Source organism: Mesorhizobium sp. B2-3-7, assembly GCF_006442695.1.
Taxonomy (GTDB): domain Bacteria; phylum Pseudomonadota; class Alphaproteobacteria; order Rhizobiales; family Rhizobiaceae; genus Mesorhizobium.
In genome coordinates, this window is record NZ_VFVV01000005.1 from 1 (window position 1) to 55,974 (window position 55,974).

The window sequence follows — 55,974 nt, forward strand, 5'->3', positions numbered from 1 at the left end:
AGATCGAGCTGCCCGTCGACCACCCCGCGGCACAGAAGAGCCGGGTAGCGTTCCGCCCGGGCCGCTGGAAGCTGTTTTTTTCGGATCAGGCAGGCAGCTCATTCGCGCCGGCGGAACAGAACCCTCGCCAAAACGAGAAGACGCTTCCCCCAGATATCAGGAAGCGGCGTATGGCTTACGCAGGCCCGCTGATTTGAATTGTCCGCATGGGGGTGAGGCGGTTGCGAGCCGCCAGCCCAATGCTGGTTTGCCGCGACCCTTTTTTGCGCACCTCGTTTCCAATGCACGTTGCCCAAGCAACCTCGGTTCAAGTGTAGCGACATGCAAAACAAGACCTAAGCGGCTCGCATGAATCCGTTTCGGCGTGCCGCGCTTCAAACAAAACGAGTGAGCTTGTCGCCAGATTGTTCGGCCCGCCATGCATTTGCTCTTACTCAGGGTCAAGGGGATCGCGCAGCTTCAGCACAGACGCAAGCTACGCTCGCAAGCATGCGGCAAACGCCGGCAGCTTCAGCTTCGGTGACCAGCCTTTGGCTGTGCGCCCGGCAGACATGCGGGACCGATCGGTTCGAAAGTCTTGTAGGTCAGGATGAATTCGCGGTGCCCGAGTTGTTCGGATTTCGTCGCATGGCCATTGGCGACGGCAAGAACCAGATTGAAGATTTCGTCGCCGACATCCGACAAGGTGGCGGCCCCTTCGAGGATACGTCCGGCATCGACGTCCATGTCGCCCGACAGGCGACGGTATGTTTCGGGATTGGCGCAGATCTTTATGACCGGTGCGACCGCCGACCCCGAGACCGAACCGCGGCCGGTGACGAACAGCGTGAGGTGACAACCGGAAGCGATGAGCTCCACGATCTCGGCATTGTCCGAGATGTTGGGGAAGCCAAAACGCACGTCCCCGTCCGGCACGACATCCATCAGGTAGAGTCCGCCGCCAGGGGGAATGTCGCCCGGCTTGATGAGGCCCGAAATCGGCGACGAGCCCGATTTGGCATAGGCACCCATCGATTTCTCCTCGATGGTGGATAGGCCGCCCTCGGCATTGCCCGGAGCGAAACTGCCATAGCCTAGCGTCGCGTAGTATTGCGCTGCCTTTGCCACGGAGGCGCGCAGCTCGACGCCGAGTTCAGGCGTCACGGCACGGCTCGCCATGATCTCTTCGCAGCCGATCAGCTCGCCGGTCTCCTCGAAAATACAGGCTGCTCCCGCACGGACCAGCCGATCGAAGGCAAGGCCGGCGGCGGGGTTGCCGGTCATGCCGCTGGTGCCGTCCGACCCGCCGCAGATCGTGCCGACGATAAGTTCACTCGCATCCATTGGCACTCTCGCGACCGCGCCCAGCTCTTGCAGGCGTTGCCCGACCCATTCGATGCCGTCGGAAATCGTCGACAAAGTACCGCCGTTTTCCTGGATCGTCAGCGTGGCCACCGGCCGTCCGCTTGCCTCGACGGTGCGGGCGAGCGAGAATTTGTTGAAGCTTTCGCATCCCAGTGACAGCAGCAGTACCGCGGCGACATTGGGATGCGTACACAGACGCTCCATCATCCGCTGCGCATAGGGATTGGGAAAGCAGCCTGGAAAGCCGATCAGATGCACGTCCCTGCCGCGGAAATGGGAGACAATTTCGCGACCGACATGATGCGCGCACTCTACCAGATAGGCCACGACCACAATGTTGCGGATGCCCTTGCGACCGTCCGGCCTGAGATAGCCGAGGATGGTGGACTGTTCGCCGGTCATGATCCGGTCTCCGCTATTACGTGCGTTTTGGTGTAGTCGCTCTTCAGATTGTGAATATGGACGTGCTCGCCGGGTCCGATCGACCGCGTCGCCGAGCCGATCGGGACGCCGTATTTGATGACCTTCATCCCCGGGGCGATCGGCAGCCGCGCCAGCTTGTGGCCGAGCTCCACGGCCTTGACCAGAATGCGCGGCTCGCCGCCGACGATGATGGTCTCACCGGCTTCGATGCGCCGGCAGGCGACCAGCACATTGTCGTGATCGCAGAGCAGGAGCAGACGAGGATCGTCCATCGTCGGCTCACATGACGCCGAAGGTACGGAAGGCTTCGCAGGCGCTCATGCCGTCGCGGATCGCGGTTGCGACCTTGTTCTCTGTGCTGACCTTCTCGAGCGCGCGCTCGATCGCTTCCTTTTCCGCCTCGCGCGGGATCACAAGCACGCCCTCGCGGTCGCCGAAGATCAGGTCGCCGGGCGATACCAGGATGCCTTCGATCTCGATTGGGCAGCCATGGTCGATCACCTTCCCTCGCGGGCCCTGGTCCTGGGCATAGATGCCGCGCGAGAAGACCGAAAAGCCGAGCTCTTCGATTTCCCAGGAGTCGCGGATATAGCCGTTGAGGACGGCGCCGGCAGCCTTCAGCTTCTGGGCCCTGGTGGACATCAGCCCGCCCCACAGCGCGTAGCGGAAGGAGGAGCCGCTGGCGATATAGACATCGTTCTCCGTCAGGCTGTCCAGCGCTTCCATCATGAGGCCGAACGGTTTGTTCGCGAGCGGACCGTGCGCATCCGGCGAACCGCCGGAAAACACGTCCGCCTCCAGCACCGGCATCGCGCGGCCGATGACTTTCATCTCCGGCTGCAACGGCGCGATCCCGGCCGGCAGGAACTGCCGGCGGTGACCCATTACATCAAGCACGTCGCCGACGACGGCCGTGAAGAGTTCCTTGTGGATGACTTCGAAGATCGCCTTGTCAGTATCGGTCGTCATCTGTTTTCTCCCTCGAAAAACTATAGTGGTCAGAAGCCGTGCAGCGCGCCGCCGTCGACCACCAGTATATGGCCGGTCACATAGGCTGAGGCGCGTGAGGCGAGGTAGGTCATGGCCCAGCCGATATCGGCGCCCTCGCCGAAACGACCCATGGGAATGCGGCTGTTGATCTTGCGCGCCCTTTCCGGATCGGCTGCGGTGGCCTGGCGTAGAAGCGCGGTGTCGATCCAGCCTGGTGCCACACCGTTGACGCGTACCCCGCTAGGCGCAAGTTCGGTCGCCAGCGCCCTCACCATGCCGACATAGGCGGATTTCGCCGCCGAATAGCCAATCACGTTGGGAATGCCGAGGAAGGAGCTCATCGAGGCGGTGAAAAGGATGCTGCCCTTTGCGTCCGTCACCTGCGGCAGGAAGGCGCGCGAGAGGGCGAAGGCGCCGCCGACATGGACGTTCAGCACCGAATTGAAGGCCTCTACGCTCATCTCGCCGAGCGGCTTCTTGACCGTGTTGCCGGCATTGTTGACGAGGATCGAGACGCGTCCGAATTTTTTTGCCACCTCGCTGGCGAAACCCGTGGCACCGGCAGTGTCGGTCACGTCGAAGACATGGCTCGTGGCGGAAGGCCCCAGCGTCTCGCAGGCGGAAGCGAGCTTCGTGGCGTTGGTGCCGACGATCGTCACCTTGGCGCCGGCTTCGACGAAACAGGTGGCGATCGCAAGGCCGAGGCCGCTTCCGCCGCCGGTCACCACCGCATGCTGCCCCTCCAGCCCGAAGATATCGTTGATGCTCATGCGTCTTCCTTCGCTACGATCCGGACGACGATCTTGGTGAAGCCTCCGGGGTTCTTATCCCAGGCTTGCATGGCCGCACCTGCTTCCTCGATTGGCACGACGCGTGAGACGATGCGGTCGCCGGCGTCCCGATGTTGCTTCAGATAGCCGATAACATCGTGGAAATCGGCGATCTCGGAGCCGCGCGACCCGCGGATATCCATCTCCTTGAGCAGGAAGAACTTGGTGTCATAGGCGATCTTGTTCTTGGCGTAGCCGACATAGACGACCCGGCCGCAGGACGCCACGAGATCGATCGCCTGCCGAAAGGTCGCATCCGCGCCGACCGCCTCGATGACGACCTGCGGACCGTCCCCGTCGGTCAGTTCCAGGACATGTGCCAGGACATCTTCGCGCGACGCATCGATGATGTCAGTGGCGCCGAGCGCCCTGGCAACGGCGAGTTTGTCGGCGCTAAGGTCCACTGCGATCACGCGTGAGCCCCGCCTGACAGCGCCGAGCAAGGCGCCGAGCCCGATGACGCCGCAGCCAAGGATGACGACGGTTTCTCCAGCCGAAAGCTCGGAGCGGCGGACCGCATGGAAGCCGACGGCAAGCGGCTCGATCAGCGCGAGGTCCCGCTGGCGCATGCCCTCGACCGGAATGACCTTGCCCGCGGGAACGACGACGATCGAGGCCATCGCGCCCTCGCGCTGGACGCCCATCGTCCGGTTGTCCTTGCAGGCGTTCGGCCTGCCAAGGCGGCAGGCACGGCACTTGCCGCAATTGAAATAGGGAAGAATGGTCACGGACTGGCCGACCGCAAGCGCGCTGACGCCGTCGCCGAGCGCCGAGATGGTGCCGGAGATTTCATGCCCCAGGACGCGGGGATAGGAGATCAGCGGATTGAGGCCGCGAAACGACGTCAGGTCGGAACCGCAATACCCCACATATTCCATCCGCACCGCGACTTCGCCCGGGCCGGGTTTCGGTTCCGGCAATTCGACCAACGAGATCTTGCCGGGTTCGTCGAGGCAAACAGCTTTCATCATGGCGCTCAGGCCTCACAGATCGTGCTGTTGTCAATGGCATCCCAGTCGATCTCGACCCCGAGGCCGGGGGCTGACGGCGGCATTGCGTAGCCGTCCTTGATCGGCAGCGGCTGCTTGAGGCCGAAGGCGAAGTTCTCCACTGGATAGAGCACTTCGAAGAAGTCGCAGTTCTTGATCGCCGCGGCGCAATGCAGGTTGACGATCTCCATCGGGTGGAAGATGGCGGTATGGATCTCGCAATTGACGCCGAAGGCTTCGGCGAGGCGGGCCGTCTTCATGACGCCCGTGACGCCGCCCGTCCAGGAAACGTCTGCCCGAACGCGATCGACGACACGCGTCGAGATGCATTCGGCGATGCTGTAAGGGTGCTTCGCAAGGACTTCCGTCCCGACGAGCGGGATTTCGAGGGTGCGGGCGAGCTCCCGCAGCGAATGAACGTCCTCGTCGTATAAAGGCTCTTCCAGCCAGTAGAAGTCGAGCCTTTCCAACTCGCGACCGAAGCGGATCGACTGCTCGAGATTGAACATCGAGACCGGATCCGACATCAGCGTGAAATCCGGCCCGACGGCGGCGCGGACCTGGCGATGGACGTCGATATCGTAGTCGAGATCGAGACCGGGTGTATGGAGCTTGTAGGCCCGCAACCCTTCGGCCTTGGCGCGCAGCGCCTCTTTCACATAGTCCTGCGGCCCCGACAGGATCATCGAGCTGCCATAGACCGGCACGCGTTCGCGGAAGGCGCCGAGATATTTGTAGAGAGGCTGCCCGGCGGCGGTGGCCGACAGCAGCCAGAGGCAGGTGTCGAATGGTCCGTAGGCATAGATCGGCAAGTGGCCCCACCAGCGGTCGGCCACCCGGAAATCGCGCCATGCCTTTTCCCGGTCGAGCGGGTCACGGCCGATGAAGAACGGACGCAGCGTGTCGGCAATCAGCCTGCCGGCGCCCGCCGCCGAACGACCGGCGAACCCGAAGGCGGTTGCCTCGAGCCCGGTATCCGTCGCCATGGTGACGGTGAGAAATTCGAACTTCGCGAAATCCCCGGTTCGAAACGCGCTGGCGGCAAAATCGCCTGGTTTGCGCTGGCAGCAGCGCACCTTCACATCCGTGATTTTCATGGAAAAACCTTCGATAAACCGATCGCAGCGGCATGTGTGGATCCGGGGGAGTCCCGGATCCAGTCATTCTCAGAAGCGGGGCAGGTCGACTTCGACACCCATCCATTTTTTCTGCAGGGCCTGCAGCTCACCTGTAGACTGGAGCATGAAGAGCTCCGTGTTCAGCCAGTGCAGGAAGTCCGGGTCGTTGCGGCGCAGGCCTATGCCCATCGGCGCCTGCGCCACGACGAACTGCTTCTTGAGGTTGGGATCGTGCTCCTCGACGGCGCGGGCAAGCGCTCCGCTGGTCACGATGCCTTCGACCTGACCTGCGAACAGCGCCTGGGACGTCGACGCGTCATCGTCATAGCGCTGGATCTGTGCGCCTTCGACGGCCTTTTTGGTCATGACGATGTCGTTCGTGCTGGCCCGCGTCACGCCGATCTTCCTGCCGGCCAGATCCTCGATCTTGGTGATCGGCTGGTCGGCGGGACCGACATAGACCTGCTGGTCGACATAGTAGGTGTTGGTGAACGCGATGGCCTTGGCGCGCTCGGCGGTGATCGAGAACGAATAGATCACGATGTCGAGCTTGCCCGAAGTCAGGTTCGGGATGCGGTTGGCTGCCGTCGTGTCGACGATGTTGACCTTGACGCCGAGATCGCGGGCGATTGCCTTTGCTACGGACACGTCATAGCCGTCGGGCTGCATGCTGCTGTCCATCAGGCCATAAGGCGGCGTTCCAAGGCCGACGCCGACATTGATGGTGCCGCGCTGCACGATGGCGTCCAGCGTGCTCTCGGCCTTTGCGGGCAATATCATCGCCAGCATCGCGGCGACCCCGACAGCAAGTCTCTTCAATAGCATGATACTTTCCTCCCTGGTGTGATGAACCGGATCTTCAGTTGGCTGCCTGCTGCAGGCGGCGCTCCAGGCGGCGGCTGGCATGGGACAGTATGGAGCAGATGCCGAAGTAGATGGCCGCGACCGTCAGATAGACGGGCAGCGGCTGGAACGTGGCGCTGGAGACGATCTGTCCTGCTCTCGTCAGTTCGATAAAGCCGACGACCGAAGCAAGCGCGGTGTTCTTGACGACCTGAACGGAGAAGCCGACCGTCGGAGGAATGGCGACGCGAAGCGCCTGCGGGATGATGACGTCGGTCATCGTGTGCCGCCAGCCAAGCGCCAGCACGAACGACGCTTCCCATTGCCCCTTGCTGATCGACTGGATCGACCCGCGCCAGATCTCGCCGAGGAACGCGCTGCTGTAGAGCGTAAATCCAAGGCCGGCCGCGTAGATCGCCGGAAGGTCATAGCCGAGATTGGCGACGCCGAAATAGGCGATGAAGAGAATGACGAGCAGAGGCGTTCCCTGGATGACATAGATATAGGCCTGTGCGATCCAGCGCATCCAGGCGAAGCGGGAGAGGCGCATGAGGGCGATAATCGATCCGCCGATGGCGGCGCCTGCAAGCGCAATTCCCGAGAGGACGACCGTCCACGTCGCACATTGCAGCAGAAACCCGACATGATGGAGGTTGAAGGTCTGGAACATCGTCATCGCCCTGCAAAGCGGAAGGAGAAGAGGGCACGCTCAATCAGTGCGAAGACGCCTTTGAATGCAGCCGTCAGGACAAGGTAGATGGCCGCGACCACGAGATAGGCTTCCAGGCTTCGGAAGGTCAGGCCCTGCACATCATTGGCGACGCCGGTCAGTTCCGGGACGGAGATGACGGAAACGACGCTGGACGCCAGCATGATCAGGATGAACTGGCTGGTCAGTGCCGGGAAGATCGCTGAAATCGCCGGCAGCAGAACGACATAGCGGAAGGTGAGATACGGTGACATGCCAAGCGTGTGCGCCGCCTCCCGCTGTCCCTTGCCGATCGTCTGGATGCCGGCACGGACGATCTCGGTGATATAGGCGCCCGCGTAGAGCGTCAGGGAGAGGATGGCCGCCGTCACTTCGGAAATGCGGATGCCGACCGAGGGCAGGCCGAAATAGACGATATAGATCTGCACCAGAAACGGCGTGTTGCGGATGATCTCCACATAGGCGGCCGCGATTGAGGAGAGGACTTTCGAGCTCGAAAGTCTCATCAGGGCGCCGACGATGCCGACGCACATGCCCAGAACCAGCGCGGCGGCCGACAGGCCGACGGTCAGCATGGCGGCGTGCACGAACAGGTCGCCGCGCGCGAATGTCCCGGAAAAATCTAGGTACTCCACACTCGTCCCCGGTCTTTAAACAAGGTTCGGTTCGATCGCTCGCGCAAGGACTTTCACCTGGCGCAAGGTGTTCTGCCGGCTTCTCTCGAGATGTCGCTGAAGCGCCGCGAGGATCTGGCTCTTCTTGCCGGCGATGATGGCATCGAGAATATTTTGGTGCTCCTCGACCGAGCGGCTGTAATCGCCTGGAATCGAGACGAAGACCGTATGCGTCTGGCCGACAATGCGGGAATGGGCCTCGGAGATCATCGGGATCCCCGCGGCGCCGACGAGCGAACTGTGGAAGGCCCGGTCATGGAAGAGCGCCTTCGCCAGATCGTCGAGCGACGATCCCTTGGCGAAGCGCCTGTGGTTTTCCAGGCTGTCTTGGAGCTTCGCCCGCAGCGCCTCATCGAGCCGTTCTGCGTCGAAGGCTGCTTCCACGGCCCCTTTCTCGAGCAGTGTCCTGGCCGCGTATAATTCCTCGACCGCTTCCTCGTTGAAGCTGCGGACCACCATGCCGCGCCGGGAGGAATTGACGAGAAGCCCGTCCGCCTCCAGCCGCAGGCAGGCTTCCTTGATAGGCGTGGGACTGATGCCCAGTTCCGCCGCCAATTCGTTTGGCAACAGGCGCTGCCCGCCTGCCAGTCTGCCGCCGACGATCCGCGACCGCAGCTCCTGATAGGCCTGCTCGGCCAATGTTGTCTTGATCATGCTCATGGCCCAAGCATCGGTCAGGTTCCGGTTCGGCGCAACAGAAAAATTAAAAATAGAAAATTTTTTGTTTTCCGATTTCGATCTTTCGGGTTACAAGCCAACCTCGCAACAAGGAGGAGTTCATGGACGCCAACGGCAGCGCCTTTGTGAAACTGCGCGACGCGGTGAAGATGTTCGGCGGGTTTCAGGCGCTCGATCACGTCAGCCTTGAGGTGGCGAAGGGCGAAAAGATCGTCGTCTGCGGGCCGTCGGGCTCAGGCAAGTCGACCTTGATCCGCTGCATCAACGGCTTGGAAGACCTCCAGCAAGGCTCGGTGGAAATCGACGGAAAACCGCTGGTCGAGAAGTCCCATGGACGTATGGTTCCGCGCCGGGACATCGGCATGGTGTTCCAGCAGTTCAACCTCTTCCCGCATCTCAAGGTAATCGAGAATTGTACGCTGGCGCCGGTCCGCGTGCTCGGAAAATCCCGCAAGGACGCTTCGGAGAGAGCGCTGGAGATGTTGCAAAAGGTTCGGATCGCAGATCAGGCGGACAAGTATCCGTCCCAGCTTTCCGGCGGTCAGCAGCAGCGCGTCGCGATCGCCCGAGCGCTCTGCATGCAACCCAGGATCATGCTCTTCGATGAACCGACCTCGGCTCTCGATCCGGAAATGGTCAAGGAAGTGCTCGACACCATGGTCTCGCTGGCCTCCGAAGGCATGACGATGATCTGTGTGACGCATGAAATGGGCTTCGCCAGCCAGGTGGCCGACCGGGTCGTCTTCATGGACAAGGGCCGGATACTCGAGGAGGCCACGCCGAAGGACTTCTTCGCAGCCCCGAAGCATCAACGTGCACGCGAATTCCTCTCGCAGCTCCTTCATTGACAAATTCATATCCGCCAAGGGTCATAGATGAAAATCGCCTCCGTCCGCCCGTTCATTCTCCATCTTCCACTCACCTCGGACTCCATTTCGGACTCGACCCACAGCATCACCCATTGGGGTGTCGTGGGTGCCAAGATCGTCACCACGGACGGGCTGGAAGGTTATGGCTTCACCGGCACGCATGCCCATCTGGCCGCCGACCGGCTGATAACGTCCTGCATCGGCGAGTGTTACGCGCCGCTTCTGGTAGGCGAAGACGCCTCGGATCATCAGCGCCTATGGACCAGGCTTGCGCGCCATCCTTCGCTTCAATGGGTCGGTCGGGCCGGCATCACGCATCTGGCTCTGGCTGCAATCGATATCGCGCTGTGGGATCTGAAGGCGAAATGGGCGGGCCTGCCGCTGTGGAGTTATCTCGGCGGCGCGCGCACCGATGCCCTGGAGGCTTACAATACCGATATCGGCTGGATTTCGTTCGACCTGGACACGTTGCTGCGCGGCTCCGCGAAAGCCGTCGAGGAGGATGGATTCACACGCATCAAGATCAAGGTCGGCCATGACGACCCAAATGTCGACGTCGAGCGCCTGGCGGCTGTGCGCAAACGTGTCGGATCAAGGATCCGGATCGCAATCGACGGCAACGGCAAGTGGGATCTTCCGACCTGCCAGCGGTTCTGCGCGCTGGCGCGCGACCTCGATATCTACTGGTTCGAGGAGCCGCTCTGGTATGACGATGTCGCCAGCCACGCGACGCTCGCGCGCAATACATCGATCCCGATCGCGCTCGGCGAGCAGCTCTACACCATCGACGCGTTCCGCTCCTTCGTCGATGCAGGAGCCGTCGCCTACGTCCAGCCGGACGTCACGCGGCTCGGAGGAATAACCGAATACATCCAGGTCGCGGACCTGGCACTGGCGCATCGGCTTCCCGTCGTTCCGCATGCAGGGGAGATGAGCCAGGTGCATGTGCATCTGAGCTACTGGCATCCTGCATCGACGATCCTCGAATACATCCCCTGGATCAAGGATCACTTCGAGGAGCCGATCCGCGTCGAAGGCGGCATCTACAAACGGCCCGAACGGGCCGGTGCGAGCACGACCGTCCTGGCCGAAAGCTTTGCCCGCTACGGCAAAAGCCTGGGCTAGGGCATTCCAGGAAAAGCGCCCGCGGCATCGGGGCGGCGCTATTCCTTCACCGCGCCGGTCATCGAGGAGACATAGTGCTCGACGAAGAACGAGTAAAGCACGACGACCGGCAGGGATCCGATCAGCGCGCCCGCCATCAGGGCACCCCACTCATAGACGTCGGAGCGGACGAGTTCGGTGAGCACCCCGACCGGCACGGTCTTGTTTTCGGACGACTGGATGAACGTCAAGGCATAGATGAACTCGTTCCATGACAGGGTGAATGCGAATATGCCCGCCGAGATCAGGCCTGGCACCGACAGGGGCAGCACGATCTTGCTCAGGATCTGCCAGCGGCTTGCCCCGTCTATGAGCGCGCATTCTTCCAGTTCAAAGGGGATGGAGCGGAAGTAACCCATCAGCAGCCAGGTGCAGAAGGGGATCAGGAAGGTCGGGTAGGTGAGGATGAGCGCGAAGGGTGTGTCGTAAAGCCCGAGGTTGAACACCATCACCGACAAGGGGATGAACAGTATCGAGGGCGGCACGAGATAGGCGAGGAACACCGCGAGGCCGACCTGCCGTGCCCCGGAGAACCGCAGCCGCTCGATCGCATAGGCCGCGAAAACCGACGCCACCAGCGACAGGAAAGTGGCGGCGGTCGAAATGATGATCGTGTTGAGCAGCCAGCCCGGATAGGACGTCTCGAAGAGAAGATAGCGGATGTGCTCCAATGTCGGATGCACGACCCAGAGCGGGTTGAAATTGGCATAGTCGGTCATTTCGACATTGGGCTTAACCGCTGTGATCGTCATCCAGTAGAACGGGAATAAGAGCACGATGACGAACACGAGCAGGGGGAGATAGACCGTCACCACACGGCGCGGCACGCTCTGCAAATAGCCCATGCCGCCTTCATCGAGCTGCGGCTGTTTTGTCTTCCTGGTCGCAGCCATGTCAGTCTCCGCCCCCCTGCTGCCATTTACGGCGTTGCAAGCCGAAATAACTGAACAGGATTGCGGCAAGGAGGAATGGGATCATGGCGACCGCGATCGCAGCGCCCTCGCCGAGCTGGCCGCCCGAAATGCCGCGCTGGAACGACAGCGTCGCCATCAGATGGGTGGCATTTACCGGTCCGCCGCGGGTCAGCACATAGATCAGCTGGAAATCCGTGAAGGTGAACAGCACCGAGAACGTCATCGTGATCGCGATGATAGGGGTGAGCAGCGGCAGCGTCACATGGCGAAACAATTGCCAGCGGCTGGCGCCGTCGAGCGTGGCGGCCTCGTAAAGCGATTGGGGGATTGTCTGCAAGCCGGCAAGCAGCGTGATGGCTACGAAAGGGATGCCGCGCCAGACATTGGCCGCGATCACCGAAGCACGCGCGTTCTCCGGATCGCCGAGGAAATTGATGCGATGGTCGATCAGGCCCATCTGCTGGAGCGCCCAGGACAGGATCGAGAACTGCGAATCGTAAATCCACCAGAAGGCGATTGCCGAGAGCACCGTCGGCACCACCCACGGCAGCAGGACAATCGCGCGGAAGAACGATTTGAAGGGAAGGTTCTGATTGAGGATAAGCGCCAGCCAAAGGCCGAGCGCGAATTTCAGGATCGAGGCGCTGACGGTGTAGAGCAGGGTATTGAAGACGGAGAGCCAGAAAACGGCGTCGCTCCACAGATATTCATAGTTCTCGATGCCGATGAAGATGCCGGGACGGCCGATGCGGGCATCGGTGAAGCCGAGCCAGACGCCGAGCCCAAGCGGATAGGTCAGGAAGACAAGCAGCAATGCCGCCGCCGGCAGCATGAAGCCGAAGCCAAGCGCGTTCCTGCTCTCGGCCAGGCGCGACAGCATCGAGGAACGCGGCTGAGCGGCGACGGACGGCACGGCCATGGGGCGGGCTCCCTGCAAGGGTCTCGTTGATCGGCCTGGCGGCCGCCCTGCGCTTCCGGAGGGTCGGATAGCGCGGGGCAGAGCCGCCAGGCTCAGCTGGCATGGATCAAACGCGATAATACCGGTTTGCGCGCTTTTCCGCCTCTTCCATTGCCTCCTGGGGCGTGGCCTGTCCCGTGACGGCCTTGGCGAACATGTCGACCAGGACATAGTCGGCCATGGTCGCCGCCGAGGCATAGCCGAGCGGCCCGGCATAGCCGTTGGGCCGCAGCGTCGCCGAAGCCTTGGCGTAAGCGGCATTGTTCGGATCGGCTGTCCACACCGGATTGTTGTCGAACGCCTTGAGCGTCTGGCAGCAGTAGCCCGCCGAGGAGGTGATCCAATCTGGCATTTGCGGGTCCTCGAACATGAATTGCAGATAGGCTTTGGCCGCGTTGGGGTAGGGCGTGTAGTCGAAGATGACGGCTGTGGTCACCTGGAACAGTTCGACGGATTTGCCGACAGGACCGATCGGCAGGTTGGTGGTGCGTATGTCCTTGGCCATTTCCGCCAGCTTCGGATCATTGTCCTTGTTGATCTTGGCCGTGTTGTAGGCGGAAATGCCATTGGCGATCACACTGAGTTCGCCGGCCAGGAAGGCGCGATTGTTGTTGACGTCGAGCCAGCTTTCGGTGCCTGGAATAAAAGTCTTGTAGAGTTCCTGCGCGTATTCGATCGCCTTGAGGGTCTCGGGGCTGTTGATCGTCACCTTGCCGCTCTCGTCGACCATCTGGCCGCCATGGCTCCACAGCAGCCAGTGCGCGTAGTTGTTGCCGTCGCCGACACCATGGCCGTGCGTGAAGCCGGCCGGATGCCCCTTCGCCTGCAGGGCCTTGCAAAGTTCGAGGAAGCCTTTCGTATCCTTGGGGAACTCCGAAAAGCCGGCCTCTTTCACCCAGCTTTCCCGATAGACGATGGCATTTCCGATGGTGGCGAGCGGCAGGCCGATGAATTTGCCTTCCCGGGTCGCATATTGCTTTGGTCCGTCGTGCCAGCCGCCATATTTCGACCCCAGATACTCGCCCAGTTCCGTCACGTCGTGCAGCTTGTCGGGATACTGATGCGGGTCGTCGAACCAGACGAACATCAGATCCGGACCTGAACCGACATTGGCGGCGACCGCTGCCTTGGGGCGAATGTCTTCCCAGCTTTCCTTGTCGACACGTACCTCCACGCCCGTCGCTTCGGTGAACCGCTTGGTGTTTTTCAGCCACTGGTCCTCGTCACCCTGCACGAAAGGCGACCAGCGCAGCAGCCTGAGCTTCGCACCGTCCTCCGGCTTGTACTTCAGCCCCTCCTGGGCGAATGCCGGAGAGCCGGCGAAGCGGCTTCCCAAAACGCCGGCAGCAGCGCCGGCCGTCGTGCGGATCACGTCACGTCTGGTGAATTTCATGCTCGTTCCTCCTGTTTGTTTCTCTTGCCCTTTGGTCTCTACAGCTTGCTGCGCGTTTGAAGCCGCTGCCCGGTTTCGCCGTGGAAGAGATGAATGAGGCCGGGTTCGGCGGTGAGCCGGATGGTTTCGCCCGGCGTGAAGGAATGACGTTCCCGGAAGTTGGCCACGATCTCTTCACCGCCGGCTGTCCGGCCGATGAGCTGTACCTCCGACCCGGTCGGCTCGATCACCGCGATGGTGACCGCAATGCCCTGGTCGGACAGCCGCAAATGCTCGGGCCGTATGCCCAGCACCACCGGCTCGCCGCCTTTGACGGACGATGCTGCGTCCAACGGCACGGAAATTCCGCCCGCGCCCCGAAAGGACGGCGACCCGTTCGTCGCGATTTCGCCCCGCAGCAAATTCATGGCGGGCGAGCCGATGAAACTGGCGACGAAGAGATTGTCCGGCCTGTCGTAGAGTTCCAGCGGCGGCCCGATCTGCTCGACGATGCCGTCATGCATGACCACGATCTTGTCTGCCATGGTCATGGCTTCGATCTGGTCATGGGTAACATAGACCGTCGTGGTTTTCAGGCGCTGGTGCAGTTCCTTGATCTCGGCGCGCATCTGCACCCTGAGCTTGGCGTCAAGATTGGACAGCGGCTCGTCGAACAAGAAAACCGCCGGATCGCGCACGATCGCCCGCCCCATGGCAACTCGCTGGCGCTGTCCGCCGGAAAGCTGGCGGGGATAGCGCGCCAACAGCGGCACGAGCCCCAGAATCTCCGCAGCGCGCTGGACGCCGGCGCCGCTCTCAGCCTTCGAAACGCCCTTCAGCATGAGCGAAAACGCCATGTTCTCGGCGACGGTCATATGCGGGTACAGCGCATAGTTCTGGAAGACCATGGCGACGTCGCGTTCCTTCGGCGCAACGTTGTTGACGACACGCTCGCCAATCGCGATCTGGCCCCGCGAAATCTTTTCCAGGCCCGCGATCATCCTGAGCAGGGTTGATTTTCCGCAACCCGACGGCCCGACCAGCGTGACGAATTCGCCGTCGTCGATGTTCACGCTGACGCCGTGCAGAACCTCGACGGTCCCGAATGATTTGTAAACCTCGCTAATCGCGACAGACGCCATCGATCCTCCTCCCGAACGATTCCCGCGACGTCTCTTCGAAGGAACCGCTGACCTCTCCCGGCGACGGCCCTCCAACCTTCATGTGGTCACGCCATACGGAGACGGTAGCGCTACCAAACCTGCCTGTAAAGCAGGCGCTTCGATAAACATCCAGGCTGCATTCCCGGTTGCTCACTGGACTGCCCACCACATGGCTGGAGACAGCAGGCAGATCGGCCACGGGATGAATATCAACCACTTGCACCGTCCGCCGGCCTGGGCAGCCGCGCCTGGAATTCGCCGACGATGCCGCGCCGGAAGACGAGCACGCAGACCATGAATATCAGGCCGGTGGCGATGGTCACCGGAAAGCCTGAGGTGGCGAGTGTGTTTTCAAGGCCGACGACGAAGCCGGCGCCGACGACCGGCCCGACCATGGTACCGATGCCGCCAAGCAGCGACATCAGGATCACCTCGCCCGACATCTGCCATGTCACGTCGGTGAGCGTCGCGAACTGGAACACGATTGCCTTGACCGCGCCGGCAAGCCCCGCAAGTGCGGCCGACATGACGAAAGCGGCGAGCTTATACCTGGCGACGGAATAGCCGAGCGAGATGGCGCGGTTCTCGTTCTCGCGGATCGAGCGCAGGATCATGCCGAAGGGCGAGTTGACGATCCGCCAAATGGCGAAGACGCCGATCAGGAAGATGGCCAATACGACATAGTACATGTTGACCGTAGCGCTCAAATCGATGATGCCGAAGAGGTTGCCGCGCGGAACGCCCTGGATGCCATCCTCGCCTTGCGTGAACGGTGCCTGCACGCAGAAGAAGAAGAACATCTGCGCCAGCGCCAGCGTGATCATGGCGAAATAGATGCCTTGCCGGCGGATGGCGAAGAAGCCCATGACCAGCCCGAGCAGGGCCGCGCCGGCGGTACCCAGCAGAATGCCTGCCTCTGGCGGCCAGCCCCATACCTTGACGGCATGCGCGCAGAAATAGGCGGCGCCACCGAAGAAGGTCGCGTGGCCGAAGGACAACAGGCCAGTGTAGCCGAGCAACAGGTTGAAGGCGCAGGCAAACAGCGCAAAGCACAGCATCTTCATAAGGAAGAACGGGTAGACGAAGAACGGCGCGGCGATGAGCGCCAATACCGCCAGCGCCACCAGCGCGCGTTCCAGCCGCACGGAGGCCGCGGCGCGCTTTTCGTGAAGCGTCAGCTCGCTCATCTCAGGCGTCCCTTCCGAACAGGCCGGCCGGCCGCAGTAGAAGCACGATCGCCATGATGACGAAGACGACAAGGTTCGACGCCTCGGGATAGAACACCTTGGTTAGGCCCTCGGCGAGGCCGAGCATGTAGCCGGTGACGATGGCGCCCAGGATCGAGCCCATGCCGCCGACCACGACGACGGCGAAGACGACGATGATCAGATCCGACCCCATCAGCGGACTGACCTGGTAGACGGGAGCCGCCAGGATCCCGGCAAGACCGGCAAGTGCCGCACCCAGTCCATAGGTGAGTGTCAAAAGCAGTGGCACGTTGACGCCGAAAGCCTGGACCAGTTCTGGATTTTCGGTCGCGGCGCGCAGATAGGAGCCAAGCCTGGTCTTCTCGATCAAAAGCCATGTGCCCAGGCAGACGAGAAGCGATGCCAGCACCACCCAGCCGCGATAGTTGGGCAGGAACATGAAGCCGAGATTGGTGCCGCCCGCAAGTAGCGCCGGCACCGCATAGGGATTTCCCGAGACGCCGTAATAATAACGGAAGACGCCCTCGATGACCAAGGCCAGGCCGAAAGTGAAGAGCAGGCCGTAGAGAGGGTCGAGCTGGTAGAGCCGCGAGAGCGCTGCACGCTCGACCGCAATGCCGAACAGCCCGACGGCGAGCGGCACCAGGATCAGCGCCGGCCAATAGCCGATGCCGAGATGGACAAGCAGCAGATAACCGATGAAGGCGCCCAGCATGTAGAGCGCGCCGTGGGCGAAATTGATGATGCGCAGCAGGCCGAAGATGACGGCGAGGCCAAGGCTCAGCATCGCATAGAAGGAACCGTTGATCAGCCCGACCAGCAACTGCCCGAGAAAGGCCTGGATGGGGATGCCGAAGATCATCGTCATGGCGCGATCATACTCCGAGCACCTCGTGAAGTTGAGCGTCGTGGGCGGCCAGTTCGCCGACCGGAAACCCGCTCAGCACCTTGCCGTGCTCCATCAGGTAGAAGCGGTCGGCAATGCGGGCGGCGAAACGGAAATTCTGCTCCACGAGCAGGATCGTCATGCCGCGCTTTTTCAACGTCGCAAGCAATTCGCCGATGCGCTGGACGATGACCGGCGCCAGGCCTTCGGTCGGCTCGTCGAGGAGCAGCATCCGGACACCCGTCCTCAGGATGCGGGCGATCGCCAGCATCTGCTGCTCGCCGCCGGATAGCCTGGTGCCCGGGCTGTTGCGGCGCTCCTTCAGGTTGGGAAAGAGCTCGAAGATCTCCTCGACGCTCATGCCGCCCTTGGCCACCACCGGCGGCAGGATCAGGTTCTCGTCGACTGTCAGCGTGGCGAAAATGCCGCGCTCCTCGGGAACGAAACCGATGCCTTGGTGGGCGACACGGTGCAAGGGCAGGCCGATCAAGTCGTTGCTGTTGAAGACGACACTGCCGGTGCGCTTGCGGATCAGCCCCATGATGGCGCGCAGCGTCGTGGTCTTGCCGACGCCGTTGCGGCCAAGCAGCGTCACGGTTTCGCCGCGGAACACATCGAGGTCGACGCCGTGCAGCGCGTGGCCCTCGCCGTACCAGGCATGGAGATCGCGCACGGCAAGCAGCGGCTCACTCATGCTCGGTTCCCATATAGGCTATCCGGACGCGTTCATCCTGGCTGACCGTCGGATAGTCGCCCGCGGCGAGCACCTTGCCGCGCTGCATCACGGTGATCCAGTCGCAAAGATCGGCAACGACGGTCAGATTGTGCTCCACCATGAGCACGGCCCGATCGCGGGCCAAGGCGCGGATGATCCCGGAGATCATGCTGACATCCTCGTGCCCCATGCCGGCCATCGGCTCGTCGAGCAGCAGCACCTTTGGATCGAGCGCCAGCGTGGTGGCGATCTCGAGCACGCGCTTGCGGCCATAGGAGAGATCGCCGGCGAGCCGGTGCGCCGCGTCGTCGAGGCCGACCGTGCCGAGAAGCTCGCGCGCCCGCGGCGTCAGTTGGTCGAGCGCCGAAAGCGGGCGCCAGAACTGGAAGCCCAGCCCCCCTGGCCGCTGCAGCGCGACGCGCACATTGTCGAGCACGCTCAGATGCGGAAAGATCGCCGAGATCTGGAACGAGCGCACGAGGCCCATCCGCGCCACCTTGGCCGGCGGTGTCCGGGTTATGTCGGTGCCGAGCAGTTCAATCGTGCCGCTGGTCGGCTGCAGGAACTTGGTCAAAAGGTTGAAGATCGTGGTCTTGCCGGCGCCGTTGGGTCCGATCAAGGCGTGAATCCTGCCGTGATGAACGTCGAGATCGACATCCTTCACCGCAACGAACCCGGCGAAATCGCGCCTGAGGCCGCGGGCGGAAAGCACCACCCGCGGCACGGCTCCATCGCCGTCAGGCCTGACGGCCGCGGCGGTTGCCGTCGTCACTTGCTGACGAGCGGGCAGCCGCTATCCGTGGCCTTCATGAAGGCCTGGTCGCCCGGAATGGTCGCAAGATAGGTGTAGTAGTCCCACTCCTTCTTGCTCTCCTCGGGCTTCTTGACCTGATAGAGGTACATGTCGTGCACCATGGAGCCGTCGGCCTGCACCTTGCCGTTGGCGGTAAAGACGTCATTGACCGGCATCGAATGCAATTCCTTGGCCACCGCTTCGGTTTCGTCGGTGCCGGCCTTGTCGATGGCCTTGAGATACTGCGACACCGCCGAATAGGTCCCGGCCTGGATCATGTTCGGCATCCTGCCGGTGCGTTTGAAGAAGCGGTTGGCGAACTCGCGGCTCTTGTCGTCGCGATCCCAGTAATAGCCTTCGGTCAGCACGACGCCCTGGGCCGCCTGCAAGCCAAGGCCATGCACTTCGGCCAGCGTGAACAGAAGTGCCGCGAGCCGCTGGCCGCCGGCGACGATGCCGAATTCGGCCGCCTGCTTGATCGAGTTGGAAGTGTCGAGACCGGCATTGGCAAGGCCGACGATCTTGGCGCCGGAGGATTGCGCCTGCAGCAGGAAGGATGAGTAGTCGGTCGAGCCGAGCGGATAGCGCACTTCACCAAGCACCTTGCCGCCGCGATCCTTGACGAGCTTGGCGGTCTGCTCCTCGAGCGAATAGCCGAAGGCGTAGTCGACGGTGATGAAATACCAGCTGTCGCCGCCTTGCTGCACCAGGGCACCGCCTGTGCCGACGGCCTGGGAATGGGTGTCGTAGGCCCAATGGAAACCATAGGGCGAGCACTGCTTGCCGGTCAGGTCGGTCGCAGCCGCGCCGGTGACGATGTCGATCTTCTTCTTTTCCTTGGAAAGTCCCTGCACGGCGAGCGCCACCGAGGAGGTGGTCAGTTCCATTATGGCATCGACCTGCTCGGTGTCGTACCACTGGCGCGCTATGTTGGAGGCGATGTCCGGCTTGTTCTGGTGGTCGGCACTGATGACCTCGATAGGCGCATTCTGGACCTTGCCGCCGAAATCCTCGACAGCCATCTTGGCCGCCTCGACGGACCATTTGCCGCCGAAATCGGCATAGACACCCGACTGGTCGTTGAGGATGCCGATCTTGACCTTGCCGTCGGAAATTTCGGCTGCCGCCGCTGGCATCGCGGTCCCCACAAGCAGCGCGGCTGAGATGAGATAGGATGCTTTCACTGGTATTTCCTCCCTTGTGGCCACTGTCGAAAACGCCCATTGCGGCCCTGCGACGGCTTCGAGTGCACCGTCTGGTCCCGCGTGAAGAATACGTCCTGTGCTCGCCACAGTTCCAAAGTGCCCGGACACATGGTCACAAGCGCACATTCGGAATGCACAGAGATTCGTAACATCGACATGGAACGTCGAGAACCACTATTTTCGTATCAGCCGCACCGGTAGCGGTGTGCGCTGCTGGCTAGGACTTGTCGCGCGCTATCAGCACGATCTTTGCCGGATCGAAATCGACCGCGACGACGCTGCCTTCCGGCAGGGCGGGTGTGACGACCGGCGACGTCGCAAACAGCTCGACCGCCGGATCGTTTATCGCGACGCGGTATTCCATGTGGTCGCCGAGATAAGAACTCTTGACCACGCGCCCTCTCATCCCGCCGGCTGCCGGCTGGCCGGCGACGAGGCGCACGGCATTCGGCCGGACGGCCAGCACCGCCGGCCCCGCCGCGATGCCGCGATGCCGCATGTCGAGCCGCAGCGGCCCGACCTTCACCTCCGCATTCGTTTTGTTGCTGGCGAGAACCTCGACGTCGAGCAGGTTGGCGTCGCCCATGAAGTCGGCGATGAAAGGGTTCGTGGGTTCGTTGTAGAGGTCGCGCGGGGTCCCGTCCTGGGCGACGCGGGCCGCGTTCATGACGATGATGCGATCGGACACGGCGAGCGCCTCCTCCTGGTCATGCGTCACATAGACCACGGTCAGCGCGAGATCCTGCTGCAGACCGCGGATTTCATCGCGCACGCGCCGGCGCAGCTTGGCATCGAGATTGGACAGCGGCTCGTCGAACAAAAGCACCTTCGGCTCCAGCACGATGGCGCGCGCCACGGCCACGCGCTGCTGCTGGCCGCCCGAAAGTTCGCTCGGCTGGCGCTTCTCGTAGCCGGACAGGCCGACCTGTGCCAGCTTCTCGGCGGCGCGCCCTGCGGCCTCAACCTTGCCGAGCCCCGTCGCCCGCAGGCCGTAGCTGACATTTTCCATGACGTTCATGTGCGGGAACAGCGCATAGGACTGGAAGACCATGCTGACGTCGCGCTCTGCGGCTGACAGCAAGGTAACGTCCTTGCCGTCGATGGCGATGCGCCCGTGGCTTGCGTGCTCCAGCCCGGCAATCAGCCTGAGCGTCGTCGTCTTGCCGCAGCCGGAGGGTCCCAGCAGCGTCACCAGGCTGGCCGGTGCGATGTCGAAGCTGACATTGTCGACGGCAGTGACGGCGCCGTATTTCTTGGTGACGCCCTCGAAACGCACTGCCGGTCTGTCCACCACGCCGGGGGCAGCGTTCTTCGCCGTTTGATCCATACGCTTCTCCCGATCAGATTGGTGCCACGACGGCTTGCGCCTCGGCCCGGCGCCGGCCAAGCCGGCGTTCCCCGACCAGCAGCTGGATGCCGATCAGAATGATCATCATGACGACGATCAGCACCGCCGAATAGACGATGGCGATGCCGTATTCGCCGACATCGGCTCGCCCGACAATATAGACGGTGGCGAGATTGAAGCGGCCGGTCGCCAGGAAGATGACGGCGCTGACCGCTGTGACCGCACGCACGAAACTGTAGATCATCGCCGTCACGATAGCCGGCTTCAGGATCGGCAGGATCACCCGCCGCAAGGTGGCGAAGGAACGCGCCCCCAGTGTCAGCGATGCCTCGTCCAGGCTCTTGTCGATCTGCCCAAGATTGGCGAGGCCCGCACGGATCGCAACCGGCATGTTGCGGAAGATGAACGAGATGACGATGATCAGTCCGGTGCCGGTCAGTTGCACCGGCGGCACGTTGAAGGCGAGGATATAGCTGACGCCGACGACCGTGCCGGGAATGGCAAAGCTCATCATGGCGAGGAATTCGAACATCGTGCGCCCGGCGAAATGCTGCCGGTCGAGCAGATAGGCGGTCAGGATGCCGAGCGCGGCGGTGAACGGCATCGCCACCAGCGCAAGGCCGATGGTCATCAGCAGCGACGGCCAGGCCGACCCGCTCAGGAACCAGCCATTGACGCCTTTCTCGACGGAGAAAGCGGTGAGGAAATATTCGAGCGTCGGCGTGTTGTCGCGGCCGATCGATTGCACGAAGCCGCCGCCCAGGATGATGCCATAGACCACGACGGTCAGAAGCAACCAGGGAACGACGGCGGCGTAGCAGCCGATGCGCAAGCCCTTGGGCAGCGTGGCCGGCACACCGCCATCGCCCTTGCCCGCGACGGTGACGTAGCTGCGGCTGCCGATCCAGCGGCGCTGGATGACGAAAGCGGCGAGCGTGAATCCCAGAAGCACGATCGCCAGCACCGCCGCACGGCCTTGATCATGCGCAGCGCCCACCACCGCAAAGAAGATGTCCGTCGACAGCACGTTGAAGTTGCCGCCCAGCACCAGCGGGTTGGCAAAGTCGGCCATGCTCTCGATGAACGAGATCAGGAAGGCGCTGGCCAGCCCCGGGCGGATCAGCGGCCAGGTGATTGTGCTGAAAGTGCGCCAACGGCTGGCGCGCAAGGTCTGCGAGGCCTCCTCCATGCTCGGGCTGACGCCCTGCAGCACGCCGGCCAGGACCAGGAAAGCGATCGGCGTGAAGGCCAGCACTTGCGCGATGGTGATGCCGGCCATGCCGTAGATCCAGCGGCTGCGCGGAATACCGAGATGTTCGGACAAAAGATTGGTGACGATGCCGGCCCGGCCGAACAACAGGATCAGCGCCAGGCCGATGACGAAAGGGGGCGTGATGATCGGCAGGATGGAGAGGCCGCGCAGCAGCCATTTGGCAGGCAGCCTGGTGCGCAACGCAATCAGCGCCAGCGCCAGGCCTAGCGCCGTGCAGAAGAAACCCACCAGCACCGCGATCGCCACCGTATTCCACGCCACGCCGCAGGAACCGTCGTCGTAGAGGCAGCGCAGGCTCCAGATGTTGGCACTGAACAGCTTTTCGGCAAACAGAGCCGGCACGATATTGCCGTCATTGTCCTCGATGGCGGAAGCGAGGATCGACAACAGCGGATAGGCCACGAACAGGATCAGCGAAGCGATCACGATCAGCAGCGAGCCGACGACAAAACGATCGCCTTTGCACCAGCCACGCGCGGCCAGCGCCTCGGCGATGAACATCAGCATCGCCAGCGCGTACAGCACGGCACCCCAGCCGAGCCCCGGCTGCACCGGTCCCGGCGTACTGGCGAGATGCCCGAGCCAGGCAAATCCCCAACCCGAATGGATGATGGAAAAACCCTCGATCACCAGCCAGGCGAGGCCGGCTGCGCCCGCCACCGCCAGGCCGGGGAGGTTCCGGCGCGCGACGAGCCAGCTTGCCAGGAGAAGTGGCAGGATCAAGGGAAGCAGCCACAGCTGACCGTTCAGCGACAGCAGGATGGCTGGTGCCGCCTCCGCCGGACGCGCCAGCCAGTCAAAGGAAAGCAAGCCGCCTTCGACTTTGTACCATGGCAGCACAATGAAGCTCGCCCATGCCAGCGCCAGCCATCCGGCGGCACTGCGCCCCGGGAGGTCATTGGCCATGGGATAGGACGAAGCCCGTGCCATTCGACATCTTCCTTCGGTATGGTCGGGGTTGCGCCGGCTGCCCCGCAGGCAGCCGGCGGATCGGCCGTACGGACCAGATCAGCCGCCGTTGCGGATCTCATCGGTGAACTTCTTCAACAGCCGCTTGCGCTCCGCTGACGATCCGTATTTGGCGAAGTCGTAGTCGATCAGCTTGATCTTGCTGAGGTCCGGCGCCTCGGGCGGCACCGGGGTGCCGGTGTTCGACGGGATCTGGTAGCTGCCGTTCGGAGCCGCCAGTTTCTGCGCGTCTGGCGTCAGCGCCCAGTCGTAGAATTTCCGCGCCTCGTCGATGTGCTTGGCCCCGGCAACAATGCTCATCGACCCGATCTCGAAACCGGTGCCTTCACAGGGCGAGACCACCTTGACGGCCGGGTTCTGCTTGGCGGCGTTGATGACGTCGTGCTGGAAGGAAATGCCGACCAGCGTCTCGCCCTTGCCCACGGCGAGCGCGGGTGCGGCGCCCGCCTTGGTGTATTCGGCGATGTTCTTGTTGAGCTGCTTGAGATAGTCGAAAGCCTTGTCCTCGCCCATCAGTTGCACGATTGTCGCCAGCATCGTCCAGGCGGTACCCGAGGAATTGGGGTCGGCCATCTCGATCTCGCCCTGGAAATCGGGCTTGACCAGATCCGCCCAGCAGGCCGGCGCCGTCAGGCCGCGCTGTTTCAGGTCTTCCTCGTTGTAGCCGTAGCCAAGCGCGCCGAGATAGATGCCGACGGTGCGGTTCTTGGCGCGTTCAGCCTGCCTCAAAGCCCAGTCGCGCAGGTTCGCCAGCTGCGGCGACTTGTATTCCTGGGTGAGACCTTCTTCCGCCGCCTGAAGATGCGGGTCGCCGGTGCCGCCCCACCAGATGTCGGCTTGCGGATTGTCCTTCTCGGCCCGCAGGCGCGCATAGATCTCGCCGGCGCTCATGCGGGTCATGTCGACGCTGACGCCGGTTTCCTTCTGGTAGGTCGTGGCCATGGCCCGGCACCAGGCTTCGTCGACGCCGCAATACATCACGAGGTTGCGATCCGCCGCATGGGCGCCGCCGGCCAGACCGAAAATGGCCAGCACCGCAAGGCCAAGCCACGTCCTGCCTTGTCTGCGATCAAATGGACCTTTCATCGATAATTCCTCCCTTTCATGCTCTCTGGAATTGGTTATTCGTCGTCGAGCGGCACTCCGATCACCTGGGACAATCTCGCCGCCACACCCGGCGCCGCAGCAAGCACCGGATTGCCCTTCGCCATGCCGTCGCCGTCGAGAAAGCGGTTGACGCGCCCGCCGGCTTCCTCGACCAGCAGCAATCCGGCCAGGCAGTCCCATGCATTGATATGAAGCTCGGCATAGGCATCCGAGCGGCCGTCGGCCACATAGGCAAGGCCGAGCGCCCCCGAACCGGAGCGGCGCACATTGGCGCCCAGCGACCAGACCAGGGCCACCTTGTCCAGATAGTCGCGGTTGGGAATCCGCGGCGACCAGCCGAACTCCACGGAGGCGCGGTCGAAGGCCTGGGTGCGCGAAACATGGATCGCCGCGCCGTTGCGCGTCGCACCGTGCCCGCGGCGGGCAAAATAGACCTCCCCGATGGCCGGATTGGCGATGCCGCCGATCTCGCTGCGGCCGTCCTGGACGAAGGCGATCGAAACGCAGAAATGCGGAATGCCGCGCATGAAATTCGCCGTACCGTCGATCGGGTCGACGACCCACATGCGATCAGAGCCGCCGCTGCCACCGGTTTCCTCGCCCAAAAACCCGTCCTCGGGAAAGGCCGCGGCCAACGTCGTGCGGATGTGATGCTCGACCTTCCCGTCGGTCTCGGTCAGGAAATCCTGCGGGCCCTTCATCTCCACAGGCTGCGCGGCGTCGATTTGGCTGTAGCCCTGCATCGCCATGTTTCCCGATGACAAGAGCAGTTGCCGGCAAACATCGGCGCGCCTGTCGAGTTCGGCTTCGGACATCCGGCTCGGTTTCGGCCGCACCGCCACGCTGTTCATGCTGTCCGTCCAGGCAATGGCAGCTTCGATGCGGTCCGCGAAGAAATGGACAAGGTAGCCTCCGGCGCCGGCTTCATGCACGGCTGTGCAAAGCTGTTTCATTTACGCATGTGTGTCAAGGCCGGCGGTGACACCTGTGACTGGCTTGCGCTATGCTGCACGTGCGTGCAACGAATCGGCGAACGCCAGTGGGAGTGTGCATGACGACGCCAAGAGGCCGTATTGGCTTTTCCAGTGCCCAGCAGGTCGCGGAGCTTGCCGGCGTTTCGCGCTCGGCCGTGTCGCGCACCTTTACGCCCGGCGCCAGCGTTTCGGAAGAAACCCGGGAGCGGGTGCTGCTGGCGGCCGAGCAGCTCGGCTATCACGTCAACCATCTGGCGCGCGGCCTGATGCGGGCATCGACGGGCATCGTCTGCCTTGTCGTCGCCGATGGCGACACGCCCTATCAGGCTCGTATCCTGCGGGCGCTGACACAGCATTTGAGGGATGCCGGCAAAGTGGCCATGGTATTCAACACGTCGGGCCCCAGCCACCATGTCGACCAGGCGCTGCGCAACACGCTGAACTACCGTGCCGATGCGACGATCGTGCTGTCCGGCACGCCGCCGCAGGAGCTGATCCGAACCTGCCTCGAGAACGGGCAGCGCCTGATCCTGATCAATCGCGACGACCGGTTCGACGGACCGCATAACATCGGCGTGGACAACGCCGCCGCCGCCGAGGCGGCACTTCACGCCTTTCTTCGTGCCGGTTGCACCAGGCCTGCCCTGGTGACGTCGGCAGCCGGCACGCCCAGTCTGGTGGCGCGCGAGACGGCTTTTCTTGCCGCAGCGCGCAAGGAAGGACTGGAGGTGATCCAGTGGCGCGAGGGCCGCACGGGTTATGCGACCGGGGCAGAAGGCGCAAGGCGCCTGCTTTCGGGCCGGCAGCGACCGGATGCGGCATTCTGCGTGACCGACCTGATCGCCTGCGGTTTTCTGGACGCGGCGCGCCACGAGTTCGGCGTCGACGTCCCGCGCGATCTCTGCGTCGCCGGCTTCGACGACATCGAGCAGGCTGACTGGGCTTCCTACCGGCTGACGACCTTTGCGCCGCCGATTGAGGAGATCGCCACGCACGCCGTGCGACTGGCCGCCGGTTCGCGCGAGGAAGCAGGCGCCGGCAGTCGCCTGACCTGCCACGCGCCGATGGTCTGGCGCGGCACTGTGAGGCCAGGTCGGGGCTGATGCCGATCGGACTATAGTCCCGGTCGGTGAGCGTCTCGTGTGCTAGATCGCAATGCTGCCGATCGCGGCATCGACGGCGTCGCCCAAACGGTCGACGATGATGTCGACCGTGCCGTCGTCGACGATGAATGGCGGTGCAAGCAGGACGTGATCGCCAGTCCGCCCATCGACGGTGCCGCCCATCGGATAAACCATCAACCCCCGTTGCATCGCTTCAGATTTTATCCGGGCATGGACCTTCAGGCGTGGATCGAACGGGGCCTTGGCCGAGCGATCCGCGACGAGCTCGATGCCCTGGAAAAGGCCGCGCCCGCGAATGTCCCCGACATGGTGATGGTTGCCGAAGCGCTCACGCAGCCGCCGTTCGAGCGTGGTGCCTCGCGCCGCGACATTGGCAAGCAGACCATCACGCTCGATGACCCGCTGGACGGCGAGGCCGGCCGCACAGGCGAGCGGATGGCCGATATAGGTGTGACCGTGCTGGAAGTCGCTGCCTTGCGAAAAGGCATCGAATATCCGCTCGGACGCCAGCACCGCGCCGAGCGGGGCGTAGCCGCCGCCGAGTCCTTTGGCGACCACCATGATGTCGGGAGCGACGCCCTCCTGCTCGCAGGCATGCAGTGTTCCGGTGCGACCCATGCCGCACATGACTTCGTCGAGGATGAGCAGCACGCCGTGGCGATCGCAAATCTCGCGGATGCGCCTGAAATAACCGGGTGCGGGTGGCACGGCGCCGAGAGTCGCTCCAACCACGGTCTCTGCGACAAAAGCAATGACCGTTTCCGGCCCGAGTTCCTGCAGCTTCGTCTCAAGCGCATCGGCGGCCCGCAGGCCGTAGGCCTCGCTGCCTTCATACGGCCGCTGATGCCGATAGGCATAGCATGGTTCGATATGATGGTTTTCGATCAGCATGGGCTCGAACGGCGCCTTGCGCCAGGCGTTGCCTCCCACCGAAAGCGCGCCCAGCGTATTGCCGTGATAGCTCTGCTGACGGGCCACGAAGCGGCGGCGCTGCGGCTCGCCGCGCTCGACGAAATATTGCCGCGCCATCTTCAGGGCGGTCTCGATGCCTTCCGATCCGCCGGAGACGAAATAGACGTGATGAAGATCGCCCGGCGCGTGAGCGGCAAGTTCGTCCGCCAGTTCCTCCGCCGGCCGGGTGGTGAAGAAGCTGCTATGCGCATAGGCGAGCCGGTCGAGTTCGGCATGCATCGCGGCAAGAACAGCCGGATGCTGATGGCCGAGGCATGAGACGGCCGCACCGCCGGAGGCGTCGATATAGCGGCGTCCCTTGCTGTCGATGACGGTGACGCCATCGCCGCCGACGGCAACGGGATAGTCGTGGTGGATCTGGCGATGGAGGATATGCGTCATGACCGTTGCCTGGTTTCGTAGATATGGGTGGAAAGGGTGTCGAACTGACGTTCCACGTCGCGCATGGCGGCCAGCGCGCGATCGCCGGCGGCGGCCGCCAGGATCGCGGCCAGCGTTTCGGCGATGGCAAAGGCCGGTGCCATGGTGTGGAAAAAGGACGGGCTCTCGGTCGGCACGATGATGACGGCGCCCGCCCGGTTGACGAGCGGAGAGACCACGCTGTCGGTAATCGCCACGATTTCGAGCGCGCGGCTGCGTGCATAATCGACGAGTTCGACGGCGGCGCGCGTATAGGGCTTGACGCTGATCGCCAAAAGCACGTCGCCCGCTCCCGATTCCCACAAAGGATCAGGTCCGGTTCCGCCGACGCCGTCAAGCAGACGCACCGCGCCGCCGGCGAGGCCATAGACGTAGGCGAAATGGCAGGCGACGGGGTAGCTCGACCGATAGCCCAGCGCATAGATGCGCTTGGCGCCTGCCAGCACCGAGGCTGCCCGGGTCACCGCCTCCAGCGTCGCCGGATCGCAAAGCTTCGCCATATGGCGCTCGAGCGTTTCGGCCAGCTCGAAGGCCAGCGCGCCGTCTCCTCCGCGCTTGCGCCGCGCCATCAATGCTTCGGCCTTGCCCAAGAACTCCTTCTCGCCGCGGCGAAGTTGCTCGGCGTAGAGGTCGCGCAGGCTATCGTAGCCGTCGAAGCCCATGCGCTGGGCAAGCCGCGTCATCGATGCCGGGGTCACCCCGGCGCGCTGCGCCTGGACGCGCATCGACAGGAGGGCAACGTCACGCGGATTGTCGAGCACCCATTGCGCCGCCGCGCGAAGCTGGCGCGGCATCGTCTCGAAACTCTCGAGCAGGCGCGAGCGGAAGGCGGGTTCCAACATGGCGCGAATTTACGCCGGCCGTTGACGAGCTGCAATGAATATTTCAATCTGCCAGAAATGAGCGTAGTGTTTCATTCAATCAGAAAACAAGAACAGGGGAAATTCGCATGAAACAGACCATATCCAGTCATTTGGGAGCGCTGGCGGGACTCGCGCTGGCTTCCTTGCCGTTCGCAGCCGCACCGGCTCTGGCCGAGGATCCAATCGCGCTAGGCTGGGTGGGGCCGCTGTCGCCGCCCGGCAACTATTCCGGCGGCCAGGAGATGCAATGGGCGGTGCAGCTCGGTGTTGACGAGGTCAACAAGGCCGGCGGCGTGCTCGGCCGTCAGCTGAAGGTGAGTTACGAGGACACCAAAGGGCAGCCGGCCGACGGCAGCGCGGCAGCGGTTCGACTCATCACCAAGGACAACGTCGCCGCGATCTTCGGCGAATTCCATTCCTCGGTCGCCCTCGCAGAAATCGAGGAGGCGCACAAATACGGCATCGCCTGGGTCGGTACAGACGTATGGGCGGACGCCATCACGGCCAAGCAGTATCCGGAAGTCTATCGTCTCGCTCCGGCCAACTCCCTCGTTTACGTCAAGGCGGCCGACTGGACGGTCGAGCAAGGTTTCAAGAACATCGCCATTATCGCCGAAAACACGGATTTCGGCCAGGGCGGGGCCAAGGTCATCGCCGATGAGCTGAAGGCCAAGAACGTCCCCTATACGCTGGCAACGATCGATCTGAACCAGCAGGATTTCACGCCCGCGCTGCTGCGCCTGATGAACCAGAGCCCGAAGCCTGATGCGATCCAGATGGTGATCGCCGGACAGGCACAGTATCAGCTGGTCAAGCAGGCCTGCCAGCTCGGCCTCGCACCGACTGCCGAAACGGCCCTCATCGGCTCCTCGGGTCTGCTGCAGAAGGAAGTGTGGGAAGTCGACGGCGAATGCGCCAACAATCTTCTCATCGTCAACGTCGCGCAGCCCAAGTCGCAATGGAACGACAAGGCCAAAGCATTCGTGAAGGCGTTCACCGAACGCTACAATAGGGCACCGACCGGCGTGGCCATGGAGGCCTATGACACGTTCGGTGTCGTCGTCGAAGCGATCAAGAAGGCAGGCTCGGCTGACCGCGCGGCGATCGTGAAGGCACTGGAAGAGATCAAATATGAAGGGGTGAACGCCACCTACACCTTCCCGACCACCAAATCTCCCGACTGGGCTTTCCATCAGTTCGTCGACGTGCCGTTCACGATCATCCAATACACGGCCGTGAACCAGGCGCCGGAGGATGCTGCGATCGTCTATCCGAAGAAGTGGGCCACCACCGACAAGGTCATGCCCGGCAAATGAACGGCACGCCGGCGGCTCCATGGCCGCCGGCGGCCGCTTCACTGGACAGGCGCCGACAACGAGGTGATGTGAACCCATGAGCTATTTCCTCCTCCTGGCCGTCAACGGCCTGGTCATCGGCCTCATTTTCGCGCTGACGGCGGCGGGGCTCACTTTGGTCTTCTCGGTGTTGAAGGTCGTCAATTTCGGCCATGGATCGCTCTATATGCTGGGCGGCTATGCGTCCTACTACATCATCGCCTGGTTCCATGCGCCGCCGCTTGTCGGTGTCGCCGGCGCGATGGTGGCCCTGTTCATCTTCGGCGTGCTCTTCGAGAGGCTCGTCATAGCGCCGATGTATACCGACAAGGTCGAGCGCAAGGACGAATACGCCATTATCGTCACCTTCGGCCTCACCATTCTGATCACCAATCTCGGCCTTGTCGTCTTCGGCCCCTTCGCCAAGGCGCCGCCGTCCTTCATGACGGGAGCGCTGATCCTCGGTCCGTTGATCCTGCCTTACGACCGGCTGATCGCTGCGGTCGCTGCCGTCGTCCTGCTTGTCGGTCTGACGCTTTTCCTGAAGCGCACCTCGCTTGGTCAGGCACTCGATGCGGTGAGCCAGAGCCGCGAGTCCGCCGCGGTCATCGGTATCGATCCACGCCGCATGTACACCATCGCCTTCGGCATCGGCTCGGCGCTTGCCGGCGGGGCAGGGGCGTTGATCGCGCCGATCTTCGCCCTGTCGCCGTCGATGGGTGAGTTGCCGGCCGTGCAGGCCTTCATCATCATCGTGCTCGGCGGCATGGGTTCCGTCGGCGGAAGCATTACCGGCGGCATCCTGCTCGGCCTGGTGCAAGGGCTGGGTGTCGGCTATCTGCCGGACCCCAATCGCGCGCTTGCCTATACGCAGGCGTTCGGAGCGCTGCTGCTCGTCATTGCATTGCTCTTCAGGCCGACCGGCCTGTTCGGCCGCTCGCATCTGCGGCTGGAATAGGATCACGGCAATGGTCCGTCCAACATTCTCGCAATCAGCCCAGGCGATTCTGCTCGTGGTGGCGTTGCTGGTGCCGCTCGGCGTCGGACCATACTGGACCCACGTCGGCGCCATCGCCTGGTACTATGCACTGCTTGCCGCGAGTTGGGCGCTGCTTGCCGGTTTCGCCGGTCAGTTCTCCTTCGCCCATGTGGCTTTTGCCGCGCTGGGCGGATATGCCTCGGCCTTGTTCGTTGGCCAGATCGGCATGCCGCTGCCGCTTGCCATTCTTGCCGCCATCGCTCTTGCCGTCGTGGCCGGCGCCCTGATCGGCGCGCTCGTCCTGAGGCTTTCCGGGCCTTATCTGGCCCTCTTCACGCTTGCCATTTCGGAAATCTTCCGCCTCGTGCTGGTCGCGGAGGAGGACATCACACGCGGCATGCTGGGCTTGCCGGTGCCCGGCCTCTTTTCCGGTCGATCGGACCTGTCTTATTACTATTTCGGCCTTGCGCTCGTCGTCCTGGCGGTATTGGGAATGAATGCCTTGTTGGCCACCCGCGTCGGTCTTTTTCTACGTGCCATCCGGGAAGACGAGGGCGCCGCGCGCGCCAGCGGGGTGGATACCACGCGCTACAAGATTCTCGTCTTCGTGGTAACCAGCGTGATCGCGGCGATAGCCGGCATTTATTACGGCCATTTCATCGGCATCCTGACGCCCAACATGGCTATCCTGCCGGAGATGGGTCTGGTTATCGCGATGGCGGTGATCGGCGGCATCGAAAGCCTGCCCGGCGCCGTGGTCGGTGCAGTCGTCGTCTTCCTGCTTTCCGAGACGCTGCGGTCCTACGGCGAATGGCGTTTCGTGCTGATGGGTCTGGCGCTTATCCTGGTGCAACGCTTCGCGCAGAACGGCCTGTATCCGATGGTGGAAAACTGGGCGCGCTTCCGCGCGCGGCCACGGGAACAAGCGCCTGTTCCAACTGCTACCACCGAGGAACCCCATGCCGGTTGAGAAGGACACCGCTTTTTTCTCGGTCAGTGGTCTTGCCAAGCATTTCGGCGGCATCCATGCCGTCGAAGGCTTATCCTTTGCCCTGGCCCGCGGCGAAATTGTCGGGTTGATCGGTCCCAACGGCTCGGGAAAGACGACCACCATCAACATGGTGACGGGCGCGCTCAAACCCGACGGCGGTGCCATCCTCGTCGAGGGCATCGACATGGCGCGCTCGCCGGCTAATCTTTTCGCGCGCCGCGGTGTTGCCCGTACTTTTCAGGTTCCCCGCCTGTTCCGCCGCATGACCGTGCTGGAAAACCTGATCGTGCCGGCACTTTCCGACCCGGCTGAACGGCGCGCCGCGGCAGAGGAGCGCGCCCGTGGGGTTCTTGCTTTCCTGAGGCTCGACCATCTCGCCGACAGTTATGCAAGAGCGCTTTCCGGGGGCCAGCAGAAGCTGCTGGAACTCGGCCGGGCGCTGATGCTCAAACCGAGATTGCTGCTTCTGGACGAGCCCTTCGCCGGCGTCCACCCGCGCCTGCTGGAGGAGATCATCGAGCACATAAGGAGCCTCAATCGCGACGGTCACACCATCGTCGTCGTCGATCACAACCTCGAGGCCATCCAGTCGGTCGTAACGCGCGTCATGGTGATGGCGCGGGGGCGCAAGATCGCCGACGGCGCGGTCGCCGAGGTGCTGCGCAATCCTGAGGTCGTGCACGCCTATACGGGATCCCGCGCAACGCATCGGGAAGCACGATGATGGAATCCGCTTCCCTGCCGTCGACCCCGCCGCTGATCGCCTGCGAGAACCTTGTCGCCGGCTATACGCGCGACATCGACATATTGCGCGACGTTTCGGTCAGAGCCTGGTCTGGCAGCATTTCCTGTGTGGTCGGGCCGAACGGCACGGGCAAGTCGACGCTTCTCAAGGCGTTGTTCGGCTTTCTGAAACCGAGTGCTGGCCGGGTGCTTCTGCGAGACGTGGACATCACCGGAAACCCGCCCTTCCGGATGCTGGGCCTTGGCCTGGCCTACCTGCCGCAGCGGCCGAGCCTCTTTCCTCATCTCTCGGTCGAATCGAACCTGAAACTCGGTCTCTGGCATGCCAGGCCGAAGAAGACGGTGCTGACCGAGAAACTGGAACATGTCTATGAGCGGTTTCCCGTCGTTCGGGAGAAACGCACGCAGCCTGCCGGCCAGCTCTCGGGAGGCCAGCAGCGACAGGTCGAGATCGCACGCAGCCTGATGGCCGATCCGTCGGTCTACCTGATCGACGAACCGACCGCCGGCGTCGATCCGCAGACCAGCGAGACGATCTACGACATCGTCCGCGATCTTGCCCGCGAACTCGGCAAGGCCGTGCTGCTGGTCGACCAGGATATTCGCGCCGCGCTTGCCATCACCGACTACGTCTATGTGGTCAAGAACGGCACGGTTTTTTCCGAAGGCGCGCGCGCGGATTTCGGTGCCGATACCGACGCTCTTGTCGCACGTTGGCTGTATGCGAGCGGAGAATGAACATCCAGCTTACGGCGTGGCGTAGCCCGGCGGCTGTTCGAACAGCCCGCCGCGCCGAATCTCGAGCGCCCGCCCGATCCTCAGCGCCAGCGGATCCTGGAAGCGGCGAACCGCGATCTGCAATCCTGCGGGCAGACCATTGACGAGACCGATGGGGACGCTGAGCGCTGCCATATCGAGGAGGTTCACCATGCGGGTAAACGTCCCAAGCGGCGTCGTTGTCTCATCGATGTCGGCCAATGGCGGCGCGGTAATCGGCGCCGTTGGCGTCAGGAACGCATCGGCGCCTTCGAGATCGCGATGAAACTCGATCTGCGCGGCTCGGCGCCTTGCAATCAACTCGTGATAAGCGGCGAGGCCGATTTCCCTGCCCTTGAGAACCCGCATGCGGATCGCCGTGCCGACGCCGCTGTCCGCGGGTTCCACGTAACGGCCGAGATGATGCCAGGCTTCGACGGCCATGATGTCGCCGGCCAGGGCCTTGTAGGTGTCGTAAGATTGCGGCATCGGCATCCGATCGACATTGGCACCGAGCGCCTCCAGTTCAGCGACGGTGGAGTCGAAGCGGTCCAGGATGCCGGGGTCTACGCCGGCAAGGTCCACGGCCGAGGGGATGCGCAGGCGAAGGCCCGATATGCTCCGCTCGAGCCCGTCGAGCGGCGAGGTCGGCGCCACGCCAAAGGTGGCCGGATCGCCGGGATCGGGACCCTCGAGCGCGGCCAGCAGAAGGGCTGCATCCTCCACCGACCGGGTCATGGGACCGATGCTGTCGAAGGACATGGCAAGCGGCAGCAAGCCGCCGCGCCCGACAAGACCGAAGGACGTCTTCAGGCCCACGATTCCGCACATGGCGGACGGATTGCGGATGGAGCCCGTAGTGTCGGTGCCGAGCGCGACCGGCACCAGTCCGGCGGCGACGGCCACGCCCGAACCGCTCGACGATCCGCCCGGCGCGCGCGGGATGGCGGTGTCACGCGGGTTCAGGGGCGTGCCGGCGACCGGGTTGGTCCCCCAACTGCCAAAAGCAAATTCCACGGTGTGGACCTTGCCCAGCAGGATCATCCCGGCCGCGACAAGGCGTTCGATTGCCGTTGCCGTGGCGGTTGCGAGTTCGCCCGCAAGCGCTTTCGAGCCTGCCAGGGTCGGATAGCCTTCGACGTCAAGCAGGTCCTTGGCCGCGAAAGGGATACCGTCCAGCGGCCCTTTCGAGACGCCGCGACGGCGACGCTCGTCGGCTTCGCCGGCGGCCTGGAGCGCAGCCTCAGGAAACAGCCGGACGAACGCATGCAGCGAATTGTCATGAACGTCGACACGATCCAGCGCGCGCCGGACGATCTCGGTCGAGGATGTGTTGCCATCGGCGAGCGCGCGGCTGAGTTCGGCGGCGGTGGCGAAGGCGGAAATCCCTTGGGCGGTGGCGTTCATGCTGTCCTACCTATGCGAGTCGGTGAAATGAAGCATGGAAAACCACGTTGCGGGAGAGCCAATTGGGCCCGGAGATGAAATTGAAGCCGTTGCTGATCATGGTTGCGCCGAACGGAGCGCGCAGAACGAAGGCCGATCATCCGGCTCTGCCGATGACCGCCGACGAACTTGCCGAAACGGCGAGGCAGTGTCTCGCTGCCGGCGCCGCCGCCATCCATGTGCATGTCCGCGATGCTTCAGGCCGGCACACGCTTGACGCCGCGCTTTACCGGGATGCCATCGCGGCGATCCGGGAGCGGACGCAGGGCGTTATGGCGATCCAGATCACGACCGAAGCGGTCGGGCTCTATTCGCCACGCGAACAGATGGATCTTGTTCGGACGCTTCATCCGGTTTCCGTCTCGATCGGCTTGCGTGAGATAGTCAGCGATGGCGAGGCGGAGCCGGCCCGCTTCTTCGCGTGGGCCGGTCGGGAAGACATCGCGGTCCAGCACATTCTCTATGATCGGGCCGATCTCGACCGTTTCATCGATCTGCGGCGGCGAGGCATTCTGGCGGAGCCCACAAGCCCCCGGCTGCTGTTCGTCCTTGGACGCTATGCCGCCGATCAGGAAAGCCGGCCCGAAGACCTCGATGTCTTCCTTGAAGGGCTCGATGCGCATGGTCTTGAAGGCGCCGTATGGTCGGTCTGCGCCTTCGGACGGGGCGAGACCATGGCGCTGACGGCGGCGATCGCGGCGGGAGGGCACGTGCGGGTCGGCTTCGAGAACTCTCTCTGGCACGCCGATGGCAGCCTCGCCCGCGACAATGCCGAACGCGTCGCGGCAATCGTCGAAGCCGCTGGCCGCACGGGGCGCCCGATTGCTTCTGCCGCGCAGGCGCTTGATATTCTCGGAATTGCCCGTCAGCAGTGAGGGCCCGCGCGCCTTGTTAGGGGGGTCGGCCGCGCGCCTGCAAATTCGCCAGGGTAGGACGGGCACGGTCTCGAACGGACCCGTCATATCCTTGCATCCAAATCGGGCGGCTTGCCTTGCGAGCCGTCTTCCTTGTGCGTTTTATCGCGGATGGCCCGGAACAATGGCCCCGATGAGGGGTTTGGTCGCGACATAGCGAGCGACGGAGCCAGCGATGTCCGAGCATGTTCCCCCAAACTCCTCCAGTCTCAGCAGACGAAGCTTTATGACCGCGACCGTCTCCGCGGCTGCGGTGACTCCGCTTCTGGCCTCGACAGCCAGGTCCGAGGAGCCTCCGGCTGCTGCCGCCAAGCCAAACGAGCCTGTCATGACAACACTGACCATCAACAAGCAGCCATACAATCTGGCGCTCGACAGCCGAACCAGCCTGCTCGACGCCTTGCGCGACCATGTCGGCCTGACGGGCACGAAGAAAGGTTGCGATCATGGCCAATGCGGTGCCTGTACGGTGCTGGTCGATGGCCATCGCGTGCTCTCCTGCCTCAGCTTCGCGGTGATGAACGAGGGCAAGGCGGTAACCACCGTCGAAGGGTTGGCGTCGACGGATGGCGGCCTGCATCCGATGCAGCAGGCCTTCATCGATCACGATGCGTTCCAGTGCGGCTATTGCACGCCCGGCCAGATCATGTCCGCGATCGGCTGCGTCCACGAAGGACATGCCGGTTCAGAGGACGACATTCGCGAATATATGAGCGGCAACCTTTGCCGATGCGCGGCATACCCGAACATCGTCGCGGCAATCGTCCAGGCCCGCGACCAGATCAGGAGGGCCTGAGATGCATCCTTTCGTCTATGAGAGGCCCGCCAGCCTCTCCGCGGCGGTCGTCGTCGCCTCGCGCTCGGCCACCAGGCATCCGCCGACGCAAGCCCCCGCGCAGTTCATTGCCGGTGGCACCAATCTCGCCGACTATATGAAACTCGGCGTCGCCCGGCCGGAACGCTTGCTCGATCTGAACGGTCTCTCCGAACCGGCATTGCGGCGGATCGAGACCGATGGTGAGGGTCTGCGCCTTGGCGCTCTTGTGCGGATGGGCGACGCGGCCGAGAATGCCGAGATCAAGCGTCGGTATCCGGTGATCGCGGAGAGCCTGCAACTGGCGGCAAGCGGCCAGCTGCGCAACATGGCAAGTCTTGCCGGCAACATCCTGCAGCGCACCCGCTGCGAATATTTCCGCGAAACCTCATGGCCATGCAACAAGCGCGAGCCAGGCTCGGGCTGCGCCGCGATGGACGGGTTCAACCGCCAGCATGCCGTGCTGGGGACCAGTGAGAACTGCATCGCGACCTATCACGGTGACTTTGCCCAGGCCCTGATCGCGCTTGACGCCACGGTTCATGTCCAAGGCCACAACGGGCGGCGAAAGATTCCGTTTGCCAGCCTGCATCGCCTGCCCGAGGACAGCCCTCACATCGAGACCGACCTGGCACCCGACGAGATCGTCACCGCCATAGAGGTACCCGCCGGCGCATGGACCAGGCGTTCGCGCTATCTCAAGATCCGCGATCGGCAATCCTATGCGTTTGCCCTTGCATCGGCCGCGGTCGCCCTCGACCTCGACGGCGAGACCGTGAACGAGGCGCGCATCGCGCTTGGCGGCGTGGCGACCGTACCCTGGCGGGCAAGAGCGGCGGAGGAGATCCTGCGCGGCAAGGTGCTCGACGAGGCAGCGGCGGCCGAGGCCGCCGAAACCGCGTTCGCCGAGGCCCAGCCGCGTCGGCACAACGCATTCAAGATAGAACTCGGCAAGCGAACCTTGATCAGGGGGCTGCTCGAAACCCGTGACATGAAGGTGTGATCATGAACGTCGCCGCTCCACAGCCGAAGGAAAACATGGGACAGCCGCTGCCGCGTATCGATGCGCGGCTGAAAGTGACCGGCCAGGCCGAATACGCGGCGGATCTCCCGGCCGCCAACATTGCGCACGCCGTGCTCGCGACGAGCAGCATCGCCAAGGGCAAGGTCGCCAGGCTTTACCTGGATGACGCGCGCTCGGTGCCCGGCGTGCTCGACATCGTCACCTATGGCGACCTCGACAAGGTCGAGACGCCGAAATTCGGAAATACCGGCGCGAGTTCTATCGGGCCGCTGCATGACAAGGCGATCTTCCATGACGGTCAGATCATTGCGCTGGTGGTCGCCGAGACCTTCGAAGCGGCCGAGGAGGCGGCGCAAAGGATCCGCGCGGACTATGCCGAGGAAAAACCGACCGCCAGTTTCGACATGCCGGGGACAAAGACCATCGACGCCGCCGGCAAAAGCCCGTTGTTCAAGGAGGACGTCAAGGCCGGCGATTTCGATGCCGCCTATGAATCGGCCCCGATGAAGATCGATGCGCGGTATTCGACGCCGACCCAGCATCACAACCCGATAGAGCTGTTCTCGACCACCGCTGTTTGGCAAGGCGACCAACTCACCGTTTACGAGCCCTCTCAGAACGTGACCGGCTGGAAAGTCGAGTTGGCGCGGCAATTGAGGCTCGACCCAGCGAATGTGCGCATCGTCTGCCCTAACGTAGGCGGCGCATTCGGCTCGAAGGGGCCGATGACGGCGCGAACGGCCATCGTGGCTGTGGCCGCCAGGCGGCTTGGCCGGCCGGTGCGCTGTGTGGTCAGCCGCATGCAGGCGTTCGGCACCCAGACCTATCGGGCCGAAACCCGGCACCGCATCCGCATCGGCGCCGGCAAGGACGGCCGCATCACTGCTTTCGGCCATGAAGGCTGGGAGGTGACCTCGAGACCCGATTCCTATGTCGTCGGCGGGACTTCGGCCACCGGTCGCATGTATGCCTATGGCTCGGTGCTGACGCATGTCTCGCTGGTGCAGGCGGATCGCAACACGCCCGGCTATATGCGCTCGCCGCCCGAGACGCCCTACGTCTATGCGCTCGAGAGCGCCATGGACGAAATGGCCGTCGCACTCGGCATGGACCCGATCGAATTTCGCCGGATCAACGAGCCCCAGAAGGAGCCGATCGGCGGCAAGCCGTTCTCCAGCCGGTCGCTGATGAAATGCTACGATCAGGCCGCTGATGCCTTCGGCTGGACGAGACGGGATGCGAAAGTCGGCTCGATGCGCGACGGCGACTGGCTCGTCGGCATGGGCTGTGCGACGGCAGTCTACCCGACCGCTGCCGCGCCATGCGCGGCCCGCGTGCGCCTGACCGCCGAAAGAGACGTGCGCGTGCAGTGCGGCTCGCATGAAATCGGCACAGGTGTGCGAACCGTTGCCGGCCAGATGGCGGCGGAACGTCTCGGTGTCGACATCGGCAAGGTCGCCGTCGAGATGGGCGACAGTGCCTTGCCGCCGGCGCCGGTATCGGGAGGTTCGATTTCCACTGCCAGCGTCTGTTCGGCCGTGCTCAAGGCGTGTGATGCTGTGCGCACGAAATTGTTCGCCGCAGCGGTCGCGGAGGATGGCCCTCTTGCAGGCTCGCACAATGAGGAACTGGACCTCCACGAGGGACGGATCCTCACCAAGGGCGGGGCGTCGGCAAGCACCGCCGATATATTCAAGGCCATGCAGGTAGGCGCTATCGAGGAATATGCCGAATTCGCGCCGAAGGGCTCGACCCCCGAAGCGCTCAAAAAACTCTATGCCGGCCAGTCGGAATTCCATGGCGGCGAGTCCGACGCGGATTCGGTGAAATATGCGTTCGGGGCCGAATTCGTGGAGGTGCACATCAACAGCTACACGCGCGAAATCCGTGTGCCGCGCATTGTCGGTGCGTTCGCCGCCGGGCGCATCATGAACACGCGCACCGCGCGCAGCCAGCTGATGGGAGGCATGATCTGGGGCATTGGCCAGGCCCTGCATGAGGCGACCGAGATCGATACCCGCTATGCCCGCTATGTGAACCGCGACCTGCAGGATTATCTGGTCCCGGTGAATGCCGATGTCAGGGACCTTGACGTCATACTGGTTCCGGAGATTGACCATGAGGTCAATCCGGCTGGTGTGAAGGGCCTGGGCGAACTCGGCAATGTCGGCACCGCCGCTGCCGTCGCCAGCGCTGTCTACCACGCGACCGGCAAGCGGATCCGCGACTTGCCGATCAGAATTGACGATCTGATCGTTTGAGGACCGAGACAAAGAGGATTGCTCCGCCGCAACAAGCGTGGGTTTGTCCTCGCCCAGTTTCACTGCCTTGCGGATCGGGATGCTGATGCGTCAGGAACCGACTGTTTCATGCCAGGGTGATCCGGAACAGCCGGAACCCTTCCCGCCCCATCGAACGGAACTGACCGTAGGAGCGCTCAGCCTTGGCCGCGCAGGATGCTGACGACGAGCAGCGTCAGCGCCGTATTCCACAGCGCCTGCTCGGCCCGGTATTTGCACCGGCAGCCACCACGCCCTGCGCCTGGTCGATGGCGTGTCCCAGCAGGCGCGGAATGAAAAGCTGCAGCGTCGCGGCGATAAAGGTCGAGACGATGGTGATGGCGACCTGCCAAGGGTGGCGCAGCGTCATGCGCATGATACGTAGCAAGGTGCCAGGGCCCTTGCCCCAGGAGGCTTGCGCCACATGGGCAAACGATTTGCCGCGCCCCGCCGCGCTGCCGATTGCTTGCGTGTTCAAGGACCTATCCAAACCGATCCGGACTTTAGCCCGGACGAATGAAACAGATTCAAATTCAAGTGCCACGATGTTACGCGCCTCCCGCGCGGCCGTTCAAGGGCCAATGACAGCTTCGCGCTGTGCCTGAAATGACACGCCGCTGTTTCGCGCAATGATCGCGCTCATCGTCAGGCTGCCCGCCCAAATAGAAAAATTGTTCGTCCCGGCGGCATCGAAAAGCCGATCGTTCCTTTCCCGGCGCACTGAACTCCGTGAGATTTGGGGCATCGATGGCGGCTTCGGCCGCTGGAAAAGGAGCAGCACATCCACGGGCCCGGGTTTCCGGGCGAAGTTTTCAAGCAGCACCCGGAAAGAACCCGAAAAGGAGCTGACATGCCCAGAATAGTGCCCGTGCTCGATCTGAGCCGTCTCGAACAAGGCGCATCGGAGCGCCGGACGTTTCTGGCGGATCTGCGCTCCGCCTCGCGCGATATCGGTTTTTTCTATTTGGCGGGCCACGGCATCCCATGGGCCGACATCAGCGAGACGCTCGCCGCTTCGCGGCGTTTCTTTGCCTTGCCGGAAGCCGACAAGCTGTCGATAGAGATGGTCAATTCCTCGCAGTTCCGCGGTTATACCCGCGCTGGCGGCGAACTGACCAAGGGCAAGGCCGACTGGCGCGAGCAGCTCGACATCGGCGTCGAGCGCCCGCCCATCGCGCAAGGCCCGGGAATTCCTGCCTGGACGCGGCTGCAGGGGCCGAACCAGTGGCCGTCGGCGTTGCCGGCGCTGAAGCCGGCGCTGCTGGCCTGGCAGGCGAAGGCGACGGCCGTGGCCATTCGTCTGCTCAAGGCCTTCGCGCTGTCGCTCGACCAGGCCGAGGACGCTTTCGATCCGATCTATGGCGGCGAACCCAATCATCGCATGAAGATCGTGCGCTACCCCGGCCGCGAAGCGACCGGCGGCGACCAGGGCGTCGGCGCGCATAAGGATGGCGGCTTCCTGACGCTGCTGCTCCAGGACGACAACAAGGGCCTGCAGGTAGACTATGACGGAAGCTGGGTGGACGTGGATCCGATTCCCGGAACGCTCGTCGTCAACATCGGCGAGCTGCTGGAGCTCGCCTCGAACGGCTATTTGAGAGCCACCGTGCATCGCGTCGTGACGCCGCCCGCCGGCGTCGAACGCATCTCGGTGCCGTTCTTCTTCAGCGCCAAGCTCGATGCCACGATACCGCTGCTCGAGCTTCCCGAGGAACTGGCGGCGCAGGCGCGCGGGCCGGCCAGCGATCCCGACAATCCGCTGTTTCGCGATGTCGGAACCAATGTGCTGAAGAGCAGGCTGCGCTCCCATCCCGACGTTGCGCGGCGTCATTATGCCGATCTGTTTGAGCCCGAGACCCGGGCAGGCTGAGCCATTCGGCAGGTAGAAATTTTTGTAGGGCGGCAAAATTTTAGAATTCTATTCGTCGCCAGCGCGCGAAAATGGGCTCAAGATAAAATTATCGTTCGAGGTTTCCTCCCATTCCTCCGAACGGTGTTCCCCTCTGAAGGTTATGACCTTCTTTCTGGCCGGGCCGTCTTCGCGCCCGGCCATTTTTCTTTGCCGGGAACAGTTTTTGCGGCCTGGGAAGCGCGCCACGACGACACCCCATTTTCTTGGAAATGCTTTCTCTTGCGTTCCACTTGGGAAGGCGCAACCCTGTCCAATCCAGTCACCACCGCGAAAGAGAGATGCTCATGACATCCAATGTCGCCGTCATTGCCGGAGCGGGATCCGGATTGAGCGCCTCGCTTGCGCGCCTTCTCGCAAGGGAAGGTTTTCGTGTCGTGCTGGCCGCCCGCAACATCGAGAAGCTCGACCCATTGCTGGCGCAGACCGGCGCCCAAGCCGTGGCAACCGATGTCTCCGATGCCGCGTCGGTGCAGCGCCTGTTCGAGGTCGCTGACAAGGCCGGCCCGCTGTCGCTCGTGGTCTTCAATGCCAGCGGACGCGCCCGTGGCCCGATCGCCGAACTCGATCCAGAGGCTGTCAGGCAGGCCTTGCTGGTGGGGGCCTATGGCGGCTTCCTGGTTGGCCAGCAAGCGGCCAACCGGCTGCTTTCGCAAGGCTCGGGCTCGATCTTCTTCACCGGCGCGACGGCAAGCGTCAAGGGGTTCGCCGGCTCGGCCGGTTTCGCGATGCCCAAATTCGGCTTGCGTGGACTGGCGCAATCCATGGCTCGCGAACTGGCCCCCAAGAACATCCATGTCGCGCATTTCGTCATCGATGGTGCCATTGCCTCGACCGTGCCGGGAGAGGCTCCCGACCCGCAAGATCGACGGCTATCGCCGGACGCGATCGCCGAGGCCTATCTCGGCATCCATCGCCAGAACCGCAGCGCCTGGACCTGGGAACTCGAGCTCAGGCCCTGGGTCGAGACCTTCTGATCGGCACGGTGACCTATGCAGCTTTCGCGGGGCTTCCATGCAAGGCGGCGGAGAGAGTCGACATTGCATGGGGATGTCACTATATAGCGGCGGCTTCGATGGCTTGTGCCTGGAAACGGCAACGTCATCGGGCAGCTGTTGTGACAGCCATTGAGATGCAAACGGACCTGAAAACCGTAAGAAGCAAGTAGAAGCAGCCTCTCGAGGCGGGACAGGATTCCCGCCAAACGATACCCGCCCCCCCAGAAACAGAAAATGTTCTTCAATCCTCTATTTCCTTTGGCTCTGTGGACCTTGGACGACATCGGCTTGCCGTCCGGTGGCGACTCGGCTGGAATGGGGACATGCATCCTTCACCGGATGCCGACGTTTATGATTACCAACCGGCTTCGCCGCCAGGGAAAAGCAATATGAGTGAGCACGCCATCGAATTCTTGCAGGGATGGATTGGCGAAAAAGTCCATTGCCAGTCCCACGCCAGGATCGAGAAGCAGGCCGAGACGCTGGCCAGGGAATGCGCTGCCAAGGCGGCCGAGGTCGGCATACCGCTGGAGGATATCCAGGAAGAAGTCGGCGATATCCAGGAACTCATCGCCTCCCGGCTCGAGGAAGCGGCCGAGGCCGACGAGCACCAGCAGGCCGCGAGCAAGGCCGCGGAATAATTCAGGAGCAATCCTGTATGAATACGCGGACCATTCGGTCCGCGTATTTGTCTCAGCCGAATTTCTCCTTCAGCCACGCCTTCGGCAGCGCCGGCACGAAATTGCCGTCGCGGCCGGTCATGTCCTCGTTGGCGACCATCGCATTGAGGACGGCTTCCTCGACGCCCTGGACCACGGCATCGAAGAACGGATCGATGTCGCTGTCAGGAATGAACTCGGCGCGAGCGATCCGGCCCGGCGGCGCCAGGGCCGCGTCGGGATTGGCGGTAGAGAAGGCGAGGAAGATGTCGCCGGAACTGTGATAGCCGAAGCCGCCGGTCATGGCGACGCCGAGCGGCACACGGCGGGCCAGCCGCTTCATCTGATGCGGCAGGAACGGTGCGTCGGTGGCAATAACGGCGATGATCGAGCCTTTTTCGGCACGTGGCGTGCCTTCGCGGATCGCGGGTTCGACGAGCTCCGGCCCGGCGCGCAGGCCTCGAAGCGTGAAATTGCGCCGCTTGCCGAAATTCGCCTGCACGAAGGCGCCGACAGTATAGGCACGCCCTTGCCATTCGGTGATGCGCGACGCGGTGCCCGAACCGGCCTTGAAGCCGAAGGCGATCATGCCGGTGCCGCCGCCGACGCTGCCTTCCTCGATCGGTCCGCTGGCGGCACCGTCGAGCGCCTCGGCAACATGCCCTGATGTCACGTGGTGGCCGTTGATGTCGTTGAGGAAGCCGTCATAGGTTTCCGCTGCCACCGGCAGTCCCCAGCCGCTGTCGAGTGCGGCTGGCAGCACCTTGCTCATCCAGCGCAGCGTACCGTCGCGCGAAACGCCGCAGGAATGCGTATTGGTGACGGTGATGGGGAAGTTGAAGGCGCCGGTCTCCTCGACGATATGCGAGCCGGTCAGTTCGCCATTGCCGTTCTGGCTGAAGATGCCGGCGAAGACCGGTGTGGCAAGGTCGGCCCGCGGCCTGGGCAGGATCGCGGTCACGCCGGTGCGCACCGGTCCCTGGCCTACGACGAGCGGGCCGTCGCCTGAAATCAGCGTGGAATAGCCGACCGACACTCCAGCCACGTCGGTGATCGCGTTGAACGGGCCGGGCGTGCCGTCGAAGCCGATGCCGAAGCTTCGCGCGCGCGGCTTGCCGGAGGGCGTTTTGTGATGATGCGGATTGTCTGTCATGTCACGGTTCAGAATAGGGAGCCCTGGCTGCCGGGCTCCTTGGCCTTGATCGCGGTTTTGGCGGCCGGTCGTGGCCGCGCCGAGCCGCTGGTCGCGACCGCATCTGCCGTCCCGTCGGCGAACTCCAGGGACAGCGCCATCCCCGCCGACAATTCCGCCGCACGCTTGACGACGGCGCCGTCGGCATCCTTCACCAGGGCGAAGCCGCGTGCCAGCACGGCCTTGTGCGACAGCGTCGCCAGCAAGCGGTCGGCATGGGCGACGCGACTGCGCAGCCGCTCCAGCCTCAGCGATGCCGCATGCGTGCTGCGCCGCGTCAGCGCGGTCAGGAAATCCCTTTGGATCCGCTGCCGCCGCGCCGTGGGCTCTATGGTGATGCGGCCCTGCAGCGCCGCCAGTTGCTGCCGGTGCCGCTGCAGCGACGCCCGGGCGCATTTCGGCAACTGATCCGCGGCGCGATTGAGCTCCGCGCGCCGGGCCCTCGTCAGCGTGCGCAACGCGCCCTGTGCCCGCAGGAGATTGCGCTCGTTGGTCCGCCACGCCTCGGCAATTCGCTGCGACAGCATTGCCGGCGTCAGTTTCAGGGCGAGGAAGCGTCCGCGCTTTCGTTCGGTCGAAACCATGAGGCCGCGCCCGAGCCGGCTCGCCGCCTCGTCGAGGCGACGACGTGGCAGCGCCAGCAACTGATCGGGCGAGGGCAGCGCACGCGCCGCCGCGCGCACGGACTGGCGCTTGCGCTCGAAATTGCGCGAAACCGCAGCCTTGAGCCGCGCGCCGAGACTGGCGAGCGTCGCTTCGAGGTCGGCCTTCACCGGAACGGCGATTTCGGCCGCCCCCGTCGGCGTCGGCGCCCTCACATCCGCGACGAGGTCGATCAGCGTCCAGTCGGTTTCGTGGCCGACGGCCGAGATCACCGGAATGGCGGAGGCGGCGACGGCACGGGCCAGCGCCTCGTCGTTGAAGCCCCACAGGTCCTCGAGGCTGCCGCCGCCGCGCGCCACGATCAGCAGGTCCGGGCGCTCGATGGTGCCATCCCTTGCCAGCGCGTTGAAACCGGCGACGGCGGAGGTCACTTCGGCACCGGCGGTTTCGCCTTGCACCCGCACCGGCCAGACGAGCACATGCAGCGGAAAACGATCCTTGATCCGGTGGATGATGTCGCGGATGACGGCACCCGTGGGCGAGGTGACGACGCCGATGACGCGCGGCATGAAGGGCAGCAACCGCTTGCGGCCTCCCTCGAACAGTCCTTCGGCCTGCAGCCGGCGCTTGCGTTCCTCCAGCAGCGCCATCAAGGCTCCGGCGCCCGCCGGTTCCAGATTGTCGATGACGATCTGGTAGTTGGATTTGCCGGGATAGGTGGTGAGCCTGCCGGTGGCGATCACCTCCATTCCTTCTTCGGGGCGGAATTTCAGCCGGCCCATCGTGCCCTTCCACACCACGGCGTCGAGCCGCGCGCGGTCGTCCTTCAGCGTGAAATAGGCATGGCCGGAGGAGTGCGGCCCGCGATAACCCGAGATTTCACCGCGCACCCGCACATTGCCGAAGGCATCCTCGACCGTGCGCTTCAGGGCGCCTGATATTTCGCTCACCGTATATTCGGTGGCGTTGCTGCGTGATTCGGATGCTGCTTCGCTCATCGGCCGATTGGGGGGTGGTTGCGCGCCGGCGTCAAGCTGGCTGTTTTCAGGTCGGCGTTCAGGTGCGTCTGATCGCTTACCAGCCCGGCAGGATCTGGTTCGGCTTGGTTCGCCGCATCTTGCTGAAGGCGAGTGCCGCGAAATCGAACGTTCCCGCCTCTTCGCCAAGCGGCACCGAGATGTTGTCCAGGCTTTCGGAAATGTGCCGGGCCAGCGCATCGACGATCTCCGGCCGCGAGGTTTGGCCGCGCATGATGCCGATGCGGCAGTCGGGCAGGGCGCCGAAGCCGTCGGCCTCGCCCAGCACCCGCATGCCGGGCCTGAGCGCGCATTCCGGCAGCACCGAGATCGCCAGGCCCGACAACACCGCGGCGGTGATGACCGTTGCGGAAAAGCTGGTGAACAGGATACGATAGTCGCGGTTCTGCTGGTCAAGCACGTCGACGGCGGCGCGTCGCCAGATACAGTTTGGCCGGCCAAAGGCCATAGGCAGCGTCTCCTGCTCGTGCGTGGCGTGGTTGGCCGAGGTGACCCACAGCAGCGGTTCGCGCCGCACCACCTCGGACTGGCCCCGCACGTCGTTATGCGTCACCAACGCCAGGTCGAGATTGCCGCGCTTGATGTGTTCGACCAGCCCCGGCGTCGGTTCGCAGACGACGGTCAGTTCGACGCGTGGATTGGAACGCGTGAAGCGCGCCATGATCTCGGGCAGGAAACGGTCGGCGTAGTCGTCCGGCGTACCGATCCGGATCGTGCCTTCGAGCCGCCGGTCGTCGAAGGCGGCCAGCGTTTCGCGGTTGAGATAGAGCAGCCGTCTTGCGTAGGAAAGCAGCTTGTCGCCTTCCTCCGTCAGTCTGTTGCTGCGCCCTTCCTTTTCGAACAGCGGCTTGCCGATCCGCTCCTCTAGCCGGCGCATCTGCATCGACACCGCCGACTGGGTGCGGTGCACCTCTTCGGCCGCCCGGGTGAAACTGCCAGTGTCGGCGATCGAGATGAAGGTCTGCAACTGATCTAGATCGAGCGGCGCTTTCATCGGCATGATCCATCACTAGTGTTGATGCTTAAGATTAGAAACATTCGTTGGATTAATCAATCGAGCAATGGCAAATTACTGATGTCCACATGAAGGCATGTGAATCGAAGCCGGAACGGCCGCTGTCGCCAGCGCCGATCGCCTGGTTTTGCCCGTTCGAGTCTGAAGGAGACCGACATGGTTACGTTTGATTTCGCTACCGAGACCTCGCGCATCACCACGCGTCCGGCCGTTGCGACGCGCGTGATTAATGCGGTCTCCAATGTCTACCAGGCCTGGAAAAACCGCCGTGCCTTCTATCGCCTCGGCGAGATGTCGGACGCCGAGCTTGCCGATATCGGCCTGACGCGCGCCGACCTGCACGTCGCCATCGACGTGCCGTTTGGCCGCGATCCGACGGCGATGCTGCGCGAAATCGCCAGCGATCGCGTCGAAACCATCGAGGACATCGCCCGCAGGGTGGCCTGATCGGTTGAATTTCGGTCCCGCTGAACCTTTCATCAGTCAGCGCGACAAAGGTTATGCAGGCTTCCCACTCCCTGCCGGTCCCCCGCCGGCCTGCCTGCACGCTGCCCGGTCCTCCCAAGGACCGGGCTTTCTTTTTGCGTTAGGCAAAAGCCAAAACCTGGGCGACGGCTACCGCCGATCCATGCCGCGCTTGAACTGGTCGAAAATCGACTCCATGCCTTTCTGGTAGTCGTCGCGCTGCTGCGCTCCGGTCTCGAACATCTTGCCGAACAGATCGTCGAACGGGTTCGTCGGCCTGCCGCTCGGATTGGCCTGCGGCTGCGGCGCCTGGGGCTGCCGCCGAGCTTGGGGCTGCGGCGCCGGCTGCTCGCCGCCTGATGCACCGCCACCCTGCCGCAGCATCTCCTCGAAGATCTTGCCTAGAGGACTGTCGCCATAGGGGCTCTGGGTCTGCTGCGGCTGAGGCTGGTCCTGCGGCGGCTGCGCGCCACCGCCGAACATGTCCAGCAGCACCTTGCCGAGCGGATTGTCGCCAAAGGGGTTCTGTGTCTGCTGCGGTTGCGGCTGGGATCGGCTTTGCGGCTGTGGCACGCCGCCGCCGAACATGTCCTGCAGCACCTTGCCAAGCGGGTTGTCCATCGGGTCTTGCGATGGCGGGCTCGGCTGCGGCGCCGGCGCCTGGGCGCCGCCCAGGCCGCCTCCCTGGCGCATCATCTGCTCGATGATCTCGCCCAGCGGATTGCTGCCGGCGGCGCCGAAGCCGCTGGCCGCCTGCATCTGCCCCCCGGCCAACTGATTGGTGGTCTGCTTGAACAGCCCGCCCATCATCATCGAGGCCAGGGCCGGCAACATCTGTTGCAGCACCTGCTGGCTGATACCGGTCGCTTGCGCCGCCTGGCCGGCAACCGCGCGCGACAGATCCTTCGAGCCGAACAGATGCCCCAGAATGCCGTTGCCCTCATTGATGCCTTGCGGCGAGAAGGCCCGGGTCGCGTCCTCGAAATACTTGGCGTGCTGGCCGCTCGCCATCGCCGTCATGAAGGCGCCGAGCCCATAGGGATCGGCGGTGTTGCGCCTCAGTCCTTGCGAAAAGGCAGGCAGCAACGCCTCCACCGCAGATTGCGTCTGCTGCATCGAGAGCCCGTATTGTTGGGCAAGCGCCTGCATGCCGCTGCCGTTCTGGGCTTGTGCCAGCATGTCGAACAAGGAAGGCATTGGTCTCTCCTCCGGAAATCCCCGCCGGAGAAGCCTAATTCGTTTCCACCGCCGATTGAAGCGGCTTTTGCAGGAGCTCGGCCGCCTCAAAGCCGAGGGTCAATAGGCGTATTCCATGAACACCGGCTCGATCGAGCCGCCCCAGCGTGTGTGGTAGGCCGACAGCATCTCCTCGGCGCTGGTGGTGCCGCGCGCCACGACCTCGTCGAGCGTGTTGAGGAACGAGGTCTCGTCATAGCCGTCGCGGTTCTTCTTGCCGCGGTTCTTCAGCCCCATGCGCGAGATGGTGAGCACGTCGCGCGCGATGTCGCGCAACGTGGCGTTGCGGAACGGCGCCGAAATGCCTTGTTCGGGCACGGCGTTGCGCATCGCCAGCACTTCCCCGTAGGTCCAGCTCGAGGTCAGCGCCTCCGCCGCATCGAGCGCTGCCTCGTCATAAAGCAGCCCGACCCAGAAGGCCGGAAGGGCGCAGATGCGCCGCCACGGCCCGCCATCGGCGCCGCGCATCTCGAGAAAGCGCTTCAGCCGCACGTCGGGGAAGAGCGTCGACAGATGGTTAGCCCAGTCGCCCATCGTCGGCAATCCGTCCGGGATTTCATTGCGGACGGCCCCGGCCATGAACTGACGGAAGGTGACGTGCGTCATGTCGTGGTACTGGCCGTCGCGGATGACGAAATACATCGGCACGTCGAGTGCCCATTCGACATAGTCGGCAAAACCGAAATCGGGCGAGAAGCAGAATTCGAGCAGGCCCGAGCGTTGGTTGTCGGTGTCGCGCCAGATGTCGCCGCGCCAGCTCTGCAAGCCGTTCGGCCGGCTTTCCGTGAAGGGCGAATTGGCGAACAGCGCCGTCGACAGCGGCTGCAGCTTCAGCGACACCTGCATCTTGCGCCGCATGTCCACCTCGCTCTCGAAGTCGAGATTAACCTGGATCGTGCAGGTGCGGTACATCATGTCGAGGCCCTTGGTGCCGACCTTGGGCATGTAGCGCGTCATGATCTCGTAGCGCGACTTCGGCATTTTCGGCGTCTCGGCCAGCGACCATTTCGGGCTGCCGCCAAGGCCAAGGAAGCGGATGCCCATCGGCTCGGCGATCTCGCGCACCTGCGCCAGGTGGGCATTGCCCTCGCGGCAGGTCTGGTGGATCGTCTCCAGCGGCGCGCCGGAGAGTTCGAACTGGCCGCCGGGCTCCAGCGAAATCGCGCCCTGGCCGGTCGGCTCGACCAGGCCGATGATGCGGCCGTCATCGATGATGGGGTCCCAGCCGAGCTTTGACTGCATGCCTTCGAGGATGGCGCGTATGCCGCGCTCGCCGCCATAGGGCACGGGCCCGTTGCCGTCGACGTAGAACGGGAATTTCTCGTGCTCGGTGCCGATGCGCCACTTGTCCCGCGGCTTGTTGCCCTCGGCCAGATGCGCGACGAGTTCGTCCATGCCTTCGATCGGCCGGAAATCGGTTGTGTCGCGCGCCATCATCAAGCCCCTGCGGCGCTATGATCCCGAAATCGACCTCGATTTTCGGGATATGCGCCAAAATCAAAGTACTACAGCGGCCTTTGCGCGTCGACGCGCGGCACTGCAGGGCGGCCGGACGACCGCCGGCGCTAGATGGACGAAATGTCAGTAGCCGATCAAGCGAAAAATCCTGAGCCAGAGGTCAACAGGAATTGAACGATGCGGCTCTTCCCATCTCCACAAGAGGGGAGAAAGAAACCGTCACCAATCGCCGATTGTGGCCTGCATCACCGCCAGTGCGGCCACGGCGGCCGTATCGGCGCGCAGGATGCGCGGGCCGAGCGGAATGGCAGTGACGAAAGGCAGAGCGCGCAACAGCTTGCGCTCCTCATCGGAAAATCCGCCTTCCGGCCCGACCAGCAGGCCGAGCTTCCTTTCGCTTACCGCTTGCAGCGCGGGCAGGGGATTGTTGGTCGAAGCGTCCTCGTCGCAGAAGACCAGCCGCCGATCCGTGTCCCAGCCGGTCAGCAGGCGTTCGAACTTTTCCGCTTCCCGCACCTGCGGCACCGCAAGTATGCCGCACTGCTCGGCCGCCTCGACGACGTTGGCGCGCAAGCGGTCGATGGAGGGTTTGGCCACTTGCGTGTGCTGGGTGATGACCGGCTGCAGCACGCCGGCGCCCATCTCGACAGCCTTCTGCACGAGATAGTCGAGCCGGCCCTGCTTCAGCGGTGCGAAGCAGTAGACGAGATCTGGCAGCGGCGGCTGCGGCCGTTGCCGCGCCAGCACCCTCAGCTTCACCGCCTTCTTGGATTTGGCCGCGATGGCCGCCGACCATTCGCCGTCGCGGCCGTTGAACAACAGGATCTCGGCGCCCTCGCCAAGCCGCAGCACGTGCACGAGATAATGGCTCTGCTGGTGGCCGGCGTCGAACTCGATCTCCGGCCCGAGATCGTCGGGCACGAACAGGCGTTGCATCTTGTAATTGGCGCGCATGGCCGAGGAATGGGCGAGCCGGCGGTTGGCGTCAAGCCTTGGCGGAAGGATGCCAGACGGGTTCGTAGCCTCGCCTCAACACCCCGATCGTGGTCGGCGGCGTCAGCAGCCGTAGCGGCCGATGAGCGAGGTCGTTGAAATCCTGCGCTCCGCAATATCCTGCGAACGACCAGCGCAGCGCCTTGCCGCGACGCAAGGCGTAGGCATTGCCTCCACCCTCGACCATCGTGCCGTCGGGCAGGCCTGCAAGCTCGTCAGCCGCCACCACCGGCGGCTTGCCGCCCGCGGCCAGCCGCTCCTTGTGCAGCCGCTTGTCGACCTGCGGCGCGCGCGGCTCCGTTATGCCGAAGGCTTCGCCGAAGCGACCCACAAAATCCCTGGCCCGTTCGCGCCGGCAGAAGAAGCAGGGCCGATGGCCCGCCGCCAGCGCCGTCACCTCGTCGAGGAAGAACAGTTCCGTCCAGCCCGCCTTGGGTCCCGATAGATCATCACGTCGCCGGTTGCGGCCCATCGGCTCGCGCCGCACGTCGCCGAAGTCGCAGACGCAGATGATCCAGGCGTGAAGCGCCCAGCGTTTTTTCAACAGCGTCCTGGTCTCGGGATCGTGGATGATGCCGCGATTGCCCATGAACAGGCCGCGCTCGGGCACGGCGTGGATGGCGCCGAACGGATCGACCCGGTTTTGCAGTGGCATAGTTTTCTCCGCGCGCCCGCATCTTGGCTGAAATGCCGGCGCCATGATATCGCTCGTCGCATCGTTTTCACGTCAGCAGGGTTTTGCGATGCGGGTGCTGGTGGTCCAGAACTACGACAACACCGGCCTCGGCCAGGTCGGCGCGGCACTTGCGGAAGCCGGTGCCGATCTCGACATCCGCCTTCCTTACAAGGGCGATCCGCTGCCGGATGATGCGAACGGCCACGACGCCATGGTGGTGCTCGGCGGCGGCCAGAACGCGCTGGCCGACGATGAATATCCCTATTTTCCGGCGCTGCTCGAACTTATCAGCGATTTCGCCGGCCAGGACCGCGCGGTGCTCGGCATCTGCCTCGGCAGCCAGCTGGTTGCCCGCGCCTTCGGCGGCGAGAACCGCATCGGCGGCGCCAACGAATTCGGCTGGCGCGGCGTTTCGCTGACGCCGGACGCCAAGGCCGATCCGGTGCTGGCCGAGCTTCCGGAAAAGTTCCCGATCTTCCAATGGCACGACGACACCTTCGTGCTGCCTGAAGACGCCGTGCGGCTCGCCGGCAATGATGTCGCCGAGAACCAGGCGTTCCGCGTCGGCCGCGCCATCTACGGCTTCCAGTTCCATTTCGAGGCCGATCGGCCGCTGGTGAAAGACTGGAGCACCTCTTTCGCGCCGCTCATTGCAGCGCGCCACCCCGACTGGGCCGGCAAGCTCGAGGGCGAAATGGCCCGTAACGGACCGGATGCCGATGCTGCCGGCCTTGCCATCGCCCGCGCATGGGTGGCGACGATCTGAGCATCATCTCTGCGGACCAGGGCGTGGCATAATTGGCACGCGGCGGTGAATCCGCCTGGGGAAAACCGGTTTCGTCCTTGGCTTGTGTACGCCCGCCATCCTAGAAGGCGCGCGCTCTGCATCACCGGTGCAACCGCGATGGACCTTTGTGTGGCCCGTGCGACACACCGCCGATACAGAACATGCCTAGAAGCGCGAAATAGTCGAAACTTTGAGACGTATTTTCGGTTTCAACGCATTGGTAACCGCCTCGTGCACAGATGCAGGAAGCTCAACAAGAGATGACGTCCGTGAAAGCAGCGCTTCTGTCCTTTGCCATGATGTCCGCCATCGTGATTTGCGGTCTCGGTATCTATGCGGCCGATGCCGCCAACAACCACAACGCCGTCGACGGCTACGGCGTCACCGCTTCGCTGCGCTGAATAGCCGGACCGTTCGCGTCGTTTCCGCGACGCGCGCCACTCAAGCTTCCCTTATTGTCATTGTCAGAATGCGTTTGTCGGCGTCCTCGACAACGAGCGCGCTCAGCATGCCTGATTGCCAGGCGAGCGTATCGACATTGACGCGGTTGGCCATGACTTCCGCCTCGGGAACGGGCGTGTGGCCGTGCACCACGATCTTCGGGAAAAGGCCGGCGTGATCGTGGAAAACGTCGCGGATCCAGATCAGATCCTGCGGATTCTGGTTCTCCAGGGCAACGCCTGGCCGGATGCCGGCATGGCAGAAGAAGAAGTCGCCGAAGCTGATTGAGAAGGGTAGCGAACGCAGGAAATCGATATGGTGTTGCGGTACTGCTTCGAGCAGAGCCTGATGCCCCCGTCTCATCGTCTCCATCCTGCCGAACCAGCCGGCGTCGGCCGCGAGGGGCACACCGTAGGATAGCGCCGTCTGGACCCCGCCATAGCGCATGAAAAGCCCGTCCGGGTCAGGGGTATCGAGAAAATCGAGAAAGCCGAGATCGTGATTGCCGGCAAGCATCAGGTTTCGCGGATCGCGTTTGCGCGCCTCGATCAGGAAATCGACGACGTCCTTGGAGTCCGGCCCACGGTCGACATAGTCGCCGAGGTGGATGACGCGCCAGTCGCGAGCCGGCTTCCATTCGAGCTCGCTCTCGATTCGCTGATGCATGGCGGCCAGCAAATCGAGCCGGCCATGGACATCGCCGATTGCGTAGAGCCGCATGCCGTCCGGTCCGCGCGCGTCCAGGAAATGAATGTCGGGTTCTGCCAACGTATCGCTGTCTCCGTGATCTGGCCGTTGCGGACCTGGCTAGCGCCGGATCTGGTCCTTGCCCATGTCGGTCACCAGACGTTTTCCGCACAGCGCCAGCGTGATGTCCATCTCCTTACGGATGATTTCCAGCGCCTTGGTAACGCCTTCCTTGCCGAGCGCGCCCAGGCCGTAGAGAAACGGCCGGCCGATATAGGTGCCCCTGGCGCCGAGGCACAGTGCCTTCAGCACGTCCTGGCCGGAGCGGATGCCGCCATCCATGTGCACCTCGATCCTGTCGCCGACCGCGTCCGCGATTTCCTCCAGCGCCATGATCGACGAGGATGCGCCGTCCAACTGACGCCCCCCATGGTTGGAAACCACGATCGCATCGGCGCCCGTTTCAGCGGCCATCAACGCGTCTTCCTTGTCGAGAATGCCTTTCAGGATCAGCTTGCCGCCCCAGCGTTCCTTGATCCAGGCGACATCCTTCCACGACAGATGCGGGTCGAACTGCTCCGTCGTCCATGACGCCAGCGAAGCCACGTCGCCGACGCCCTTGGCGTGGCCGACGATGTTGCGGAACGTGCGGCGCTTCGTGCCGGCCATGCCCATCCACCAGCGCGGACGGACCGCGATGTTGGCGATGTTGGCCAGCGTCATCTTGGGCGGCGCCGAAAGTCCGTTGCGGACATCCTTGTGCCGTTGGCCGAGGATCTGCAGGTCGAGCGTCAGCACCAACGCCGAGCATTTCGCCGCTTTTGCCCGGTCGATCAGGTCGAGCACGAAGTCCTTATCGCGCAGCACGTAAAGCTGGAACCAGAACGGCTTCTTCGTCACCGACGCGACATCCTCGATCGAGCAGATGCTCATCGTCGACAGCGTGAACGGCACGCCGAATTCCTCGGCCGCCTGCGCCGCCAGCATCTCGCCGTCGGCATGCTGCATGCCGGTCAGGCCGGTTGGGGCCAGCGCCACCGGCATGGCCACCTTCTCGCCGATCATGGTCGATTCCAGTGAGCGGTTGCTCATGTCGACCAGCACGCGCTGGCGGAACTTGATTTTCTGGAAGTCCTCCTCGTTGGCCCGGTAGGTGCTCTCGGTCCATGCGCCGGAATCGGCATACTCGAAGAACATCCTGGGCACGCGCCGTCGCGCCAGGTCCTTGAGGTCGGCAATGGTGAGAATGTCGCTCATCGTGTCCCCGCTTGATCGATATCGTTCAGGAGCGTTTGCGCGCCGGTTCGGCATCGCCGGCTTCAGAGCGTTGCCTGAGCCTGAGCCGCGATACGCGCTGCCAGTCGCCGCTGCGCTCGGCTTGCGCCATCGACCGCTCGACATAGATCATGTGGTCCATCGCCGCCTGCCGCGCGCCGGCCGGGTCGCCGGCCTTGACCGCGATGTGGATCGCCCGGTGCTGGGCCAGCAGCGCATCGCGCGCGCCGGGCACCGTGAACACCAGCAACCGGTTCTGGAACACGCCTTCCGACAGCAGCCTGTAGCAGGAGCGCAGCGTATGCAGGAGCAGGATGTTGTGCGCGCATTCGCAGATCGCATGATGGAATTCGACGTCGATCTCGGC

General features: G+C 63.6%; 56 protein-coding genes and 1 pseudogene (1 of these 57 only partly in view). 19 read left to right on the plus strand and 38 right to left on the minus strand.

What is annotated here, in order from left to right; genetic code table 11:
* Positions 1–197: pseudogene (locus FJ940_RS28595) on the plus strand (hypothetical protein); the annotation flags it as partial.
* Positions 198–510: 313 nt separating this feature from the next.
* On the opposite strand, the gene FJ940_RS11290 reads toward FJ940_RS28595, so the two are convergent.
* From FJ940_RS11290 to FJ940_RS11335, 10 genes are all read right to left on the minus strand, one after another.
* On the minus strand, positions 511–1,746 hold the full coding sequence (locus FJ940_RS11290) for a UxaA family hydrolase (RefSeq protein WP_140624007.1): 1,236 nt from the start codon (positions 1,744–1,746) through the stop codon (positions 511–513).
* Positions 1,743–2,039: a UxaA family hydrolase gene (locus tag FJ940_RS11295; RefSeq protein WP_140560379.1), complete on the minus strand. Its 297-nt coding sequence runs from the start codon at positions 2,037–2,039 to the stop codon at positions 1,743–1,745. The genes FJ940_RS11290 and FJ940_RS11295 overlap by 4 nt, the downstream gene beginning before the upstream one ends.
* 7 nt (positions 2,040–2,046) lie before the next feature.
* Positions 2,047–2,736: an RraA family protein gene (locus FJ940_RS11300; protein WP_140656576.1), complete on the minus strand. Its 690-nt coding sequence runs from the start codon at positions 2,734–2,736 to the stop codon at positions 2,047–2,049.
* Between the two features lie 29 nt (positions 2,737–2,765).
* Positions 2,766–3,527 carry an SDR family oxidoreductase gene (locus FJ940_RS11305; RefSeq protein ID WP_140656578.1) on the minus strand — a complete coding sequence of 254 codons (762 nt, stop codon included), beginning with the start codon at positions 3,525–3,527 and terminating at the stop codon, positions 2,766–2,768.
* Positions 3,524–4,558 carry a zinc-binding alcohol dehydrogenase family protein gene (locus FJ940_RS11310; protein WP_140656579.1) on the minus strand — a complete coding sequence of 345 codons (1,035 nt, stop codon included), beginning with the start codon at positions 4,556–4,558 and terminating at the stop codon, positions 3,524–3,526. Before FJ940_RS11310 ends, FJ940_RS11305 begins: the two co-directional genes overlap by 4 nt.
* A 5-nt stretch (positions 4,559–4,563) precedes the next feature.
* Complete coding sequence (locus FJ940_RS11315; RefSeq protein ID WP_140656580.1) at positions 4,564–5,673, minus strand: enolase C-terminal domain-like protein; 1,110 nt, start codon at positions 5,671–5,673, stop codon at positions 4,564–4,566.
* Between the two features lie 69 nt (positions 5,674–5,742).
* A complete protein-coding gene (locus FJ940_RS11320; protein ID WP_181165309.1) occupies positions 5,743–6,519 on the minus strand; it encodes a transporter substrate-binding domain-containing protein in 777 nt (258 codons plus the stop codon).
* Positions 6,520–6,553: 34 nt separating this feature from the next.
* Positions 6,554–7,207, minus strand: a complete 654-nt coding sequence (locus FJ940_RS11325) for an amino acid ABC transporter permease (RefSeq protein ID WP_140656581.1) — start codon at positions 7,205–7,207, stop codon at positions 6,554–6,556.
* 2 nt (positions 7,208–7,209) lie between these two features.
* Positions 7,210–7,881: an amino acid ABC transporter permease gene (locus FJ940_RS11330; RefSeq protein WP_140566399.1), complete on the minus strand. Its 672-nt coding sequence runs from the start codon at positions 7,879–7,881 to the stop codon at positions 7,210–7,212.
* 15 nt (positions 7,882–7,896) lie between these two features.
* On the minus strand, positions 7,897–8,580 hold the full coding sequence (locus tag FJ940_RS11335; RefSeq protein ID WP_140566402.1) for a GntR family transcriptional regulator: 684 nt from the start codon (positions 8,578–8,580) through the stop codon (positions 7,897–7,899).
* A gap of 119 nt (positions 8,581–8,699) precedes the next feature.
* Between FJ940_RS11335 and FJ940_RS11340 the strand changes: the two genes are divergently transcribed.
* Both FJ940_RS11340 and FJ940_RS11345 read left to right on the plus strand, forming a co-directional pair.
* A complete protein-coding gene (locus FJ940_RS11340; protein WP_140524820.1) occupies positions 8,700–9,446 on the plus strand; it encodes an amino acid ABC transporter ATP-binding protein in 747 nt (248 codons plus the stop codon).
* Positions 9,447–9,473: 27 nt separating this feature from the next.
* The gene (locus FJ940_RS11345; RefSeq protein WP_140524819.1) at positions 9,474–10,592 is read left to right on the plus strand and encodes a mandelate racemase/muconate lactonizing enzyme family protein; all 1,119 of its coding nucleotides are present in this window, start codon (positions 9,474–9,476) and stop codon (positions 10,590–10,592) included.
* A gap of 38 nt (positions 10,593–10,630) precedes the next feature.
* Here the strand turns inward: FJ940_RS11345 and FJ940_RS11350 are convergent, their stop codons facing one another.
* The 13 genes from FJ940_RS11350 to FJ940_RS11410 all read right to left on the minus strand — a co-directional run bounded on the left by FJ940_RS11350 (position 10,631) and on the right by FJ940_RS11410 (position 25,357).
* The gene (locus FJ940_RS11350) at positions 10,631–11,524 is read right to left on the minus strand and encodes a carbohydrate ABC transporter permease (protein WP_140498410.1); all 894 of its coding nucleotides are present in this window, start codon (positions 11,522–11,524) and stop codon (positions 10,631–10,633) included.
* Between the two features lies 1 nt (position 11,525).
* Positions 11,526–12,464 (minus strand): sugar ABC transporter permease, encoded by a 939-nt coding sequence (locus FJ940_RS11355; RefSeq protein WP_140498409.1) that lies wholly within the window; start codon positions 12,462–12,464, stop codon positions 11,526–11,528.
* 106 nt (positions 12,465–12,570) lie between these two features.
* A complete protein-coding gene (locus FJ940_RS11360; protein WP_140498408.1) occupies positions 12,571–13,896 on the minus strand; it encodes an ABC transporter substrate-binding protein in 1,326 nt (441 codons plus the stop codon).
* Positions 13,897–13,934: 38 nt separating this feature from the next.
* Positions 13,935–15,017 carry a sn-glycerol-3-phosphate ABC transporter ATP-binding protein UgpC gene (ugpC, locus tag FJ940_RS11365; RefSeq protein ID WP_140514990.1) on the minus strand — a complete coding sequence of 361 codons (1,083 nt, stop codon included), beginning with the start codon at positions 15,015–15,017 and terminating at the stop codon, positions 13,935–13,937.
* A gap of 230 nt (positions 15,018–15,247) precedes the next feature.
* A complete protein-coding gene (locus FJ940_RS11370) occupies positions 15,248–16,225 on the minus strand; it encodes a branched-chain amino acid ABC transporter permease (protein ID WP_140656583.1) in 978 nt (325 codons plus the stop codon).
* 1 nt (position 16,226) lies between these two features.
* The gene (locus tag FJ940_RS11375) at positions 16,227–17,114 is read right to left on the minus strand and encodes a branched-chain amino acid ABC transporter permease (RefSeq protein WP_140514993.1); all 888 of its coding nucleotides are present in this window, start codon (positions 17,112–17,114) and stop codon (positions 16,227–16,229) included.
* A 7-nt stretch (positions 17,115–17,121) separates the two neighbouring features.
* Positions 17,122–17,826 carry an ABC transporter ATP-binding protein gene (locus FJ940_RS11380; protein ID WP_140498404.1) on the minus strand — a complete coding sequence of 235 codons (705 nt, stop codon included), beginning with the start codon at positions 17,824–17,826 and terminating at the stop codon, positions 17,122–17,124.
* The gene (locus FJ940_RS11385) at positions 17,819–18,619 is read right to left on the minus strand and encodes an ABC transporter ATP-binding protein (RefSeq protein ID WP_181167435.1); all 801 of its coding nucleotides are present in this window, start codon (positions 18,617–18,619) and stop codon (positions 17,819–17,821) included. The genes FJ940_RS11380 and FJ940_RS11385 overlap by 8 nt, the downstream gene beginning before the upstream one ends.
* The gene (locus FJ940_RS11390) at positions 18,616–19,824 is read right to left on the minus strand and encodes an ABC transporter substrate-binding protein (protein ID WP_140656584.1); all 1,209 of its coding nucleotides are present in this window, start codon (positions 19,822–19,824) and stop codon (positions 18,616–18,618) included. Before FJ940_RS11390 ends, FJ940_RS11385 begins: the two co-directional genes overlap by 4 nt.
* A gap of 238 nt (positions 19,825–20,062) precedes the next feature.
* Positions 20,063–21,172 (minus strand): ABC transporter ATP-binding protein, encoded by a 1,110-nt coding sequence (locus FJ940_RS11395; protein ID WP_140558642.1) that lies wholly within the window; start codon positions 21,170–21,172, stop codon positions 20,063–20,065.
* 13 nt (positions 21,173–21,185) lie between these two features.
* Positions 21,186–23,396: an iron ABC transporter permease gene (locus tag FJ940_RS11400; RefSeq protein WP_246670998.1), complete on the minus strand. Its 2,211-nt coding sequence runs from the start codon at positions 23,394–23,396 to the stop codon at positions 21,186–21,188.
* Positions 23,397–23,474: 78 nt separating this feature from the next.
* Positions 23,475–24,521 carry an ABC transporter substrate-binding protein gene (locus FJ940_RS11405; RefSeq protein WP_140560387.1) on the minus strand — a complete coding sequence of 349 codons (1,047 nt, stop codon included), beginning with the start codon at positions 24,519–24,521 and terminating at the stop codon, positions 23,475–23,477.
* 35 nt (positions 24,522–24,556) lie between these two features.
* Entirely contained in the window at positions 24,557–25,357 is an 801-nt protein-coding gene (locus FJ940_RS11410) for an inositol monophosphatase family protein (RefSeq protein WP_181168461.1), read from the minus strand.
* Between the two features lie 236 nt (positions 25,358–25,593).
* Here FJ940_RS11410 and FJ940_RS11415 point away from each other — a divergent pair, with 236 nt between their 5' ends.
* Positions 25,594–26,619 (plus strand): substrate-binding domain-containing protein, encoded by a 1,026-nt coding sequence (locus FJ940_RS11415; RefSeq protein WP_140498399.1) that lies wholly within the window; start codon positions 25,594–25,596, stop codon positions 26,617–26,619.
* A 42-nt stretch (positions 26,620–26,661) separates the two neighbouring features.
* On the opposite strand, the gene FJ940_RS11420 is transcribed toward FJ940_RS11415, so the two are convergent.
* A complete protein-coding gene (locus tag FJ940_RS11420; protein ID WP_140656585.1) occupies positions 26,662–27,993 on the minus strand; it encodes an aspartate aminotransferase family protein in 1,332 nt (443 codons plus the stop codon).
* Entirely contained in the window at positions 27,990–28,874 is an 885-nt protein-coding gene (locus FJ940_RS11425) for a MurR/RpiR family transcriptional regulator (protein WP_140566417.1), read from the minus strand. Before FJ940_RS11425 ends, FJ940_RS11420 begins: the two co-directional genes overlap by 4 nt.
* Positions 28,875–28,981: 107 nt before the next feature.
* Between FJ940_RS11425 and FJ940_RS11430 the strand changes: the two genes are divergently transcribed.
* The 5 genes from FJ940_RS11430 (at position 28,982) to FJ940_RS11450 (ending at position 33,681) form a co-directional block, all read left to right on the plus strand.
* Entirely contained in the window at positions 28,982–30,211 is a 1,230-nt protein-coding gene (locus tag FJ940_RS11430; RefSeq protein ID WP_140656586.1) for an ABC transporter substrate-binding protein, read from the plus strand.
* A 76-nt stretch (positions 30,212–30,287) separates the two neighbouring features.
* Positions 30,288–31,187 (plus strand): branched-chain amino acid ABC transporter permease, encoded by a 900-nt coding sequence (locus FJ940_RS11435; RefSeq protein ID WP_140524813.1) that lies wholly within the window; start codon positions 30,288–30,290, stop codon positions 31,185–31,187.
* 10 nt (positions 31,188–31,197) lie between these two features.
* Complete coding sequence (locus FJ940_RS11440) at positions 31,198–32,178, plus strand: branched-chain amino acid ABC transporter permease (RefSeq protein WP_140656587.1); 981 nt, start codon at positions 31,198–31,200, stop codon at positions 32,176–32,178.
* A complete protein-coding gene (locus FJ940_RS11445; RefSeq protein WP_140498393.1) occupies positions 32,168–32,923 on the plus strand; it encodes an ATP-binding cassette domain-containing protein in 756 nt (251 codons plus the stop codon). The genes FJ940_RS11440 and FJ940_RS11445 overlap by 11 nt, the downstream gene beginning before the upstream one ends.
* The gene (locus FJ940_RS11450; RefSeq protein WP_140632358.1) at positions 32,920–33,681 is read left to right on the plus strand and encodes an ABC transporter ATP-binding protein; all 762 of its coding nucleotides are present in this window, start codon (positions 32,920–32,922) and stop codon (positions 33,679–33,681) included. Before FJ940_RS11445 ends, FJ940_RS11450 begins: the two co-directional genes overlap by 4 nt.
* A gap of 9 nt (positions 33,682–33,690) precedes the next feature.
* Here FJ940_RS11450 and FJ940_RS11455 read toward each other — a convergent pair whose 3' ends face one another.
* Positions 33,691–35,106, minus strand: coding sequence for an amidase (locus FJ940_RS11455; RefSeq protein WP_140656588.1), 1,416 nt, complete (start codon positions 35,104–35,106; stop codon positions 33,691–33,693).
* Positions 35,107–35,186: 80 nt separating this feature from the next.
* On the opposite strand from FJ940_RS11455, the gene FJ940_RS11460 reads away from it, so the two are divergent.
* The 4 genes from FJ940_RS11460 to FJ940_RS11475 all read left to right on the plus strand — a co-directional run bounded on the left by FJ940_RS11460 (position 35,187) and on the right by FJ940_RS11475 (position 40,158).
* Positions 35,187–36,020, plus strand: coding sequence for a 3-keto-5-aminohexanoate cleavage protein (locus tag FJ940_RS11460; RefSeq protein WP_224684696.1), 834 nt, complete (start codon positions 35,187–35,189; stop codon positions 36,018–36,020).
* Positions 36,021–36,234: 214 nt separating this feature from the next.
* A complete protein-coding gene (locus FJ940_RS11465; protein WP_140498389.1) occupies positions 36,235–36,855 on the plus strand; it encodes a (2Fe-2S)-binding protein in 621 nt (206 codons plus the stop codon).
* A gap of 1 nt (position 36,856) precedes the next feature.
* Positions 36,857–37,876, plus strand: a complete 1,020-nt coding sequence (locus FJ940_RS11470) for a xanthine dehydrogenase family protein subunit M (protein WP_140656590.1) — start codon at positions 36,857–36,859, stop codon at positions 37,874–37,876.
* 2 nt (positions 37,877–37,878) lie between these two features.
* Positions 37,879–40,158, plus strand: a complete 2,280-nt coding sequence (locus tag FJ940_RS11475) for a xanthine dehydrogenase family protein molybdopterin-binding subunit (protein WP_140656591.1) — start codon at positions 37,879–37,881, stop codon at positions 40,156–40,158.
* Between the two features lie 214 nt (positions 40,159–40,372).
* Here FJ940_RS11475 and FJ940_RS11480 read toward each other — a convergent pair whose 3' ends face one another.
* A complete protein-coding gene (locus FJ940_RS11480) occupies positions 40,373–40,654 on the minus strand; it encodes a hypothetical protein (RefSeq protein ID WP_224619155.1) in 282 nt (93 codons plus the stop codon).
* Positions 40,655–40,747: 93 nt separating this feature from the next.
* The gene (locus FJ940_RS11485; protein ID WP_140498386.1) at positions 40,748–40,963 is read right to left on the minus strand and encodes a hypothetical protein; all 216 of its coding nucleotides are present in this window, start codon (positions 40,961–40,963) and stop codon (positions 40,748–40,750) included.
* A gap of 63 nt (positions 40,964–41,026) precedes the next feature.
* On the opposite strand from FJ940_RS11485, the gene FJ940_RS11490 reads away from it, so the two are divergent.
* The 3 genes from FJ940_RS11490 to FJ940_RS11500 all read left to right on the plus strand — a co-directional run bounded on the left by FJ940_RS11490 (position 41,027) and on the right by FJ940_RS11500 (position 43,724).
* Positions 41,027–42,046, plus strand: coding sequence for an isopenicillin N synthase family oxygenase (locus tag FJ940_RS11490; protein ID WP_140558657.1), 1,020 nt, complete (start codon positions 41,027–41,029; stop codon positions 42,044–42,046).
* 326 nt (positions 42,047–42,372) lie between these two features.
* Positions 42,373–43,062 carry an SDR family NAD(P)-dependent oxidoreductase gene (locus FJ940_RS11495; protein ID WP_140656592.1) on the plus strand — a complete coding sequence of 230 codons (690 nt, stop codon included), beginning with the start codon at positions 42,373–42,375 and terminating at the stop codon, positions 43,060–43,062.
* Between the two features lie 410 nt (positions 43,063–43,472).
* Positions 43,473–43,724, plus strand: coding sequence for a DUF768 domain-containing protein (locus tag FJ940_RS11500; protein WP_140498383.1), 252 nt, complete (start codon positions 43,473–43,475; stop codon positions 43,722–43,724).
* Between the two features lie 52 nt (positions 43,725–43,776).
* Here the strand turns inward: FJ940_RS11500 and FJ940_RS11505 are convergent, their stop codons facing one another.
* The 3 genes from FJ940_RS11505 to FJ940_RS11515 form a co-directional block, all read right to left on the minus strand.
* Positions 43,777–44,895, minus strand: coding sequence for a P1 family peptidase (locus tag FJ940_RS11505; protein ID WP_140558658.1), 1,119 nt, complete (start codon positions 44,893–44,895; stop codon positions 43,777–43,779).
* Between the two features lie 8 nt (positions 44,896–44,903).
* A complete protein-coding gene (gene xseA, locus FJ940_RS11510; RefSeq protein WP_140656594.1) occupies positions 44,904–46,535 on the minus strand; it encodes an exodeoxyribonuclease VII large subunit in 1,632 nt (543 codons plus the stop codon).
* Positions 46,536–46,611: 76 nt separating this feature from the next.
* Positions 46,612–47,568 (minus strand): LysR substrate-binding domain-containing protein, encoded by a 957-nt coding sequence (locus FJ940_RS11515; protein WP_140498380.1) that lies wholly within the window; start codon positions 47,566–47,568, stop codon positions 46,612–46,614.
* A gap of 177 nt (positions 47,569–47,745) precedes the next feature.
* On the opposite strand from FJ940_RS11515, the gene FJ940_RS11520 reads away from it, so the two are divergent.
* Complete coding sequence (locus FJ940_RS11520) at positions 47,746–48,036, plus strand: DUF1127 domain-containing protein (RefSeq protein ID WP_140524803.1); 291 nt, start codon at positions 47,746–47,748, stop codon at positions 48,034–48,036.
* Between the two features lie 168 nt (positions 48,037–48,204).
* Here FJ940_RS11520 and FJ940_RS11525 read toward each other — a convergent pair whose 3' ends face one another.
* From FJ940_RS11525 to FJ940_RS11540, 4 genes are all read right to left on the minus strand, one after another.
* Positions 48,205–49,251 (minus strand): DUF937 domain-containing protein, encoded by a 1,047-nt coding sequence (locus tag FJ940_RS11525; RefSeq protein WP_140524802.1) that lies wholly within the window; start codon positions 49,249–49,251, stop codon positions 48,205–48,207.
* 99 nt (positions 49,252–49,350) lie between these two features.
* The gene (locus tag FJ940_RS11530; protein WP_140515023.1) at positions 49,351–50,724 is read right to left on the minus strand and encodes a glutamate--cysteine ligase; all 1,374 of its coding nucleotides are present in this window, start codon (positions 50,722–50,724) and stop codon (positions 49,351–49,353) included.
* Positions 50,725–50,967: 243 nt separating this feature from the next.
* Positions 50,968–51,702 carry a 16S rRNA (uracil(1498)-N(3))-methyltransferase gene (locus FJ940_RS11535; protein ID WP_140656595.1) on the minus strand — a complete coding sequence of 245 codons (735 nt, stop codon included), beginning with the start codon at positions 51,700–51,702 and terminating at the stop codon, positions 50,968–50,970.
* Positions 51,703–51,733: 31 nt separating this feature from the next.
* Positions 51,734–52,396: a hypothetical protein gene (locus FJ940_RS11540; protein WP_140515026.1), complete on the minus strand. Its 663-nt coding sequence runs from the start codon at positions 52,394–52,396 to the stop codon at positions 51,734–51,736.
* A gap of 88 nt (positions 52,397–52,484) precedes the next feature.
* On the opposite strand from FJ940_RS11540, the gene FJ940_RS11545 reads away from it, so the two are divergent.
* Together FJ940_RS11545 and FJ940_RS11550 are read left to right on the plus strand one after the other, a co-directional pair.
* Entirely contained in the window at positions 52,485–53,183 is a 699-nt protein-coding gene (locus FJ940_RS11545) for a type 1 glutamine amidotransferase (protein WP_140656748.1), read from the plus strand.
* Between the two features lie 281 nt (positions 53,184–53,464).
* Positions 53,465–53,605 carry a hypothetical protein gene (locus FJ940_RS11550; RefSeq protein ID WP_181165325.1) on the plus strand — a complete coding sequence of 47 codons (141 nt, stop codon included), beginning with the start codon at positions 53,465–53,467 and terminating at the stop codon, positions 53,603–53,605.
* Positions 53,606–53,645: 40 nt separating this feature from the next.
* On the opposite strand, the gene FJ940_RS11555 is transcribed toward FJ940_RS11550, so the two are convergent.
* The 3 genes in view from FJ940_RS11555 to FJ940_RS11565 are tightly spaced (at most 39 nt apart) and all read right to left on the minus strand, a layout consistent with a single transcriptional unit that may run on beyond the window.
* Positions 53,646–54,413, minus strand: coding sequence for a metallophosphoesterase family protein (locus FJ940_RS11555; RefSeq protein ID WP_140498373.1), 768 nt, complete (start codon positions 54,411–54,413; stop codon positions 53,646–53,648).
* A 39-nt stretch (positions 54,414–54,452) separates the two neighbouring features.
* Positions 54,453–55,589, minus strand: a complete 1,137-nt coding sequence (locus FJ940_RS11560) for an alpha-hydroxy acid oxidase (RefSeq protein WP_140524799.1) — start codon at positions 55,587–55,589, stop codon at positions 54,453–54,455.
* A 25-nt stretch (positions 55,590–55,614) separates the two neighbouring features.
* Positions 55,615–55,974 carry the end of an FCD domain-containing protein gene (locus FJ940_RS11565; RefSeq protein ID WP_140515030.1) on the minus strand. It continues 444 nt past the right edge of the window, so the window shows 360 of its 804 coding nt (coding positions 445–804); its start codon lies off the right edge, out of view — the gene reads right to left on this strand; its stop codon occupies positions 55,615–55,617.

Coding starts and splice junctions, on each gene's coding strand:
- FJ940_RS11370 (WP_140656583.1), bottom strand. CDS start 16,225: ATGAGCGAGCTGACGCTTCACGAAAAGCGCGCCGCGGCCTCCGTGCGG.
- FJ940_RS11550 (WP_181165325.1), top strand. CDS start 53,465: ATGACGTCCGTGAAAGCAGCGCTTCTGTCCTTTGCCATGATGTCCGCC.
- FJ940_RS11415 (WP_140498399.1), top strand. CDS start 25,594: ATGACGACGCCAAGAGGCCGTATTGGCTTTTCCAGTGCCCAGCAGGTC.
- FJ940_RS11375 (WP_140514993.1), bottom strand. CDS start 17,114: ATGACGATGATCTTCGGCATCCCCATCCAGGCCTTTCTCGGGCAGTTG.
- FJ940_RS11540 (WP_140515026.1), bottom strand. CDS start 52,396: ATGCCACTGCAAAACCGGGTCGATCCGTTCGGCGCCATCCACGCCGTG.
- FJ940_RS11435 (WP_140524813.1), top strand. CDS start 30,288: ATGAGCTATTTCCTCCTCCTGGCCGTCAACGGCCTGGTCATCGGCCTC.
- FJ940_RS11520 (WP_140524803.1), top strand. CDS start 47,746: ATGGTTACGTTTGATTTCGCTACCGAGACCTCGCGCATCACCACGCGT.
- FJ940_RS11420 (WP_140656585.1), bottom strand. CDS start 27,993: ATGACGCATATCCTCCATCGCCAGATCCACCACGACTATCCCGTTGCC.
- FJ940_RS11320 (WP_181165309.1), bottom strand. CDS start 6,519: ATGCTATTGAAGAGACTTGCTGTCGGGGTCGCCGCGATGCTGGCGATG.
- FJ940_RS11360 (WP_140498408.1), bottom strand. CDS start 13,896: ATGAAATTCACCAGACGTGACGTGATCCGCACGACGGCCGGCGCTGCT.
- FJ940_RS11335 (WP_140566402.1), bottom strand. CDS start 8,580: ATGAGCATGATCAAGACAACATTGGCCGAGCAGGCCTATCAGGAGCTG.
- FJ940_RS11525 (WP_140524802.1), bottom strand. CDS start 49,251: ATGCCTTCCTTGTTCGACATGCTGGCACAAGCCCAGAACGGCAGCGGC.
- FJ940_RS11515 (WP_140498380.1), bottom strand. CDS start 47,568: ATGAAAGCGCCGCTCGATCTAGATCAGTTGCAGACCTTCATCTCGATC.
- FJ940_RS11400 (WP_246670998.1), bottom strand. CDS start 23,396: ATGGCACGGGCTTCGTCCTATCCCATGGCCAATGACCTCCCGGGGCGC.
- FJ940_RS11410 (WP_181168461.1), bottom strand. CDS start 25,357: ATGTCCGAAGCCGAACTCGACAGGCGCGCCGATGTTTGCCGGCAACTG.
- FJ940_RS11465 (WP_140498389.1), top strand. CDS start 36,235: ATGTCCGAGCATGTTCCCCCAAACTCCTCCAGTCTCAGCAGACGAAGC.
- FJ940_RS11505 (WP_140558658.1), bottom strand. CDS start 44,895: ATGACAGACAATCCGCATCATCACAAAACGCCCTCCGGCAAGCCGCGC.
- FJ940_RS11345 (WP_140524819.1), top strand. CDS start 9,474: ATGAAAATCGCCTCCGTCCGCCCGTTCATTCTCCATCTTCCACTCACC.
- FJ940_RS11500 (WP_140498383.1), top strand. CDS start 43,473: ATGAGTGAGCACGCCATCGAATTCTTGCAGGGATGGATTGGCGAAAAA.
- FJ940_RS11495 (WP_140656592.1), top strand. CDS start 42,373: ATGACATCCAATGTCGCCGTCATTGCCGGAGCGGGATCCGGATTGAGC.
- FJ940_RS11295 (WP_140560379.1), bottom strand. CDS start 2,039: ATGGACGATCCTCGTCTGCTCCTGCTCTGCGATCACGACAATGTGCTG.
- FJ940_RS11300 (WP_140656576.1), bottom strand. CDS start 2,736: ATGACGACCGATACTGACAAGGCGATCTTCGAAGTCATCCACAAGGAA.
- FJ940_RS11380 (WP_140498404.1), bottom strand. CDS start 17,826: ATGAGTGAGCCGCTGCTTGCCGTGCGCGATCTCCATGCCTGGTACGGC.
- FJ940_RS11395 (WP_140558642.1), bottom strand. CDS start 21,172: ATGGATCAAACGGCGAAGAACGCTGCCCCCGGCGTGGTGGACAGACCG.
- FJ940_RS11305 (WP_140656578.1), bottom strand. CDS start 3,527: ATGAGCATCAACGATATCTTCGGGCTGGAGGGGCAGCATGCGGTGGTG.
- FJ940_RS11290 (WP_140624007.1), bottom strand. CDS start 1,746: ATGACCGGCGAACAGTCCACCATCCTCGGCTATCTCAGGCCGGACGGT.
- FJ940_RS11355 (WP_140498409.1), bottom strand. CDS start 12,464: ATGGCCGTGCCGTCCGTCGCCGCTCAGCCGCGTTCCTCGATGCTGTCG.
- FJ940_RS11535 (WP_140656595.1), bottom strand. CDS start 51,702: ATGCGCGCCAATTACAAGATGCAACGCCTGTTCGTGCCCGACGATCTC.
- FJ940_RS11450 (WP_140632358.1), top strand. CDS start 32,920: ATGATGGAATCCGCTTCCCTGCCGTCGACCCCGCCGCTGATCGCCTGC.
- FJ940_RS11340 (WP_140524820.1), top strand. CDS start 8,700: ATGGACGCCAACGGCAGCGCCTTTGTGAAACTGCGCGACGCGGTGAAG.
- ugpC (WP_140514990.1), bottom strand. CDS start 15,017: ATGGCGTCTGTCGCGATTAGCGAGGTTTACAAATCATTCGGGACCGTC.
- xseA (WP_140656594.1), bottom strand. CDS start 46,535: ATGAGCGAAGCAGCATCCGAATCACGCAGCAACGCCACCGAATATACG.
- FJ940_RS11530 (WP_140515023.1), bottom strand. CDS start 50,724: ATGGCGCGCGACACAACCGATTTCCGGCCGATCGAAGGCATGGACGAA.
- FJ940_RS11425 (WP_140566417.1), bottom strand. CDS start 28,874: ATGTTGGAACCCGCCTTCCGCTCGCGCCTGCTCGAGAGTTTCGAGACG.
- FJ940_RS11455 (WP_140656588.1), bottom strand. CDS start 35,106: ATGAACGCCACCGCCCAAGGGATTTCCGCCTTCGCCACCGCCGCCGAA.
- FJ940_RS11350 (WP_140498410.1), bottom strand. CDS start 11,524: ATGGCTGCGACCAGGAAGACAAAACAGCCGCAGCTCGATGAAGGCGGC.
- FJ940_RS11315 (WP_140656580.1), bottom strand. CDS start 5,673: ATGAAAATCACGGATGTGAAGGTGCGCTGCTGCCAGCGCAAACCAGGC.
- FJ940_RS11440 (WP_140656587.1), top strand. CDS start 31,198: ATGGTCCGTCCAACATTCTCGCAATCAGCCCAGGCGATTCTGCTCGTG.
- FJ940_RS11470 (WP_140656590.1), top strand. CDS start 36,857: ATGCATCCTTTCGTCTATGAGAGGCCCGCCAGCCTCTCCGCGGCGGTC.
- FJ940_RS11490 (WP_140558657.1), top strand. CDS start 41,027: ATGCCCAGAATAGTGCCCGTGCTCGATCTGAGCCGTCTCGAACAAGGC.
- FJ940_RS11475 (WP_140656591.1), top strand. CDS start 37,879: ATGAACGTCGCCGCTCCACAGCCGAAGGAAAACATGGGACAGCCGCTG.
- FJ940_RS11310 (WP_140656579.1), bottom strand. CDS start 4,558: ATGATGAAAGCTGTTTGCCTCGACGAACCCGGCAAGATCTCGTTGGTC.
- FJ940_RS11560 (WP_140524799.1), bottom strand. CDS start 55,589: ATGAGCGACATTCTCACCATTGCCGACCTCAAGGACCTGGCGCGACGG.
- FJ940_RS11445 (WP_140498393.1), top strand. CDS start 32,168: ATGCCGGTTGAGAAGGACACCGCTTTTTTCTCGGTCAGTGGTCTTGCC.
- FJ940_RS11325 (WP_140656581.1), bottom strand. CDS start 7,207: ATGTTCCAGACCTTCAACCTCCATCATGTCGGGTTTCTGCTGCAATGT.
- FJ940_RS11430 (WP_140656586.1), top strand. CDS start 28,982: ATGAAACAGACCATATCCAGTCATTTGGGAGCGCTGGCGGGACTCGCG.
- FJ940_RS11545 (WP_140656748.1), top strand. CDS start 52,485: ATGCGGGTGCTGGTGGTCCAGAACTACGACAACACCGGCCTCGGCCAG.
- FJ940_RS11405 (WP_140560387.1), bottom strand. CDS start 24,521: ATGAAAGGTCCATTTGATCGCAGACAAGGCAGGACGTGGCTTGGCCTT.